Raw genomic sequence first — 57,149 nt, 5'->3', positions numbered from 1 at the left:
CGACATGTCGCGGCAGCGACATCGAGCTTCGCCATCACTGCCGCGACTCATGAAACTCACATGGGTTCAGCAAGCGCCGTCCACGTTTGATTCGTCAGCTCGGCTTGCGCGGGCTCACCGTCAAGTCCTTGCTGCCATCGCGAGATCTGGGTGCTGTTGTCGACAACTAGCTTGCACCGTTCATAGCGCCGCGCGACGAATTCGTCGAGCGTTGCAGCCAGGTCCTCACTGGAGCCGAGCATCTCGCCCAGCACGACAGCGTCCTCGACCGCGAGACCTGCACCGTAGCCGATGTGCGGAGTGGTCGTGTGGGCCGCGTCGCCGATCAAGATGACCCGTCCATCGTGCCAGGGCTTGTCCATCACGTGGTGATGCAGCGCCGCCAGACTGATGGTGCCTTCCTCGAGGTTGTCGCGCGCCCAACCGGCCTCGCCACCGAACTCTTCGAGCAGTCCCTTGAATGTGTCCATGAAGGTGGACTCGTCGAGCCGGTCGGGCTTAGGCTGGCTGACCAGGCAGAAGATGTAAGAGTGCTTGTCGTTGACCGTGATCAGCCCCGCGGAGTGGTTGGCGCCGGCATACCCTCGAAGCGATCCCTCCTTGAGGGGCCTCTCGCCATTGCGCGGAACCCGTCCGCGCCATACGCACTGACCGGCATACTGCGGCAAATTCGCTTTAGGGAAGCGGAGTTTCCGGACAGTCGAGGCCCACCCATCCGCTCCGACGACGAGGTCGTAGAGCGAGACCCGGCCATCAGTGAGCCGGACCTCTACACCGTTGTCGGCATCGGAGATTTCTTGGACCGTCGTCTCGTGGGCGATCTTGGCTCCAGCTGCCACCGCGGCGTCATACAACTGGCCGTAGAAGGCGTGTCGGGTGATACCTACGGCAGGAGGCAGTCCTTCTCGCGCCACCGAGGGAGTCGGAACGTTCGCAATCTCAGTGCCGTCGGCAGTGTGAAACTGAACGCTGCTGATTGGAACACCCGCGGCAACTACGTCGTCGGCGACCCCAATGGCATCGAGGGCCCGCAGGTTCGGTGAACTGAGCAGCAATTCCGAACCGAGGATTCGGACGTCAAGCGCAAGCTCGACGACATCCACCTGAATTCCTTTGCCAAGCAGTGCGATTGCAGCACACAGGCCACCGGGGCCGCCACCGACGATCAGCGCCTTGTGGGCTCTTCGCAGTTAACCGGGCAATGCCTGGTCAGGCGCTTGGCGTGTCGTTGACGTGAGCGGCCCCTGGCCTCGGTGATTCTGGATGTTGTCAAGACAGTCAGAGCACCGGAGGAACAGGGGCCGTGGATCATGGTACGTCGTTGTTGTTGGGGTTGGAAGGCGTCGAGGTCGTCGGGGTCAGTGTCGGCGGGCCGGACGGGCGAACGCGGATCGTCGATGTCGGTACCAGTGATCCGGCGGCCTCGTGCTGCCCGGGGTGCGGTGTCCGGTCGACGTCGGTGAAGGAGCGGGTCGTCTGCACGCCCCGCGACATCGGCTACGGGGATGCTCCGATCATGGTGCGGTGGAACAAGATTCGGTGGCGGTGCGTGAACTCAGAGTGCGCGCGTGGGTCGTTCACCGAAGCGATCGGGCAGGTCCCGCGTCGTCGGCGGACCACGACCCGGTTGCGGGAGACGATCGGGCGGGCGATCGGCGATGCCGCTCGGTCGGTCGCCGAGGTCGCTGCCGGGCACGGCGTGTCGTGGCATACCGCGCACGGCGCGTTCGTCGACATCGCCGCCACGGCGTTGACCGATCCGGCCCCGACGTCGGTGCTGGGGATCGACGAGACTCGCCGTGGGAAACCGAGGTGGGTCCGCGGCGGTGATGGTCGGTGGGTGCGGATCGATCCGTGGGATACCGGGTTCGTCGATCTGGCGGGCGATCAGGGACTGTTGGGGCAGGTCACCGGCCGTACCAGTGCGGTGGTGATCGACTGGCTGGCCGCGCAGCCGGCCCCGTTTCGGGATGCGATCGAGTACGTGGCGATCGATCCGGCCGCGTCGTATGCCGCGGCCGTCGCGGTCGCGTTACCGAACGCGCAACTGGTCGTCGATCACTTCCACCTCGTGCAGTTGGCCAACGCGATGGTCACGAAGGTCCGTCGGCGGGTCACGTGGGACCGACGTGGTCGTCGTGGCCGGTCGACGGACCCGGAATGGGCCAACCGCCGCAGACTGTTGATGGGTCGAGAACGGTTGTCGGACAACAAGTATCAGAAGATGATCGCCGATCTGCGAGCGCACGATCCGGGCAACGAGATCTTCGCCGCGTACATCGTCAAAGAGGAACTCCGGGCCTTGTTGGCGATGGCGCGGAGTCGGCCGCGCGTCGACGATAGCCAGATCCGCGAACGCCTCTACCGGTTCCTGGACCTGTGTGCGCAGGTCAACGTTCCCGAAGCCAACACACTGGCCCGTACCATCGAAACATGGTGGCCCGGGATCTGCGCGTTCATCCGCACCCAGGTCACCAACGCCGCCACCGAAGGCACCATGAAGCGCCCTGGGTTTAGTTCCGAGTCTGATGAAGGAGAATCGGAAACATGCCTAAGAAGTTCAGTGCGGAGACCCGCGACCGCGCGGTACGGATGGTCTACGACCGTCAGGCCCTGGAAGGGGGCCCGCGAGCAGAGTCGATCCGCGCTGTGGCGCCGCAGCTGGGGGTCGGTGTGGAAACCCTGCGGATCTGGTGCAACCGTTACGGTCCGACCGACGCACACGCCGACCCGCAGGAGTCGCTCGAGCAGGAGAATCGCCGACTTCGCCGCGAACTGGCCGAATCACGCCGAGCGAACGAGATCTTGAAAGCGGCGTCGGCGTTTTTCGCCGCGGAACTCGACCGCCCCACGACGAAATGATCGCGTTCATCGACACGTACCGCGATCAGTTCGGGGTCGAGGCCATCTGCCGGGTACTCCAGACGGCAGATTGTGGGTTTCTCACCTCCCGTGGCTATCGAGCCGCGAAATCCCGTCCGGCCAGCACTCGAGCGGTGCGTGATCGAATGCTGATCGAGGACATGCAGCGGATTCACGCCGAGAACTACAGCGTGTACGGATACCGCAAGATGCATCACGCGATGCGCCGAGCCGGCTGGGACATCGGTCGAGATCAGACCGCCAGGCTAATGAAAACCGCTGGCCTGCACGGAGTTCGTCGGGGCCGCACGCCTATGACTACCACCCGAGCTGAGTCGCCCGATGGCCGCCCGGATCTGGTCAAGCGCGAGTTCGCCGCGGCCGGTCCGAACCGCTTGTGGGTCGCCGACATCACCTAATGGGAGTGTCGGGTCCGCACATCTGGGCGGGACGACATGGCGGCTGGTGGGTGGTCACTGAGATTTTACCGATTCCGGTGCATGGTTGAACCGAGCTGCTGGTGGGTGATTACTGACAGTTGAGTTCACGGATGCGTGCCGAGGTCTGAACGTAGACGGTGACCCCATCAGTCCGCCGCGGAGGTGCGTGTTCGGCTTGTGAGATGCCGCACCGAGAGTGCCGCCATTAGGTCGCCGCCCGCTCTCCGAGCTCATCGATTCGCCGGACCTACTGGCGGATGGCATCGGAAAGGATGTGCTCGATGATCACGTGCGGTATCGACTGGGCCGAGGACCATCACGACATAGCGTTGATGGACGACTCCGGCTTCATCATTGAACGTCGGCGAATCACTCATGACCCCAACGGTTTTGCCGAACTCCTGGCGATGGTCGCTGACCATGGCGGCACTGCGGACGACGTGCCGATCGCGATCGAGACCGATAAGAATCTTCTGGTTGTGGCGTTGGCTGGCGCGGGTTTCACCGTGTATCCGATCAATCCGCGGGCCGTCGCGCGGTACCGCGAACGCCACGGACAGGCGGGCAACAAGTCCGATTCGCGTGATGCCGCGGTGCTCGCCGACATCGTGCGCACTGACCGTCACCAGCATCGTCGGCTGCCAGCCAACAGCGAGCAGCAGCAGGCGATCAAGGCGCTGGCGCGTCAGCATCAGGAAGCGATCTGGGCGCAGAATCAGACGATCAGTCGGCTGCGTTCGGTGCTACTGGAGTTCTATCCTCAAGCGTTGCAAGCATTTCCGAAGCTCAAGCACCGAGCGGCGATGGAGGTTCTTTCAATAGCGCCCACCCCCACGGATGCGGCGAAGCTGACTCGCCCGCGGATCAGCAACGCGCTCAAAAGGGTTGGCCGACGCAACGACCCCGCCCTGGTAACCCAGATCCATAGCGATCTGCACGCCCCCGGGCTGCGGCAGCCGGATGCTGTGGAGGTGGCCTTAGGTCATACCGTAGCCAGTCTGGTCGCGATCATCGTGGCGATGCTCGATGCCGTCGCAGTGCTCGAGCGTGAACTCGTCACCGCATTCGCCGAGCATCCTCAAGCGGACATCATCGACTCGGTCCCCGGCCTCGGAGGTGTTCTCGGTGCGCGTATTCTCGCCGAAATCGGCGATGACCCAAAGCGCTTCAGCTCACCAACGGGACTGCGATCTTTCGCAGGAACAGCGCCGGTGACGATCGCGTCAGGCCGCTCGCACTACGTCAAGGCCCGCAAAGTCCGCAACAGGCGTCTGGCCGATGCCTGCCACTGGTGGGCGTTCGCAGCGCTGACATGGTCAGCGCCGGCCCGCGAGTACTACGACCATCGCCGTGCTGTCGGAGACCACCACAACGCCGCACTGCGAGCCTTGGCCAACAAGCTCCTCGGGCGCCTGTGGTGGTGCCTGCAGCACGATCAATCCTGGGACGACACTGCCGCGTGGCCGCGAGCTGCCACACCCGCCGCCGCGTAACCCCGAACACCAACCACCACCACTGCCTACTTGACATCTGACTGGCGTGGGATGTCTATGTTCGCATCCCGACGGGTTTCTGCTACACGGCGTTCATCACTGATGTATGCACCCGCAAGATCGTAGGCTGGGCCGTCGCGGCGACTCTGCACACGCAGTCTCTGCCGATGCAGGCCCTCGAGCAAGCACTGATCACCACGAAAGTGCACAAGACTGGCGGCGGTCTGATCCACCACAGCGACCACGGCAGTCAATACGTATCGCTGGCGTACTCCGATGCGCTCATCACCGCCGGCGTGCGCGCCTCGGTCGGGACCGTCGGCGACAGCTACGACAATGCTCTGGCAGAGACTGTCAACGGCCTCTACAAGGCCGAACTCATCCACCGTGAGCGGATCTGGCCAACGGTGACCGCGGTCGAGATTGCGACGCTGGGCTGGGTCAGCTGGTGGAACAACACGCGCCTGCACGAAGCGCTCAACTATCGGACACCCGCCGAGGTCGAAGCGTCGTACACTCACCCCACGACGACCGCGCCCGCGACCGTCTAACCACGGAACTAAACCCAGGGCGCTTCAGGTCAAGCAGGTGAAACGATCGGCCTGCGGATTCCGCAACATCGAGAACTCACGCCGCAGGATACGATTCCACTGCACCCGCAAACAACGGCGGGCGCGCATCCAGTTCCACTGCTAAAGGAACTGCCCGGTTAACTGCGAAGAGCCGCCTTGTGTACAGAGGGAGACATAGAAATAGATCCTTCGAAGAGTGGAAAAATGGCTCTTCGTATTTCAGAGTGCGTTGATGCGGTCGGCGAGCTGACCGGAGTGCAGCAGGGACCGAAATATGTAGTGGTCGAGGTTCCGGAAGCCTTGCGCGATCCCGCGCAGGTGTTCCAGGCGCCCGTTGACGGCTTCAACGGGCCCGTTGGAGACGCCGACGTCGAAATAGGCGAGGATCTCGGCGCGGCGTGACCACAAGGTGCGTCCGAGCTGGGCGAGTTCCTCTAATCCGTCGGGCAGACCCTTCTGGATGCGTTTGAGCAACTTGAACATCAACTTCTTGCCCTCCCTCCGTCGCGGATGTTCGTAGGCGGCGATCACCTGCAGATACACCTGATAGGTGACCTCGACGACGGCGTGCTCATCGTGGCTGGTCAACGCCTCGAACAAGGTGATCTTCTGCTTGTCAGTCAACAACGCGGGGCGGGTCCGCAGAATCCGCCGAATCTTGTACAGCGGATCACCGGTGCGGCCGCGATGCCCGCACGTGGCCTGCTGGACCCGGGTGCGGCACCGATCGAGCTTGTCCCCGGCCAACGCCACGACGTGGAACGGGTCCATCACGATCCGCGCCGCCGGCAACTCTTCGGCGGTCGCAGTCTTGTAGCCAGTGAACCCGTCCATCGCCACGACCTTCACCCGATCACGAAACACCTGGTCACGACCGTCGAGCCACGTTTTCAACACTTGTTTGGAGCGGCCGGCGATCATGTCGAGCAGCCGGGCCGGGCCGGTCCCGTCGACCACGGGTGTGAGGTCGATCAGGACGGTGACCCAACTCGACTCGCCGTGCCCACGGACGTGTTTCCACTTGTGCTCATCGACGCCCAGGTGCCGGACGCCGTCGAGGTGGGCGCCGGTGTAGACCAGGGCGCGTGCCGCGGACAGGGCGGCCAGGTTGACGACCTTCCACGCGATCCCGAGGTTGGCGGCGACTGCCGCGACGCTCATCTTGTCGACCACGATGCGTTGCACGATCCAACGGGCACACCTGCTGGTCATCACGGCTCGAGGCTCGACGATGCCGGTGATGTCGGCACGGAAGATCGACCTCGCACAGTCCACGGTCTCGCACACGAATCGGGGGACTGCGATACGCAGCAGGACCGGATGCCCGGCCGCGGGGATGTCGGTGACGACACGTTCGGTGTGATCACGCAGGCGGCCGGCGATTCCGCAGGCCGGACAGTGTTGATCAGGATCGAGAACCCGGCACCAGATGTGGGTGCGGTCGGCCGAGTCGACGGCGGCGTCGGTGATCGTGACGCCGAGCTCGACCGTCCGGCAGATCGTGTCAGCAACATCAGAAGTAGGCTGGTGCATGGGTCCTGTGCGTTCGAGAGGGTTTGTGTGAGAACTTCCATTCTCGCACCACAGGACCCGCCTACATGTTGTGGTCACTGCTCCCGCCGACGATCACCAGCTACGCACTCTCACATCCGAAGAGCCGGAAAAATACTGCCGATCAGGGTGTAGGACTTACATGGGCTGGGCCAGGGCAGCCCATGTTTCATCGGTGAGCTGCGCCTGGCGTGAGTTTCCGCCGTCGAGCCCCTGTTGCCATCGTGAGATCTGTGTACTGGCTTCGACAACGAGCTTGCATCGCTCGTAGCGGCGATCGACGAACTTGTTCAGTGTGGAGGCCAGGTCGTCGCCGTCTGCGGCGGCAACCATCTCGCCGAGCACGACCGCATCTTCGACAGCCAATCCAGCCCCGTATCCGATCTGGGGTGTGGTTGTGTGCGCTGCGTCGCCGATCAGCACGACCCGACCGTCGTGCCAGGGCTTATCCATTACGTGCCAGTGGAGGGCGGCGACACTGACCGTCCCTTCTTCGATATGGTCGCGCGCCCACTCGACGTCACCCCCGAACTCGGCGAGCATCTCCTTGAACGTGACGGTGAAGCTAGCAGGGTCGATTCGTTCGGGTTTGGGTTGGGCAACCAGGCACATGACATAGCAATGCTCTTCGCTAACCGAGATCATTCCGACATCTTTGCCGTCACCGGCCATTCCTCGGAACAGCCCTTTCGTGCGATCACGCCGAGGAATACGCCCTCGCCAAACGCACTGACCGGCGTACTGCGGCAAACTAGCGTTCGGGAAACGGAGTCGACGGACCGTTGACATCCAACCGTCAGCCCCCACCACCAAGTCATATATTGGCGAAGTACCGTTCGTCAGCGTTGCCTGAACCTGGTGATCGACATCAACGAGGGACTCAACCGTCGTCTCGTGATGGATCTTCGCCCCCGCCGCGCTCGCAGCGTTGTAGAGCGTGCTATAAAAAGCGCGGCGGGTGATTCCGACAGATGGCGGGAGCCCTTCGCGAGCCACATTCGGGATCGGGACTCTCGCGACTTCGGCGCCATCTGCTGTCTGAAGCTCAAGGGTGTCGATGGGGATTCCCTCGGCGACAACACTTTCGGCGACCCCGATGGCATCGAGGGCCCGCAGGTTCGGCGAGCTCAGCAGGAGTTCGGATCCGAAGATGCGGTCGTCGAGTGCTAGCTCGACGACGTCGACCTCGGCGCCGACGCGGAGCAATGCGATTGCCGCGGTCAGCCCCGCCGGACCGCCGCCGACGACGAGAGCTTTGTGAACCAGTAATGACACGATCTCTCCTACAGAATGGGGATGGGGTTAACTCGACCGACCTGGCTGAATAGCGGCATGTCGTGGGTGCGTCGGCATGCCGTCGGGGCCTACGCCCGGTACCGGGCGGCCGCGCGGGCAGCTATGTCGTGGGGGAGACCACCATGAATTCTGACCGGTTTGATGGCGATACGGGAGATCTTCCACGTATTCTGCTGCTTGACCATCGCGATGTCGTACACGCCGTATGCGAAGTAGTTGTCGGCCTCGTCTGGGCCGACTCCATGAGCGCCGAAGAAATTCGCACGCACTCGTGCAGAGTCCCCATCGATGTCGACGACGTGCCCGGCGTTGAGGTGCAACGTCGTGAGATAACCGCCGTTGCGTGCCTTGAGCGCGTCGATGTAGTCCGCGCGCGACACCTCCCTAGGAGGTTCGGCGAGCGACCCAGCATCAAGAGTGATTTGGTCTGCGATGTATTTACTAGCTGTATCCCAATCGAATTCATCCATGGCTAGGAAGTACCGACGGACCGAGTCCGACAGTTCTAGTTGTTGAATCCACCCGGTTGCCAGCTCATTTGACTCGCTCACTTGTCCCACTTGTCTACTCCTGCAACGTAACCGGCGGGAACCGGGGGAACTTCTTCAACAATGCGGTCGAGGATGGCTTTTGCGTCGCGCTGCACTTTCCGGAGCCCGGGGTGCAGGAGCTCACCTCGCCATTTGAGAATATTCCCAGCGACCATGACTGTGTCCACATTGCCCTGGTGCCCACCCGCAACTATCGCTTTCACCGGGTCAACTACGGGGTACAAGTTGATGTCATCCATGCGCAACAGCACGAGATCAGCCGCCTTACCGGGCGTGATCGATCCGGTCCGGTCGTCAAGTCCTGCAGCGGCTGCACCGCTAATCGTTGCTGCTTCCAGGACATCTGAGGCTGTCACCCGCGGCACATCCTCGTAACCTTCATAGCCAACGGTGTGAAGCAGGCCATCTCCGGTAAGCGCTGCACGCATGACATGAAACATGTCGGAAGCTGCGGCGGTCTCTGTATCGATCCCGAGACCAGGCTTGAGACCCGCGTTGAGCATTCGCGCGAGTGCCGGCGGCCGTACCCCGCCCATCACCGATTCGATGTATGGGGTCGCTTGCACGTGACCGCCGCTGTCTCGAATCAGACGGAACTCGTTGTCGGTGGTTTTTGTGCAGTGCAAAAAGAGCAGGTCGGGGCCCAAGACGCCGCGCTCATCGAGCCACTCGATACCGGGCTGATTCAAGTGCCCCACATGCATACTCGAGTGAATATCGAGTTCCCTTGCGAACTCGATATCCTTAGCGGCTGTATCCGGGCCGCCGACGAGCTCGGGACCACGGAGCATGGCGTTAAGAGTCACCAAGGCACTGTCGTCGTTGAGCACTTCTTCACGCACTCGCTTCATGTCGCGCGGGTGCGGCTGAACATTGTCTTCGTCCCATTGCCACGATCGCAAATCAACAGACGGCCACCCATAGGCGAAGACCGCACGAACACCCGAGTCACGTAGACCCTCGATCAACTGATCGGTATGTTCTGGTGAGTTCTGGACGTGCGACTCGTCCCGAAGAGTCGTCACTCCGGCGTCGATTGCACTGAGAGCGCCGAGGAGGTTGGCAGTGTAGAGATCCGCAGGCGTCAGGCGAGGGCTGTATTCAACTTGGACTATTTCGTAATAGTCATTGTAGCCCCAGTCTGTCGCGATGAAGCGAAACAGGCTTGACCAGAGGTGGCGATGCGTGTCGACAAACCCCGGAAGGATTGCCATGCCCGACGCGTCAATGACATGCGCGTCCGTATCGCCCAGCTCGGTACCAACAGCCTCGATCCGGCCGTTTTTAACCAAGACGTCGAAGAACCCATCCTCAACGCCCGAATCTTGAGTGATAACGAAACCGCCGCGTAAGAGAAGGGGGCCGCTGGGAGGGTTTGTCATTGTGTCTCCTTGAGTTTGGGTGCCTGCTGCCGGGGCGTAGATGCCCATATCGGAATGTCCGCGCTCCCCGCACAGGGGGTTGATCAGTCAGCCCGCCGGGTTCAGAAGGCGCGTCCACTCGATCGGATCAGATCCCGCCGAGATAGTGATGCCCGTTACAGGACGAGACTAAGTCACATGGTTACTTGGTGTCAACGAGCTTCTCCGCCGTTCGAGCTAACTGCTGATGCCGGACGGGGGACTGCCCCCGATTTGGTTGACATCTGATCCGGGCGTTCGCGCAGACGTCACGATCGTCGTTGCCTGTCACCTCAGCGCGCGCTGCGGAAGGACCGCTGTCATCACCCCCAGGACCAGACGCATCTACCGGGCAGTGGGCGCCCGGTTGTCGACCAGCACGGCGTGGTTGATCGATCCCACCGTGGCGTCCGCAGGGGGGAGGCGACCCGGCAGTGAACCGCCCCGGCGTGTCGGGAGACTCCGATTGTTGGGAAGGTTGGAGTCATGGCAGGAAGCACGTCGAAGCGGTACCCGGCTGAGTTGAAGGCCCGGGCGGTGCGGATGGTCGCCGAGAGGCCGGCCGATGAGACCGAGTGGGCGGCGATCAAGCGCATCGCGCCGCTGCTTGGCGTAGGCACGCCGGAGACACTGCGCAAGTGGGTCCGGCAGGCCGAGATCGACTCCGGCAGTCGCGAGGGCGTGACCACGGCCGAGTCCGAGCAGGTGCGGCGGCTCAAGAGGGAAGTCGCCGAGCTCAAGCGCGCCAACTCGATTCTGAAGGCCGCATCGGCTTTCTTCGCGGCCGAGCTCGACCGGCCAAGCGTGTGATCATCGAGTTCATTCGGGCTCACGCCGACAGGCGTGAGCCCGATGGGCTGCGGTGGGGAGTCGAGCCGATCTGCGCCGTGCTCAGCGAGCACGGTATCGCGATCGCCCCATCGGTCTACTACGCGCACCTCGACCGCGGGCCGACGGCGGCCGAGTGGCGCGACGCGCACCTGACCTGCGAGATTCAGCGCGTGTACGGCGAGAACTACGGCGTCTACGGGGCACGGAAGGTGTGGCTGCAGCTCAATCGCGAGGGCTTCTCGGTCGCCCGCTGCACGGTCGAGCGGCTCATGCGCGACGAGCATCTCACAGGCGCGGTGCGCGGCAAGGTCAAGCGCACCACGATCTCCGGTGCGGACGCCGAGCTTGCCGAGGACCTGGTCAACCGTGATTTCACGCCACTGGCTCCGGACAGGCTTTGGGTGGCAGATTTCACCTAATGGGAGTGTCGGGTCCGCACATCTGGGCGGGACGACATGGCGGCTGGTGGGTGGTCACTGAGATTTTACCGATTCCGGTGCATGGTTGAACCGAGCTGCTGGTGGGTGATTACTGACAGTTGAGTTCACGGATGCGCGCCGAGGTCTGAACGTAGACGGTGACCCCATCAGTCCGCCGCGGAGGTGCGTGTTCGGCTTGTGAGATGCCGCACCGAGAGTGCCGCCATTAGGTCGCCGCCCGCTCTCCGAGCTCATCGATTCGCCGGACCTACTGGCGGATGGCATCGGAAAGGATGTGCTCGATGATCACGTGCGGTATCGACTGGGCCGAGGACCATCACGACATAGCGTTGATGGACGACTCCGGCTTCATCATTGAACGTCGGCGAATCACTCATGACCCCAACGGTTTTGCCGAACTCCTGGCGATGGTCGCTGACCATGGCGGCACTGCGGACGACGTGCCGATCGCGATCGAGACCGATAAGAATCTTCTGGTTGTGGCGTTGGCTGGCGCGGGTTTCACCGTGTATCCGATCAATCCGCGGGCCGTCGCGCGGTACCGCGAACGCCACGGACAGGCGGGCAACAAGTCCGATTCGCGTGATGCCGCGGTGCTCGCCGACATCGTGCGCACTGACCGTCACCAGCATCGTCGGCTGCCAGCCAACAGCGAGCAGCAGCAGGCGATCAAGGCGCTGGCGCGTCAGCATCAGGAAGCGATCTGGGCGCAGAATCAGACGATCAGTCGGCTGCGTTCGGTGCTTCTGGAGTTCTATCCTCAAGCGTTGCAGGCATTTCCGAGGCTCAAGCATCGGACGGCGATGGAGGTTCTTTCAATAGCACCCACCCCCACAGACGCGGCGAAGCTGACTCGCCCGCGGATCAGCAACGCGCTCAAAAGGGTTGGCCGACGCAACGACCCCGCCCTGGTAACCCAGATCCATAGCGATCTGCACGCCCCCGGGCTGCGGCAGCCGGATGCTGTGGAGGTGGCCTTGGGTCATACCGTAGCCAGTCTGGTCTCGATCATCGTGGCGATGCTCGATGCCGTCGCAGTGCTCGAGCGCGAACTCATCACCGCATTCGCCGAGCATCCCCAAGCGGACATCATCGACTCGGTCCCCGGCCTCGGAGGTGTTCTCGGTGCGCGTATTCTCGCCGAAATCGGCGATGACCCAAAGCGCTTCAGCTCACCAACGGGACTGCGATCTTTCGCAGGAACAGCGCCGGTGACGATCGCGTCAGGCCGCTCGCACTACGTCAAGGCCCGCAAAGTCCGCAACAGGCGTCTGGCCGATGCCTGCCACTGGTGGGCGTTCGCAGCGCTGACATGGTCAGCGCCGGCCCGCGAGTACTACGACCATCGCCGTGCTGTCGGAGACCACCACAACGCCGCACTGCGAGCCTTGGCCAACAAGCTCCTCGGGCGCCTGTGGTGGTGCCTGCAGCACGATCAATCCTGGGACGACACTGCCGCGTGGCCGCGAGCTGCCACACCCGCCGCCGCGTAACCCCGAACACCAACCACCACCACTGCCTACTTGACATCTGACTGGCGTGGGATGTCTACGTCTCGACCTGGTCGGGGTGGGTGTATGTGGCGTTCGTGATCGACGCGTACGCCCGCAGGATCCTCGGCTGGTCGGCATCGATGTCGACGACCACCGACTTCGTGCTGCATGCCCTCGAACAGGCGGTGTGGACCCGGAATCGTTCTGGGGCAGCCGATTTCACTAATTTGGTACAGCATCACGACAAGGGGTCGCAGTACACCTCGATCCGGCACGGGCAGGCCCTGGCCGAGGCGGGTATCGCCGATTCCGTTGGGAGCACCGGGGATTCGTACGACAATGCCCTGGCGGAGACGATCAACGGGCTGTACAAGACCGAGTTGATCAAGCCGCGCAAGCCGTGGAAGACGGTCGATGAGGTCGAGATCGCCACCGCCGAGTGGGTCGACTGGTTCAATCACCGGCGGCTATACGAGTACTGCGGCGACGTCCCGCCGGTCGAGCTCGAGGCGGCGTACTACGCTCGTACAACGACGCCAAACCTCGTGGCGTCATCCGTTTGAGACAGTCTCCGGACACGCCGGGGCGGTTCACAGCCATCCGGACGGTTGGTGAGCCGGGTATCGAGCCCTCGTTTGCTGTCCGGCTCAGGGCACCTTTCCCGGACTCGAATATGTAAACAAGTATCCTGGACTGCCGACCAGTGCTGTTGCAGCACAAAGGTAGTGGTCCACGAGTCTGGTTTGCCCGGGATCAGTCTTACTGCTCTACTGCGCGCAGAGTCCGGGTACGCGGCGTAGTGCCTCCTCGGTGAGGTCTGAGATCTCACTCTGATCGAGTAGTCTCTGTCGGCAGACGTAGCGCGTCCACGAGGGTCCGCGACAGTGAGGTGAGCAGCCCGCCCGGTCGCGTAGCCGCAAACTCATACGGGTGATGTTTCTGGCTGCGTTCGCCGCGCTGCAGGACCCGACCAGTCGCGCCTTACTACGACCGCGAACGCGCCGAGGCAAGAAGCACAATGCCGCGTTATCTGTCTGGCACGTCGTCGCTACGACGTCCTCCTCTACGCCCTGCTCAAGAACAAGACCCTCCATCGCGCCCCCGCTGCTTCAGCCGCTTGACGAAGCCGTAGGGGCGCCCCCCCTCTTTGGGGGGTGTCTTTTGCAGTGCGCGTACTGCAATATGTGAGACACCTCACGGAAGGGTCGCAAGCCGCCCGCTGTCTATGTACGAGAGATCATTCAGGAAGGACCTAGTACACTCATGAACGATTCAACGAATACTTCTGTTCGAATAGATTTCGATCTAGGGGTACCTATGCGAGATGGCACACTACTGAAAACCGACGTCTGGATACCTGCCAGCGGCGGTCCGTCGCCAGCCCTACTCGTGAGAACGCCTTACGGCAAACATAATCTACAAGCTTTCGCGCATCCACTTCATCCTAATTTTTTCTCGCTCCTAAATTCAGGCTATGCGCTGGTATGGCAGGAATGCCGTGGCACCTCCAAGTCCGATGGGTCATTCAGTCCTATGGTAGATGATCCCAGAGATGGGGCCGACACGATTGAGTGGATTCGTAAACAAGATTGGTGTAATGGGTCGATTGGGTCCTATGGCCCATCTTATCTTGGATTTACCCAATGGGCGACGGCCTCGAAGCAACCAGAGGGCCTCGAGGCAATTGCGCCGATGATTACTAGCACTGACTATTACAGTGCTCCTTGGCATTCAGTCGGTGGCGCCCTCTCATTGCACACAGTGTTGTGGTGGTCGACCTCGATGGCTTTGGCGATGTCTGCCCGAGAAAACAGTGACACATCCCGAACATCGGCGCTTAATGCCATGCTGACAAGTCCAACAGAGTTTCTTAATCATACCCCGCTTCGCGACCAATCACTGTTGCTTGAAACCGTTGGTTGGTGGGAAGAGATTGTAGACCACCCGGAGCGAGATGAGTACTGGCGTAATCTTTCAGTTGCGGAAAAATTTGATCATATTAATACTCCCGCCATTCACGTTGGAGGGTGGTTCGATATCTTTGTGCAAGATACGACAAAAGCATATTGCGAACTTAGTGCTGGGCTTTCGGAAGGAGACAAGCGCGAGCGCCATCGACTTGTACTTGGTCCATGGGATCATCTGAATTTCACCGGGATTTACCCAGATCGGCAGTTCGGTCAATTCGGCAATGTCGAGGCCGCAAATCTCACAAGCACGTACTTGAACTTCTTCGACCGCTGGCTGAAGGGCGATACTTCAGCTACGCCCTCCATGGCCTCGCCAGTGCATATATTTGTAATGGGAATCGACCAGTGGCGCGGTGAAGAGGCTTGGCCACTTCCAGACACAACGTACACAGAGTTCTTTCTCGATAGCGATGGCCAGGCTGGTGTGAACATCGAAGCTGGCGTGCTTCGTCCCTCCTTTGCTACGGGCGCGGCGCTCGACAAGTATAGGTACGATCCCCGAGATGCAGTCCCGAGTGTCGGAGGACGGATGGTACTGCCTGCGACCGATGGAGGGGTGGGGCCTGCAAACCAATGGTCGGTCGAAAAGCGAGCGGATGTGCTCTGCTACTCAAGCCCCCCGTTGTCTGGGCCATTAGAGGTTACAGGGTACTTACGTCTAATTTTATACGTTTCTTCTTCCGCTTTTGACACCGATTTCACGGGGAAGCTTGTTGACGTCGACACGGACGGACGTCCACTCTATCTCTCGGATGGCATACTGAGGATGCGGTATAGGTCATCGCTGTCAAGCCCCGAGCTGATGACTCCCGGCGATGTTTATGAGGTGTCGCTTGACTTGGGCGTCACCTCAAATGTTTTTCTTCGTGGTCACCAAATCCGGCTGGAAGTGTCGAGTAGCAATTTCCCTCGCTACGATCGTAATACTAATACCGGCGGCATAATCGCTAATGAGGAAATCGAAAATTCTGTTGTTGCCAGTAATGTAATCCATCACAGCTCTAGGTATCCAAGCAGGCTAATACTGCCAGTAATTAACCGGTAATTGTTTGACTTGGCTATCCAGATTCCCAATTCTTTTCAAGCTGAATACGCCGCCGGAGGTAAGGGTCAGCATGCGCTCCATGCCGCAGCTTGGGCATGACCCGAACAGGCTCGTGGCATCGTAGAAGCACGAGTTGCGCACCTTGCCATCCGGCCACGTAACCGCAGCTTTACGCATGTGTCGCTGGCAGCGGACGCATTCCAGTTGGCCGTCGGTTGCTTTGGGTCGGCCTCGGACCGTGTTTCGGCGGCGGGGTTCAATCGTCGTCACTGATGATCCTCGCTCGGCGTGGGCGTACTGCCTTGTTGAGCTCGACGACGTTTTCGCGGCCAGCGCTGGCGGCCTTCTTTCGAGCGTTGGCTGCGGTGACAGTCACGAGATCCTCAGGGCCGCACTCAAAGATGTCACACAGAGCTGCAATGAGCTTGAGGGAGACACGTTCGGGACGCTGGTGCACTATGATCCGTCCCGGTGTTTCTGGAGGGTTCGTCTCAAGGGAGGATGAAACCTATGGCAGCGTCTGGATCGAAGTGGTATTCGGGGCTCTTCGCAGTTAACCGGGCAGTTCCTTTAGCAGTGGAACTGGATGCGCGCCCGCCGTTGTTTGCGGGTGCAGTGGAATCGTATCCTGCGGCGTGAGTTCTCGATGTTGCGGAATCCGCAGGCCGATCGTTTCACCTGCTTGACCAGCCGGTTGGTGCCTTCGGTGGCGGCGTTGGTGACCTGGGTGCGGATGAACGCGCAGATCCCGGGCCACCATGTTTCGATGGTACGGGCCAGTGTGTTGGCTTCGGGAACGTTGACCTGCGCACACAGGTCCAGGAACCGGTAGAGGCGTTCGCGGATCTGGCTATCGTCGACGCGCGGCCGACTCCGCGCCATCGCCAACAAGGCCCGGAGTTCCTCTTTGACGATGTACGCGGCGAAGATCTCGTTGCCCGGATCGTGCGCTCGCAGATCGGCGATCATCTTCTGATACTTGTTGTCCGACAACCGTTCTCGACCCATCAACAGTCTGCGGCGGTTGGCCCATTCCGGGTCCGTCGACCGGCCACGACGACCACGTCGGTCCCACGTGACCCGCCGACGGACCTTCGTGACCATCGCGTTGGCCAACTGCACGAGGTGGAAGTGATCGACGACCAGTTGCGCGTTCGGTAACGCGACCGCGACGGCCGCGGCATACGACGCGGCCGGATCGATCGCCACGTACTCGATCGCATCCCGAAACGGGGCCGGCTGCGCGGCCAGCCAGTCGATCACCACCGCACTGGTACGGCCGGTGACCTGCCCCAACAGTCCCTGATCGCCCGCCAGATCGACGAACCCGGTATCCCACGGATCGATCCGCACCCACCGACCATCACCGCCGCGGACCCACCTCGGTTTCCCACGGCGAGTCTCGTCGATCCCCAGCACCGACGTCGGGGCCGGATCGGTCAACGCCGTGGCGGCGATGTCGACGAACGCGCCGTGCGCGGTATGCCACGACACGCCGTGCCCGGCAGCGACCTCGGCGACCGACCGAGCGGCATCGCCGATCGCCCGCCCGATCGTCTCCCGCAACCGGGTCGTGGTCCGCCGACGACGCGGGACCTGCCCGATCGCTTCGGTGAACGACCCACGCGCGCACTCTGAGTTCACGCACCGCCACCGAATCTTGTTCCACCGCACCATGATCGGAGCATCCCCGTAGCCGATGTCGCGGGGCGTGCAGACGACCCGCTCCTTCACCGACGTCGACCGGACACCGCACCCCGGGCAGCACGAGGCCGCCGGATCACTGGTACCGACATCGACGATCCGCGTTCGCCCGTCCGGCCCGCCGACACTGACCCCGACGACCTCGACGCCTTCCAACCCCAACAACAACGACGTACCATGATCCACGGCCCCTGTTCCTCCGGTGCTCTGACTGTCTTGACAACATCCAGAATCACCGAGGCCAGGGGCCGCTCACGTCAACGACACGCCAAGCGCCTGACCAGGCATTGCCCGGTTAACTGCGAAGAGCCGGTATTCGGTGGAGTTGAAGCGCGACGCGGTGGACATGGTCGAGCAGTTGGTGGCCCACGGCTCCACACGGGGCGGCGATGGGCAAGGCCGCGGACTTGTTGGGAGTCGGCTCGGCGGAGACGGTTCGGCAGTGGGTACGTAAGGCACCGTCGTCGTCTGCTGCTGGCGGTGGTGCAGCGTACGCCGGTAGCGAGGAGATTCGACGGCTCAAGCGCGAGGTGGCCGAGCTCAGACGGGCCAACGGGATCTTGAAGGCGGCGTCGGCTTTCTTCACGGCCGAGACCGACCGGCCACACCGCTAATTGTGAAGTTCATCCGCACTCGCCAGGGGCATCGGGTGGGTGCGGATGGCCTTGTCTGGGGCGTTGATTCGATGTGCGCTGTGCTCTGCGAGCACGGATCTGAACCGTCCTGGGTCTGGTGGAGACCGTGATCTCACCAGGAGAATGCTGTTATGGGAGCACCACGGAAGTTTGACCAGGAGACGCGTGAGCGTGCCGTGCCGATGTATCAGGATCGGCTCGGCGAGGTGGGCGGGTCGAAGTCGGCGGCGCGCCGGCATGTCGCCGAGATGCTCGATATCAATCAAGACTAAGTCACATGGTTACTTGGTGTCAACGAGCTTCTCCGCCGTTCGAGCTAACTGCTGATGCCGGACGGGGGACTGCCCCCGATTTGGTTGACATCTGATCCGGGCGTTCGCGCAGACGTCACGATCGTCGTTGCCTGTCACCTCAGCGCGCGCTGCGGAAGGACCGCTGTCATCACCCCCAGGACCAGACGCATCTACCGGGCAGTGGGCGCCCGGTTGTCGACCAGCACGGCGTGGTTGATCGATCCCACCGTGGCGTCCACACGGCGCAGCCGCCCCAGTCGCACCCTGCTCACCATCCTCGCCGTGGCCGCCGTCCTCTGCGCCGAGATCGCCCTCCTCATCTGGCTCTCCACCCTGACCACGGCACCCAAACCTCAGCCGACCCGACCGACGGATTCGCGCTACATTTCGTCACATGTGATGAAATAGCTAAAGTCATTGCACCGCAGGCGATTCCGCGCCGATAACTTAGATTATGTTAAGTAGTAGTTTGGTTATCTGCACTGCGCGCGAATATCTCGGCCTCTTGTAACACCCCACACTATCCGGACCCCCCGGTCCCTACCTGCGGTTTTGGCAGCGCCGTAGCCGATGCTGCGAGGGGCTCAGTGCATGTCGAGGGCCGCCAGTCGTCAGGAGTTCGTAGCGTGCTCACCAGGCAATATCCATCATGTGGTTGCGTCTTCTGCAGTTGGACTGCAAAATATGCAGACGGTTGAAAGGCGGTTTCCATGGCAGAACGGGACATCGGCGGTCGTTTGATTTACCTCCCGGCTGGTGAGGCTGGTCCAGATTCTGAGTCTTTCCTGCGGGACGTACTCGAAGGCTGGCGGCGGGCGCAGCTTGCACAGAACTTCCGCCCTACCACCGCCGATCGCCGCATTAAGCTCATCCAGCGTATGGCCGACTTCGTTGGATCCCCTCCGTGGCAATGGTCGCCAAGTGATGCTGACGAGTTCTTCGCACACCTGCGCGGTGTGCGGAACCTGTCGCACGCGACGATTCGTGCCTATCAGTCGGATGTCAGACTGTTCCTGGAGTACGCGACGAACCCGTCTTACGAGTGGAATGAGAACTGTGGGAGGTTGTTTGGAACCGTCTTCTCGCAGGTGGTCACCGAGTTCAACCGCGCCACCCATGTCCAAACCAACGACACCAAGGCCAAGCGACGTCCGTTCACCTTGCCGGAGTTGCAGCAGTTCTTCGATCTCGCCGATCTCGAGCCGGAGCGAATTCTCCACTCAGGACGCAAAGGGGCGCTCGCCGCTTGGCGCGATGCGGTGGCGTACAAAACTCTGTACGGTTGGGGGCTTCGGTCGAACGAAGGCCGGCGCCTTCAACTCGTCGACTTCTCGCGCAACGCCCGGGCCCCCGGGTTCAACGAGTGTGGCCTGTTACGTGTTCGTCACGGCAAACCGATGCGCGCTTCGCCGGCCAAGCAACGCACCGTCCTGACGGTTTTCGACTGGACCGCAGAAGCGGTGCAGCACTGGGTGACCTTTGGGCTCCCTCGCTACGGACGACCCGTGAACGACCTCTTCCCCACCGATCGGGGCGGAATTGTCGCCGGCCGAGACCTCTTAAAACGGATGCGAAACCTGGTCGATGAGCTCGGATTTCCCCCAGGACTCGACCTCCACTCGCTGCGGCGTGCCTATGCCACCCATCTACAAACCGAGTACGGATACGACCTGAGCTTCGTCCAGATGCAGCTCGGTCACGAGCATGCGGCAACAACCTCGATCTACACGATCGCCTCCCCCGACTACCGGTCCCGGCACTTGGAGCAGGTGCTGGCAGAGACGCTTCGCCGCAGCAGCGGCGACAACGGAGTCGGCAGTGCAACAGGAAGGACCGACAGTGAAACGTGAAATCCAATACCAATGGCGCGTGCGCGAGCACATGGCACGGGTCGGGATGAAGAACAGCCGCGACCTGGTGGAACCATTGCGAGACAGAGGCATCACCCTCTCCGAATCCCAGATCTACCGGATCGTGGGACAAGAACCCGAGCGCATCGCGTTCAGCGTTCTCGCAGCACTCTGTGACATCTTCGGAGTCGAGGCTGGCGATCTCGTGACCTACACCGCCATAGATTCCGCTCGGCGGCGAGACAAGCGGGCCGTGAACTCTCCCACCGACGTGCCGCTCCTCGACGCGTATCGACCGGTCCGAGCCCGAATCGTTGACGACGATGACTGATCGACGCCGCGGCCGCCCACGGACACTCGGTGGAGCCTGGACATGCGACCGCTGCAAGCTGCCTGTGTCGAAGCACCGAGTCCGCTGGCCCAGTGAATGGCTCTGCGGCGCCTGCTACACCACTGCAGTGCGGACCTACGGTCGTTGCGCGTTGTGCGGCGCAGACCGCATGACGCCGGGGAGATCGAACGAGGGACAGCCGATCTGCCGCGAGTGCGCCGGAATCACCACAGCCCTCGATTGCATACACTGAAGCGCCCTGGGTTTAGTTCCGTGGTTAGACGGTCGCGGGCGCGGTCGTCGTGGGGTGAGTGTACGACGCTTCGACCTCGGCGGGTGTCCGATAGTTGAGCGCTTCGTGCAGGCGCGTGTTGTTCCACCAGCTGACCCAGCCCAGCGTCGCAATCTCGACCGCGGTCACCGTTGGCCAGATCCGCTCACGGTGGATGAGTTCGGCCTTGTAGAGGCCGTTGACAGTCTCTGCCAGAGCATTGTCGTAGCTGTCGCCGACGGTCCCGACCGAGGCGCGCACGCCGGCGGTGATGAGCGCATCGGAGTACGCCAGCGATACGTATTGACTGCCGTGGTCGCTGTGGTGGATCAGACCGCCGCCAGTCTTGTGCACTTTCGTGGTGATCAGTGCTTGCTCGAGGGCCTGCATCGGCAGAGACTGCGTGTGCAGAGTCGCCGCGACGGCCCAGCCTACGATCTTGCGGGTGCATACATCAGTGATGAACGCCGTGTAGCAGAAACCCGTCGGGATGCGAACATAGACATCCCACGCCAGTCAGATGTCAAGTAGGCAGTGGTGGTGGTTGGTGTTCGGGGTTACGCGGCGGCGGGTGTGGCAGCTCGCGGCCACGCGGCAGTGTCGTCCCAGGATTGATCGTGCTGCAGGCACCACCACAGGCGCCCGAGGAGCTTGTTGGCCAAGGCTCGCAGTGCGGCGTTGTGGTGGTCTCCGACAGCACGGCGATGGTCGTAGTACTCGCGGGCCGGCGCTGACCATGTCAGCGCTGCGAACGCCCACCAGTGGCAGGCATCGGCCAGACGCCTGTTGCGGACTTTGCGGGCCTTGACGTAGTGCGAGCGGCCTGACGCGATCGTCACCGGCGCTGTTCCTGCGAAAGATCGCAGTCCCGTTGGTGAGCTGAAGCGCTTTGGGTCATCGCCGATTTCGGCGAGAATACGCGCACCGAGAACACCTCCGAGGCCGGGGACCGAGTCGATGATGTCCGCTTGAGGATGCTCGGCGAATGCGGTGACGAGTTCACGCTCGAGCACTGCGACGGCATCGAGCATCGCCACGATGATCGCGACCAGACTGGCTACGGTATGACCTAAGGCCACCTCCACAGCATCCGGCTGCCGCAGCCCGGGGGCGTGCAGATCGCTATGGATCTGGGTTACCAGGGCGGGGTCGTTGCGTCGGCCAACCCTTTTGAGCGCGTTGCTGATCCGCGGGCGAGTCAGCTTCGCCGCATCCGTGGGGGTGGGCGCTATTGAAAGAACCTCCATCGCCGCTCGGTGCTTGAGCTTCGGAAATGCTTGCAACGCTTGAGGATAGAACTCCAGTAGCACCGAACGCAGCCGACTGATCGTCTGATTCTGCGCCCAGATCGCTTCCTGATGCTGACGCGCCAGCGCCTTGATCGCCTGCTGCTGCTCGCTGTTGGCTGGCAGCCGACGATGCTGGTGACGGTCAGTGCGCACGATGTCGGCGAGCACCGCGGCATCACGCGAATCGGACTTGTTGCCCGCCTGTCCGTGGCGTTCGCGGTACCGCGCGACGGCCCGCGGATTGATCGGATACACGGTGAAACCCGCGCCAGCCAACGCCACAACCAGAAGATTCTTATCGGTCTCGATCGCGATCGGCACGTCGTCCGCAGTGCCGCCATGGTCAGCGACCATCGCCAGGAGTTCGGCAAAACCGTTGGGGTCATGAGTGATTCGCCGACGTTCAATGATGAAGCCGGAGTCGTCCATCAACGCTATGTCGTGATGGTCCTCGGCCCAGTCGATACCGCACGTGATCATCGAGCACATCCTTTCCGATGCCATCCGCCAGTAGGTCCGGCGAATCGATGAGCTCGGAGAGCGGGCGGCGACCTAATGGCGGCACTCTCGGTGCGGCATCTCACAAGCCGAACACGCACCTCCGCGGCGGACTGATGGGGTCACCGTCTACGTTCAGACCTCGGCACGCATCCGTGAACTCAACTGTCAGTAATCACCCACCAGCAGCTCGGTTCAACCATGCACCGGAATCGGTAAAATCTCAGTGACCACCCACCAGCCGCCATGTCGTCCCGCCCAGATGTGCGGACCCGACACTCCCATTAGGTGATGTCGGCGACCCACAAGCGGTTCGGACCGGCCGCGGCGAACTCGCGCTTGACCAGATCCGGGCGGCCATCGGGCGACTCAGCTCGGGTGGTAGTCATAGGCGTGCGGCCCCGACGAACTCCGTGCAGGCCAGCGGTTTTCATTAGCCTGGCGGTCTGATCTCGACCGATGTCCCAGCCGGCTCGGCGCATCGCGTGATGCATCTTGCGGTATCCGTACACGCTGTAGTTCTCGGCGTGAATCCGCTGCATGTCCTCGATCAGCATTCGATCACGCACCGCTCGAGTGCTGGCCGGACGGGATTTCGCGGCTCGATAGCCACGGGAGGTGAGAAACCCACAATCTGCCGTCTGGAGTACCCGGCAGATGGCCTCGACCCCGAACTGATCGCGGTACGTGTCGATGAACGCGATCATTTCGTCGTGGGGCGGTCGAGTTCCGCGGCGAAAAACGCCGACGCCGCTTTCAAGATCTCGTTCGCTCGGCGTGATTCGGCCAGTTCGCGGCGAAGTCGGCGATTCTCCTGCTCGAGCGACTCCTGCGGGTCGGCGTGTGCGTCGGTCGGACCGTAACGGTTGCACCAGATCCGCAGGGTTTCCACACCGACCCCCAGCTGCGGCGCCACAGCGCGGATCGACTCTGCTCGCGGGCCCCCTTCCAGGGCCTGACGGTCGTAGACCATCCGTACCGCGCGGTCGCGGGTCTCCGCACTGAACTTCTTAGGCATGTTTCCGATTCTCCTTCATCAGACTCGGAACTAAACCCAGGGCGCTTCACACTGTGGTCGCGAAGCCGAGCGCTTGCGCGGGGGGCACTGCGCACGGTGCGTTGCCACCGCAGACCTTACCGCCGTACTGAAACCGAACGATCCCCCGGACCTCCGGCTCAAGCGGCTTGTCGTGGAGCTCGCTAACGTGTCTCGCCCTGAAAGCATTATTACCTGGATGCGCGGCAAGGCCGCCGCCGATCTTCTCGAGAAAATCGGCAATCGTGAACTAGCACTGTCTCATTCAGCGTTCGACGAACTGCCACCTGGCCGACACGTCGAACACCTGCGCGATATGCTCGTGTGGTATCACATCATGCCGGACCGCGGCGACCCCCGTCTCGCCCGGTTCGAGATGTGGCTCGACAACCGACTGGACAGCCTCGCTGACCGTCCTGAAGTGCGGGCCCCACTCGAACAGTTCGCCCGATGGCATCACCTGCGACGCATACGCGACAATCAAGTTCGCAACATGGACAACGCCACCCGCAATGCGAAGCAAGAGATCACCGAAACCGGCAAGTTCCTGATCTGGCTCGGCGACGAGTACCAGATCAGTGTCGACTCCCTCACCCAAGACCACGTCGATGAGTACTTCACAACCGGCACCAGAACGCGCATGGCCGCCCGCAACTTCCTTCAGTGGCGGGCCAAGACAGGCATCGGAAAGCGCTACACCCTCAAGTACCGCGAGGCACAAGACACACCAGTCGCATCATCCCGGGAACGGCTTCAGGTCATTCGAAAGGTTCTCGAGTCTGACACGGTAGTCCTCGGCAACCGCATCGCGGCGCTGTTGTTTCTTCTGTATGCCCTACCTGTGCGCCGAATCGCCGAACTCCGAATTGACCAAATCGACGTCACACCAACGGGTCTCACGCTGAGCATCGGCGATCAGCCTGCACCAGTTCCTGGACCGCTGTTACCACTTTTTCACGAGTACTTGGCGTCTCGCGCACATCGAGGCACGACGAACAACGAGTCGCCGTGGTTCTTCCCTGGGACTCGAGCAGGCCACCACGTCACCGAGCAATCACTCCTCAAGACGATAAGAGACAGATTCGGTATCAACATCCGCGCAGTTCGCAATGCGGTGCTGCATGATCTCACCCAAGAGATCGACGCGGCGTCGTTGGCCGGACTCCTCGGCTACAGCAGCCAGATTATGAACATCCACGCGGCACGGTCGGGTGTGCCGATGGCGAATTACCCTGCGCTCCACTCGCCCGGCAAATAGCCCGCGGAAGGCGATGGTGACTGCTCGGACGACATCATCTACCGAACCCGAACGATACTGAGTATAGGAACTCCGGCGTTACGCTTACGCCTAGATAGTTGCCGGCCATCGCGAACGAGGATTCTGGAACGTGGAAGAGTCCATCATGGATGGCTTTACCGGTCTCAGGATCGATCCCAACCTCGGTCATCCGGGATACCCGGGGTGCAAGCAGTGGATCCCCTCCGAACTTATATCGCATGAGTGGATCGAAGCCAACTATGTTCTTCCCGTCCTCCCACACGAGAAGCGAGGAGACCGATTCAACATCCTTTGAGCGTGTAAGCACTTGTCCACCGACCGACAGCTCACGCATCGGTGGCGTCCTGATCCATCCCGGTGTTTCCGGAGAGCTCAGGTCGTGAGTGCCTCCTCCGGATTGAGGGTGGCGATCCGATCGTAGTGGAGTCGCTCGGCGTGGTCGGGGGTGAGGTCGTGGCAGTAGCTGTGAGGCCGCTGCCGGTTGTAGAACGCGACCCATTCGGCGGTGGCCAGTGACAGTTCCGCGACGCCGTGGAATCGGGGCTGGTTGTCGACGAGTTCGTTCTTGTAGTCGGCGTTGACCGATTCGGCTAACGCGTTGTCGTAGCTGTCACCGATGCTGCCGATCGAGGCGGCGATCCCCGCTGCGGCCAGCCGTTGCCCGAACGCGAGAGCCGTGTACTGCGACCCCGCATCGCTGTGATGAATCAGATGATCGAAAGCCGTTGTGCCACAACGTTTCCGGTTGTCAATCGCGTTGTCGATAGCGGTGGTGACCAGGTCGGAGGTCATCTCCGCGGCGACTTTCCAGCCGACGATCTTGCGGGCGAAGACGTCGGTGACGAACGCGGTGTAGGCCCAGCCGCCGACGGTGCGGCAGTAGGTGAAGTCGGCCACCCACAGCCGGTTGGGTGCGGCCGCGTAGAAGTGGCGGTCGACCAGGTCGGCCGGCCGGTGATGCTCGGGGTTGGGGGTCGTGGTGCGCGGGGACTTTTTCTTCGACGCCCCGCGCCAGCCCATCTCACTCATGAGACGCTCGACGGTGCAGCGCGCCACATCAATTCCATTGCTGCGCAATATGATCCATGTCTTGCGTGAGCCCAGGACGCGGGTCAGCGGGTGCTGCCGGCGCATGGTGAAAATCGCGTCGATGACGCGAGCATCCGCCCGCATGCGCGCCGACGGACTCCGCCGACGGTACTCGTAGTACGTGGACGGGGCGATGGCCATACCGTGCTCGGTGAGCACCTGGCACATCGAATCGACTCCCCAGACAAGACCATCGGCGCCCACCCGGTTTCCCTGGTGAGCGCCGATGAACCCCACGATCAGCGATGTGGCCGGTCGATCTCGGCCGCGAAGAAAGCTGATGCCGCCTTCAGGATGCCGTTGGCACGTTTGAGTTCGGCGACTTCCTTGCGGAGCCGACGCACCTCCTCAGCCGTATCGGCCGAAGCGCCGCCCGAGGAGACCGAGGCGGCCCCGACGCCGGGGGCCTTACGCACCCACTGGCGCACCGTTTCGGCTGCGCCCACACCGAGCAGGTCCGCGGTCTTCTTCATCGCCGCCCACTCCGTCGAACCCTGACCCACCAACTCCACCACCATCGTCACCGCGTCACGCTTCAACTCCGCCGAGTAGTGCTTCGTTCCTGCTGCCATGAGATCCATCTTCCCTTGAGACGAACCCTCCGGAAATCCCGGGACGGATCATCCAGAAGATGGTGTAAAAACGGTGCGAGATCCAGTCTCGTCTCAGAGTGTATGCGTTCAATAGCGGTCCGGGGGTCGCCGGTCCGATTGACTCCGGCATCCGCTGCCAGGTCACCCACCACCGATCCCGGCCTTCCGTCCCCAGGTACGGGGCAGATGCTGACCACAAAGCACTGACAAGCCTGGTCGACAGAACTATCCGCCGCCAACGGTGGCGATCACGAGGTCTTCGCCGCCGATAGGGCTGAGCCCATCGTGACGGTCAGCAAAGTAGCGGTTGTGCAAGTCAGCGGACGTCTCTGTGTGTACGTCGCCGAATCCGGCGTCACGCGCAAGGCTGGCCGCTTCGTCAGGGGTCAGCAGGCTCAGCCAGGGATGCCCCGATGCCGCAGCCCCCTTGGCGGCACCCTCCAAGATCGGGCGGATCTCCGGTGGCGCCATCTCGATGGGGCGCGAGTAGCTGAAGACCATCACCGAGCCGGCGGCAAGCGAGGCAGCCGCGCGTAGCGTCGCCGAGATCGCCTCACGCGTGAGATACATCGTCACGCCGAGCATCGACACGACCGTTGGGATAGCGGGGTCGAGGCCCGCAGCTACTACCTTGTCGAGCCATGACTCTCCGGCCTCGAAGTCGACCGGTACCAGGCGCAGTCGCTCCGGGACCAGCAGTCCGAGATCGTCCAGCCGCTCCCGCTTCCAGGCCTGGGTAGCAGGGGCATCGACCTCGAACACGCGCACCGTCCTCTTGTCCCGCTGTGCGAAGGTGTCCAGGCCAGCCCCCAGAACCACGTACTGCTGCACGCCAGAACTCGTCACCGTGTCTTCGGTAACGCGGGCCCGGGCCACGATCGAGGAACGGTTGGGCCCGGTACGTTCCGGGTCCATATCGGGGCGTGTCTGCCAGTCATCGTCATCCACGCCCGCGATCTGCAAGCTCAGCGTGTCGTCGAGCACATGCGGCGGCTTATCAATGAGCACGTGCAGTGCGCGCCACATTGCTGTACGGACCGCCGTCGAATCAGGTTCCATGCGCATGGTTCAGTCCCGGTCTCGGGGCTCGTCGGGCATCGGAGCCTGAAGGCCCCAGACTCGTCCGTCGGGGTCGCATATCGTAGTCATCCGAGTACCGAAATGCGTCTCCTCGAACGGGCCGTCGACGCCCAGTTCACTGAGGCCGGCTTGGGCCGCGTCGGCGTCAGGCACGCTCAGGACAAGTTGGAGGCCCGGGTCGCGGTCCGCGGGGATTTCCGCGATGAACAGCGGTGGCCCGGCCTTGCTGCGCAGCTGCCCGGAGTTGTGGTCGGTCTCGAACTCAATCTCGTAGCCCAGACTCTGGAAGAACCGGGCTGACTTTCCCCAGTTCCGTGTCTCCAAGAACACAGCCTCGATGCCCTCAGTCATATCAGTTCCTCTCTCGCTTCCCTGGCCCATCTTTCGCGCCGTCTGCCCGGTCCAGGTGGGCGCGGAGCGCGTCGGTCACGATCGCGCTCAGCGACAGCTCAGACTCGATCGCGTGGTGCTTGAGCCGCTTGATCAGCTCGACCGGCAGGTACACGTTGAATTGTTTGACTTCACCGCTACCCATGCGAACGATGCTAGCATCCTAGAATAATAGGTGCCGAGCCTGTCGGTCGCTCGCAGCGGTGAAGCGCCGATCCGAGTCGGTGTGCCGCCAGTTGCAGGGCAGATGTTGGTCGATGCAGTCCTAAGGCAGTGGCCGTGTCGGGATACGGCGATCGCGCCACGACCTGCCAGGCGATTCTCTGTTCGTCCCACCGCGCGCCGACATACAGCCGTGGACTCGTTTGCGTGCGCCAAAGGGCCGACGAGTTCGCTTTGACCGCACGCCACGCGAGCGCGACCACTCCAATAAGTCAGAATTCAATAACAGTCTTATCCAGTGAAGCTCTGCGTATTACAACAGATGAATCAGTCGCCCACCCGGCGCGCACCCCGCTCCGCGCATTGCTCTGACCTGCGGAAAGCGACTCTGCATGGAGCCTCTGATACCGCCTAGGCAGCGAGTTGCGACCCCAGGAGCATCACAACATCCTCTTCGGGCAATGTTTTTGACCTGCACCTATTGCCTTCAAGTCTCATCTGATGCATCATTGATTCATCGGATGAAACCTTTTGGGAGGTTCCGATGCAGATCGACGAGGTCGGACGCGTCCACTTGGTGAAGTCTGTCCCGCTGTTACGCCCGAAGAACGAGTCGTCGAGCTGATGCTCGATGGCTGGCGAAACCAACAACTGTCGCGGAATCTGCAGTTCGAGACGATCGATCAACGAGCGCGATGCGTCCACCGGTTCATCGCGCATTGCAACGAGGAGCCCTGGAACTGGACGCCTGCGATGGTCGAGGAGTTCTCCGCTGATCTGCGCTCGATCCACCACGTTGCGCACTCAACCTTGCGGGGATATCACAACGCGTTGCGGGCGTTCTGCTCCTACGTCAGCAATCCTGACTACGGGTGGGATCGGGTCTGTGAAGCCCTGTTCGGCACCCACCCGGCGCAGGTGTTCTCCGAGTGGAACACCGCACGTCACATCCAGGAGTATGACGGGCAGCCGACCAAACGCCCGTACACGCGCGAAGAACTCGATGCGCTGTTCGAGTACGCGGACGAGGAAGTCGCCCGGGTCGGTGCGACCGCCCGCAAAGGATGGCAGGCCGCATACCGTGATGCGACGATGATGAAACTCGCGTACGCCTACGGCCTCCGGTTCGTCGAGGTCAGCCACCTACAGACGGTCGACTTCGCCCGCAACCCTCACGCGCGCGAGTTCGGCAAGTTCGGCGTCTGCAAAGTCCGATACGGAAAATCGCACAGAGGATCGCCGCCCAAGCCACGTTCGGTGCTGACAGTGTGGCACTGGACGCCACCGATCATCGACGACTGGCTCGAGAACGGCCGAGGCCATCCCGACAGCCTGGATGTCTTCCCGAGCGAGCGCAGTGGGCTCGTCAGTGAGTCGACGCTGATCCGACGGCTCCACCGGTACCGCACCGCACTGGGAATCCCCAAAGCAGTAGATCTGCACTCGTTCCGACGCTCGTACGCCACGCACTTACTGGAAGCCGGTTGGGACCCACGATTCGTTCAGGACCAGATGGGCCACGAACACGCATCGACCACCGGGATCTACCAATTCACCTCCGACCAGTTCCGTCAATCGACTCTGCGATCGGCGTTGGATCAGACAATGAAAGAGGCACTGCGCAGCGCAGAGAAGGGCGGCAAGAAGCAATGAAGCGAAGAGTCGACTACACCTGGCGCCTGGCCGAGCTGATGGCCGCACGCGGGATGAACAACACGACCGACCTGATCCCCCTGCTAGCCGAACGCGACATCTCCCTCTCGCGCCCGCAGGTCTACCGCCTGGTCAACCAGCGTCCCGAACGCGTCTCGCTGCAACTACTTTCCGCTCTCTGCGACGTCTTCAGCTGCGGCCCAGATGATCTACTCACGGTCACGGCAGTCAATGCGCGCGAACACAAGAAGGCCAGCAACGCCGGCCCGAATGTCGTCTCACTCGACCGGACGGCGCGCCCACGCCGCGCCAACATCCTCGACGAGTAGACACCCGCGATGAGGTGAACGTCATGGACCCAGACGGGCTCATCCCCCACTACTCGGTTCGCGGTCGACCGCGATTGACCGACGGCTACTGGGCGTGCGACCGATGCGGACGATCCACGACCCGCATCCAGGCACACTGGCCAGAGGGACGCGTCTGCTTCACCTGCTGGTTCACCGCCATCCACACCCACGGCATCTGCCCGCCCTGCGGAGCCGACCGACTCCTACCCGGCCCACCCACGCAGGACCGAACACCACTCTGCGCCGAGTGCGCCGGCATCGACGACGACTTTCACTGTGCCCGCTGCGGCGAGGAGAACGGACACCATCGCGGGCTGATCTGTGCCCGCTGCGCGGTGCGCGAGGACCTCTACCAAATCATGGGCGGCACGCCGACCGACCCGATCCTCCTTGGGCTCGTCGCATGCGCTCCAATCGCAAGAACGAGGTCGAGCCTCGACGATCTGGGCAGTCATGTCCGAGTTAGTCTTTCGAATACAAGCGCAGTTCGGTCCGACCTCAGGCTTGGTCGATAGATGTGCCGCTGTCAGGACGTACTAGCGAGACAGCTTCACTCCTGCCTTCTCGCGGTCCCACGTGTCCGCAGTGACGCCGATGTCTCGGACCGCATTCTTCTGGATCTTCGACGTGGGCGTCTTCGGCAGTTCGTCGACGATGCGGACGTATCGCGGGACCATGTAATACGCCATGCGTGGCTCGAGGAATCGGATCAGCTCGCCCGGATCGATCGTTGCGCCCGGAACAGGTGCTACCACGGCCATCACCTCGTCTTCCGAGACGTCACTGGGGACCGCCACAACTGCTGCCTCGCGCACGGATTCGTGCGCCATGATCTCGACTTCCACTTCCATCGATGAGATGTTCTCGCCCCGTCGGCGGATCGCATCCTTGAGCCGGTCCGCGAAGTAGTAGTTGCCATCCGCATCGCGTCGTGCGGTGTCACCGGTGTGGAACCAACCGTTCCGCCAGGCGGCAGCGGTGGCTTCGGGCATCTTGTAGTAGCCGGAGTTCAAAGCCCAAGGGGCATCGCTACGGACGATGATCTCCCCGACATCGCCCACAGGCACCTCGCAGTCGGCGTCGTCGACCAATCTCACCTCGACGCCGGGCCGTACTCGCCCGCACGTCCCCCGTGCTTTCGGATTGGCCTCGGACACAATCGGTGCCGACAGCTCGGTCATGTTGTAGATGGTGTAGACATCGACATCGAACCGATCTGCGAATCCCGCGACGTTGTCGACGAGTGGGGCCACGAACACGGTGCGGAGGGGATTCTCGGCATCGTCGTCACGCCGCGGGATGCTCTCGACGAAGTTGGACATCACGCCGAGCAGGAAGACGATTGTGCACCGGGCGGATCGAATCTGACGCCAGAAGTTATCGGTGCTGAAGTGGTCCACGATCGCCACAGATCCGCCGTTGATCAACATCGCGTACACCAAGGTCATCCCACCGACGTGAAACGCCGGCATGTTGATCATGAATCGGTCCTCGGAAGTCATCATCGGCATCGTCTCGGGACCGAACGACGCATACGCCTGCATGTACGACGTGAGGACCCCCTTGGACGGGCCCGTGGTTCCGGAGGTGTAAATGATCGCCTGGGTGTCCCACGGCTCGATCGGTCGGGCCAACTCGGTGATATCACCAACGGCACCGCGCAACTCGTGGGACAGGATCGTTTCTACCGAGCGAAGCGACCGGGTGCCGCCGACGGTGATGACCAACCTCAGTTGTCCTCGATCGTCGATGTCGTCCAGTCGGCTGACGAGACCATCGGAACCGATCAGTATCTCGGCATCGGAGTTACGCAAGACGTGCGACAGCACCCCACCGCGATAGGCGGTGTTGATCGGTACGAACACCGCGCCAAGGTAGTTGATCGCGAACCAGAACCGGAGCATGTCAGCACCATTGGGCAACCAGCACACCACATGGTCCCCTTGCCGGACTCCAAGCCTGTGGAGAGAGCCGGCCGATTTCCGCACATGCTCAAGAAGTTCCGCACGCGTCCACGAGGTCCCGTCGTCGAAGACCACGAAGACCTTTTCGGGATCCTCGTGTGCACGCTGCTCGAGTAGATACCGGAGTACGGATGCCTCTCGGGAGGGGATTCGCGCGTCAACACGGGTCACGATGCACCTTTCGCAGGTAGGTGGACGATCGCCCACCGCCGCGTCCAGCGCGCGACCAGGCAACCGAGCACGAAACGTCGGGCCGGGCAGCGGCTCGCGGCCGAAGAATCGCCCACTCTTGAGTTGTACCGATTAGTACGGTTTCACAATATGGCCGTAGGTGTCAAGGGTCACATCTTGGGTCGGGAACCCGTAGACTAAAAGCGGAATGAACGGTACATTTTCACGCATCGTGCGTTCTGCACGACGAAACGAGACAGACTGGAGCGAATGTGATGGCAGAGATCGAGACGTTCGAGATGCCGCGAGTGGAGACAGTTGTCCAGGGCACCGGCGCGATCGCGCAGATCGGGACCGAGCTGAAGCGACGCGATCTGCAACGCGTGTTCTTGGTGACGGGACGCTCGGTGGGATCGAGCGCACCTTTTGCCGAGCTGGTCGATGATCTCGGCGACGTCGTGGTCGGCACGTTCGCCCGCGTCGAGGCACACAACCCGGTGCACACCATCGTCGAGCTGATCGACGAGGCGCGGACCGCCGGCGCTGATTGCTTCGTCGCAGTCGGTGGGGGCTCCCCGATCGACGCGGCCAAGTTGGCAGCTGTCGGCTTGTGCGAGGATTCGAAGTCCATCGATGACCTGTCACGCAACTACCTGGTGTTCGAATACCCCAACACCATTCGACGGCGCCCCCTATCGGCAGAACCGATGCCCGTGTTCGCAGTACCGACAACCCTGTCTGCAGCCGAATGGGATGGCTTCGCCGGTTCGGTCGACCACTCCCGCGACACTAAAGACCTCACCGTCTATCTCGAGGCGACCCCGACCGCCGTCTTTCTCGACCCGGCGTTCAGCGCTCACACTCCGCGCGACCTGTGGGCCACCACCGGGGTGAGGGCGCTCGACCACGCCGTCGAGACCGCATACGCCAAGAACGCTCATCCCTTCACCACTGCGTTGGCGAATCATGCTCTCGTGATGCTGGCAGAGAATCTTCCACTCTCGGTGAAGGACCCGGACAATCACGATGCCGCGCTGAAGTGTCAGCAAGCAGCGTGGATGTCCATCATCGGCGTCCACAATGTGTCGCTCGGCCTGTCCCACGCCATCGGCCACCAGCTCGGCGCGGTGGGCATCCCGCATGGGACGACGTCGTGCATCATGCTGCCTCACGTCATGCGATTCCTGGAACCCGTCACCTCCGTCGAACAAGCCCGGATGGCGGAGTCTCTGGCACGGGTACAAGGAGACGGCCTGGCCATCTCCGCCGCCGATCGACTCGAGGACATCCTCGACCAACTCGAGGTTCCGCGCCGAGTATCCGACTTCGGCGTCGGACGGGACAAGATGGCCGGGGTGGCACGAGCCGCATTGGGAGACATCGTCGTCCGCGAATCGCCGCGTCCGGTCGACGAATCGGTGATCTATGAGCTGCTCGAGACCGTGTGGTGACGGTTCCTCGTCCATGTGCTGTCACGTCGAGGCCCCGGCAAATCGGCGGGTTATAGCGATCCCCGCAACACCTTGAACTTCAAGGAGTTGCGGGGATCGTGTCGTTCAATGAGTTGAAAGAGATGTTTCTTGAGACGCTGAGGTGTTCGGACATCGGGATCTCAGCCGCCGCTCGCGAGGTCGGTGTCAACCGGAACACCGCGTACGGGTGGGCGCGACGGGCCGGGATCCGTGGACGTGGGGTCAGGGGGAACGGCCCTCACCCTCGTAAGTCTGAGTACGTGCAACTACGCGCCGATGGCATGTCACAGTCAGAAGCAGCGGCCAGAGTGGGCGTCAACGTGCGCTCAGCGAGGGACTGGGACCAGGGTGTCCGGCATGTGAGTAACTCCCGTATCTATCCCGATGGCACCGTGATCGATTACAACACCGGTATGACTATGCAGGTAGAAGTTCCCGCCCTGCCAGCGGTGGAGGCCGTGCTCCATCCCCGGTATCTCTCGCTCGAGGAGCGGGAGACGATCGCTGACCTGTATCGCAGTGGCATGAGCCTGCGAGCGATCGGTCGCGTGCTGGGAAGACCTGCCTCGACGATCAAGCGTGAGCTCGATGCTCGTTCTGAGGACGGCCGCTATCAGCCCTACCTCGCCCATCGCGCCTGGGCAGCGTCGAGGTCCAGGCCGAAGTCCTCGAAGCTCGTCACCCACGTGTCGTTGCGGGAGTACGTGCAGGAGAAGCTGTCGGTGCGGTGGTCGCCGGAGCAGATCAGCCACACTCTGAGGAAGGAGTTTCCCGACGACGAGAGTATGAGAGTGAGCCCGGAGACGATCTATCAGGCGTTGTACGTCCAGGCACGCGGTGGGCTCAAGCGTGAGGTCGCGGAGACACTGCGGACCGGGAGGACACGCCGGAAGCCGCGCAAGCATCCCGGCCAGCGCATGTCCAGGTTCATCGACGAGATGGTGATGATTTCGAAGCGGCCGCCCGAGATCGAGGACCGCGCGGTGCCTGGCCATTGGGAAGGTGATCTGATCGTCGGGCCAGGCAGTGCTTCGGCGATCGTGACGCTGGTGGAGCGAACGACTCGATACGTGCTCCTGGGGCATCTGCCCGGCGGGCACACCGCCGGGGAAGTCCGTGACGTGCTCATCGGGTTGATCGGTACGCTGCCTGAGCATCTGCGGGGGTCACTGACCTGGGACCAGGGCGCCGAGATGGCAGCGCATAGGCAGTTCAGCATCGCGACTGGGGTTCCGGTCTATTTCTGTGATCCGCACTCACCCTGGCAGCGGGGCAGCAACGAGAACACAAACGGGCTTCTGCGCCAGTACTTCCCGAAGAGCACGGACCTGCGGCCGTACGGGTCTGAAGACCTTGAGCACGTCGCTCAAGAGCTCAATGGTCGTCCACGCAAAACGCTCGGCTGGGATACCCCAGCCGAGCGTCTGCGTGATCTACTGATGATGCCTTAACCATCAGGTGTTGCGAGGACCCCTAGAAACTGCCAATCCGCCGGGGCCTCCTCCGTTGAGATCGAGGCGCACCGATCAACCTCGCTCGCTGATCCCCTCCAGCAACGTGTCGGTGAACAGGTCCGCGATGTCCTCGGGCGACTTCCCGCCATCCGACCGAATCCAGGCGTAGGAGTAGTTGTACATACCCAGCACGCCCTTGGTCACCAAGGGATGCAACGAGTGGAACTCACCGGCACCGGCACCGGCGTGCAGAACTTCCGCGACGATGTGCTCGTATCGGTCGCGGGCTTCTTGCACGACCGCCCGCCGCTGGCCCGTCAAGGCGTTGAACTCCTGGAAGGCTACAGTCCACTCCAACGGGTGATCGGCGATATCTCGCAACGCCATTCGCATCATGAGGCGGAATTTGTCCTGCCAGTTCACGTCCATCGCCTGGACCCGGCCGGCCTGCGTGACGAGGTCCGCCATCCTGGTGTGGCAGATCTCGAACAGCAGCGCCTCCTTGCTGCCGATGTGGTGGTACAGTGCGCCTTTTCCCAGGTTCACTGCGCTCGAGAGCTCCTCGACACCCGTCCCGTGGTAACCGTTTGCAGCGAACAGCCGCACCGCGGCCTCCATTATCCGCTGCTTCGAAGCCACCCCGGTGCGGTAGGTCCGACGGCTAGATACACCAGATTTCCCCTCGGGCATTGCTCTCCTCGTGGCGTCGCGGCACGGGTTCGACCGTAGCCATTCTGTACCGGCCGGTCTACCGTACTACCCGACGGTCAACACGACCTTGCCATGCGCTTGCCGCTTCTCGATCGCACCGAGTGCCTCGGCTGCTCCCGCAAGCGGATATGTGCTGCCCACGACCGGGCGGACGAATCCGCGCCGCGCCAGATCGGAGAGCGCAGCCGCCGCATCCGCCGCGATCGATCGGTCCTCGTCGATGAACCCGCCCCAGTAGACGCCGGCGACATCGATGTTCTTCAGAAGCAGACGGTTCACCGCGATCTCCGGGATGCCCCCCGCAGCGAAACCGATCACCAGGTGCCGCCCTTCTTTTCTCAGCATGCGGATCGAGTCGAGGAAGAAGTCGCCGCCCACCGGGTCCACGGTGACATCGACACCACCCGCAGGAGACGACCGGACGGTGTCGGCCCACGTGTCATCGGCGACCACCACAGCATCTGCACCGGCGTCCTCTGCGACGACCGTATTCGCCTTGCTGTCCACAACCGCTGTCACCGTGGCGCCCAATCCCTTCGCGACCTGAATGGCGGCAGTACCGATACCGCCCGCAGCCCCATGGACCAGCACATGCTCGCCCGCCCGGAGGCGGCCGCGCCGCACCAGTGCGAAGTGCACGGTCTGATAGTTCATGGCGAAGGCTGCCCCCTGCTCGAAGGACAGTTCGTCGGGCAGCGGAAAGACCAACTCCGGATCTGCGGAGACCACCTCGGCATACCCACCGATCGGGATGTACGCCGCGCACCGATCGCCCTCCTGTACCGAGGCGCCGGTCGGGGCCGAGCGGACAATGCCGGCGATTTCGACACCCGGCACGAAAGGAAGCTCTGGCCGCACCTGATAGAGACCCCGTGTCATCAACGCGTCTACGAAGCTGACCCCGATGGCCCGCACGTCGATAATCACGGCGTTCGCCGATGAGGACGGTTCGTCGAGGTTGACGAGTTGCACTGCTTCTGGGCCCTCCAACGAGATGATCTGGACAGCTTTCATACGACACCTCCGGTATTTGTACCGATCGCCCACTCGGGCGACGGCGGCCGACCGCACCCTTGACGGAGCGGCAACCTGACCAATAATGTACCGATCGGTCAACGTTTTGGGAAGGTGGACCGATGCAGAGGACTTCGGTGGACAGCAGTCGCGTTATCCGGGTTGTGCCGGATGACGCGGAACCGCACTCGATCGATCACCAGCTGGACGAGCGCTGGTTGCTCGCATTCGCCGCGTCCATCGACGACACCCGATCGGAGGTCTTCGATCTGGACCATCCCGACGGAATCGTCGGGCATCCCGTGTTCCCGGTTTGCATCGAATGGCCATTGATCGAACAAGGTGCACCGGGAATCGAACTCTCGCTCGAGACACTGCGTTTGGGGCTCCATGCGTCTCATCGCATCACCACTTTCGCGCCCTTGCGTCCGGGCGCGCGCGTACATACGATCGCCCGGGCCCACATTGCTCAGAACACAAAACGCGCAGCGCTCGTTGCTACCGCGTTCCACACATACTGTGCCGACCGCGGGACGCTCCTCGTGTCAAGCTACGTCTACACGTTGTATCCCGGTGTGCGTGTCGTCGGGCCGGAGCGTCGTCCGCAGAACTCCGGCGGCCCTGCGCTGACGCCGATCATTTCCCGTGAGCCAGTCGGAACGTTCGTGGTCGGACCGACGGACTCGATCGTCTACACGGAGTGCGCTCGTATCTGGAACCCCATCCACACCGATAGTCGAGTTGCCCGCGCGTCTGGTCTGCCCGGGACGGTTTATCACGGAACGGCCACCTTGGCCCGAGCGGTCACGAGCATTCTCACATCTTCAGTCATACAACCGAATTCAATGATCACAGATATCTCATGTAGGTTCAGCGCACCGGTTTACGTCGGCGACTCGCTGACTGTGTGGGCGTCGAACGCCACAGACGGTGTCTGTTTCGACGTTCGTAAGCGTGACGGTCACCGCGTCATATCTGACGGGCAACTCACGTGCGCGCCCACCCCGTCGCCCGCCAAAGGAGAAGGATGACAACAACAGTCGACCATGATTCCGCCGACCGGCCGATCTCTCGAGCAATCGTCCCTGACGATTTCGTGCCCGGCCTGGAAGGTGTCGTCGCGTTCACCACCGACATCGCCGAACCCGACAAGGACGGCGGCAATCTGCGCTACCGCGGCGTCGACATCGAAGACCTCGTGGAAAACCACGTGACCTTTGCCGACGTCTGGGCGTTGTTGGTCGACGGGCAGTTCGGCGACGGCCTGCCCCCGGCCGAGCCGTTCCCCCTGCCCATCCATACCGGCGACGTGCGCGTCGACGTGCAGGCCGCACTAGCCATGCTCGCCCCGATCTGGGGGTACCGACCACTACTCGACATCGACGAGGAGGCCGCGCGAGCCAACCTCGCCCGCGCCTCGGTGATGGCCCTGTCGTATGTGGCCCAATCCGCCCGCGGCATCCACCAGCCGGCTGTCCCCCAGCACGTGATCGACGAGTGCGACACGGTCACCGCGCGTTTCATGACCCGGTGGAAGGGTGATCCCGACCCCGACCACATCCGGGCGATCGACGCCTACTGGGTCAGCGCCGCCGAACACGGACTCAACGCATCGACATTCACCGCGCGCGTCATCGCGTCGACCGGCGCCGACGTCGCCGCCGCCCTGTCCGGCGCAATCGGCGCGATGTCCGGCCCGCTACACGGCGGCGCACCGGCCCGGGTACTGCCGATGATCGAAGAAGTCGAACGCACCGGCGACGCCCGCGCCCTGGTCCGTGGTGTACTCGACCGCAAAGAGAAACTGATGGGGTTCGGCCACCGCGTCTACCGCGCCGAGGACCCACGGGCCCGCGTGCTGCGTCGCACCGCCCAAGAACTCGGTGTCCCCCGCTACGAGGTGGCCGCTGCGCTCGAGCAGGCCGCACTCACCGAACTGCGCGAGCGCCGCCCGGACCGGGCCATCGAAACCAATGTCGAGTTCTGGGCTGCGGTCATCCTCGACTTCGCCGAGGTTCCACCACACATGATGCCCGCGATGTTCACCTGCGGCCGTACCGCCGGATGGTGCGCCCACATCCTCGAACAAAAACGCCTCGGCAAACTCGTCCGGCCCGCAGCGATCTACACCGGGCCCGGCCCGCGACGACCCGAGGACGTGGTCGGATGGAGCGAGTTCGGGGGCCGCGGTCGGACTCGGTGATCCAGCAGTGCACAAAGTATTCAACTCTCGCGGCGCTCAACCCTGATCCCCGCCAACACGAACGAAGTCCGTCGGTCATAGTCCACGCGATTCGGCCGCTGCCCGTGTTTGAGCGCGAGTGCGTTGTCGACGACGAGCGCATGCACGTCGTCGACCGTCACATCGGGACGCAATGTTCCAGCAGCATGCCCAGCGACGACCAGTTCGCCATAGATCTCCGTCGAACGATGACAGATACCCAGAAGCTGCTCGGAGTATGGGAACTGTTGCAGCAACAGGTCGTTGACGGCCGGGATTCGATACTGCAGATCGCGGATCGCGGCCAAGTAGAAGGAAAGTTGCTCGGCCGCACCGTCTGTGGCGCGAGTCTCCCCGATGATCACATCGAGCTCGGCGGAGATCACATCCTCGATCACTTCTTCGATTAGGCCAACCCGCCCGCCGAATCTATTGAAGATGGTGGCCTTGCTGACACCCGCCGCCTTGGCGATCGCCTCCAACGGAACATCCAGGCCGCGATCACGAAACGTCATCACCGCAGCGCGCCGGATCTGCTCGAGGTTGCGGCGCGCGTCGGCCCGCATACCCGGCCTCGCCGGGGTTACCTCAGCCATTGAGCCGTCCTCTCCTGACACGGATAACTTGACCAACCAGGTCACCTTACCTATTGTGGTGACCCGAGGCTAACTTGACTCAGTCAGTCACCTTATTCGAAACCGTGATCCTGGACCTTGAAAGGCACAAACCGATGATCGTCGTCACCGGCGCGACCGGCATTCTCAATGGCGCCACCGTCGAGCACCTACTGAAACGCGTTCCCGCAGAAACGATCGGAGTGAGCGCTCGGGATACGATGCGCGCCCAACACTTCGCTGACCGCGGGGTCAGAGTTCGCACCGGCAGCTACGACGACCCGATAACTCTGCGCCGCTCCTTCGACGGCGCCGAACAAGTGCTGCTTGTGTCATCGAGCGACCACACCGCCGATGTACTCGCCCAGCACCGCAACGCGATAGAGGCTGCGGTTGCTGCCGGAGCTCAACGAATCCTCTACACCAGCCTGCACGGCGCCGACTTCGAAGGCACTTATCCCGCCCTGGGAATGCATGCTGCAACCGAGGCCATGCTCGCGGAGTCGGGGGTCGCGTGGACCTCGCTGCGCAATGGCTTTTTTGGCGACCTCAACATGCTCCTCGGGCCGTGGCAGGATACCGGTGTGATCAGCATGCCGGCTGACGGGCCGATTCCGTGGGTTGACCGCGCCGACGCCGGCGAGGCTGCCGCAGCAGTTCTCGCCGCCGACCGCAGGTTCGACGGCCCGGTCTCAATCGCACCGTCCGAGACGGTCTCCCTTGCAGACTTCGCTGTAGCGGCTTCGGAACTCACCGGTCGAACCATCGAGCGCGTGGTGGTCGACGACGAACAATGGGTGGGTGATCAGGTCACCTCGGGCGTACCTGAGTCGGTGGCTCGGTTCACGTTGTCCATGTTTCAGGCAACCCGCACAGGCTACTTCGCCGACGGAGGCGCCCTGCTTACAGAACTCCTCGGCCGTCAACCACGCAGTGCGGCAGAGCAACTCGCGGACACACTGATCGAGCCACCTACCTAAACCTCAGTCCACCAATCTGCTGCCATTCGGTCGGTGAGAGATAGACGAACGACGAAATGGCCGTGTTTCGGCGCATGGCGATGGGCCGAGTCTTCCATCGCTCGGTGAGCGGCGGACGCGAACGATCAGATCCAGACGATCTTGTTCGTAGCGAACATGTTTGTTATTGTATGGTTCATGAGCGCGCATCGACCCATCCGTAGTCGCCGGGATCGCCCAAGCAAGCCTCCGCTGACCCGGGAGGGGGTTGTCGCCGTCGCGATGACGGTGATGGAGTCGGAGGGGCTGGAGAAACTGACACTGCGTCGGCTGGCGACTGAACTCGATACCGGACCGGCGTCGCTGTATGTGTACTTCCACAACGTGGCCGATCTCCATGCGGCGGTGCTCGACGAATTGCTGGCCACCGTCGACCTCGGTCCAGTCCGCTCGCCTGGGGGGTGGCGCGAGCGCTTCGAAGCAGTCCTGTGGTCCTACATTCGTGTCCTGATGCAGTATCCGCCGTTGGCTCGCTCAGCTCTGCTAACCCGCCCATCGGGGCCGTTCTATCTCGACCTGGTCGAGGCGCTGGCGACGTTGCTGCATGAAGGCGGCGTCGAAGCGGAAACTACGGCCTGGGCGGTGGACTTACTGATGCAGGTCGCCACCGCCACGGGCGCTGAACAGGCCACACGACAAGAGAGCCCGCGCGACGGCGTCGAGTGGGAGGCGCTGGTCGAGGCAGTCGAGAATGCCGACTCCAAGCGCTACCCGCATATCCGCGACCTAGGGCAACTTCTCCTGTCAGGGACCGGCACCACCCGCACGCGCTGGGCACTGTCGGTTCTGCTCAACGGGATCGTAGCGACCGCGCCACCGACGCCAGCTCCGGCTTCGTCTCCCGAAACCAACATCATCGACGGAGAACGATCATGAACGCCATCAATGAATCGACCACAACCCCCGGCCCCATCCCGGTTCTCATCTCGGGCGGCAGCCTGGTCGGTCTGTCCACAGCAGTGTTCTTGGCTTGGCGCGGCGTTCCCGTCGTGCTCGTCGAGAAGCACAACGGCAGCTCGGCACATCCGCGCGCGATCGGCTTCACCACGCGAACGGTGGAACACTTCCGGCGGGTTGGAATGGAGATTCCGAGTTCGCTGCAAGGCATGAAGCCACCACGACGGGCTCGGGTGGAGAGCCTGACCGGCGCGTGGCTCGAGGAGTACCCGTGGACGCCAGGTGGAAAGGGCGACTACGGCGCTGGGGACTCGCCGGTACATGCAATCGCGATCACCCAGGACCGGCTCGAACCCCTACTGCGAGACAGGGCCGCCGCGTTGGGCGCGGACCTGCGGCTGGGTACCGAAATGCTGGGGTTCACACAAGATGACGATGGCGTGACCGCAACAATGCGCCGCCGCGACGATGGCAACGAGTATCAATTGCGCGCCCAGTACGTGGTGGCCGCGGACGGCGCCACGAGCACCGTGCGCGAGACCCTGGGTATCGGGCGCCATGGCGCGGGGCCGCTGTCGGTGCAGCGCAGCGTCCTGTTCCGTGCGCCTTTGGATGAGTACCTGGAGCACGGTGTAGTCCAGTTCGAGATCGAGCAGCCCGACTTGAAGGCCTTCTTGACAACCTATTCTGACGGCCGGTGGGTGCTGATGCTCAGCGACGACATCGACCGCACGGTCGATGAGCAGATCCGGGTGGTACAGCAGGCGATCGGCCGCACCGACATCCCGATAGAGTTGGTGACCAACGGCCGGTGGGAGCTGGCCGGGTTGATCGCCGATCGCTTCTCCGACGGCCGGGTGTTCCTCGTCGGTGATGCCGCCCATCAATTGCCGCCGAACCGCGGGGGCTTCGGTGCCAACACCGGTATCGACGACGGGCACAACCTGGCCTGGAAGCTCGCCGCGGTGCTGTCGGGTGAATCGCGCCCAGGGTTGCTGGACACGTACGACGCCGAGCGGCGCCCGATCGCGGACCTGCGCCACGATCAACTCTTTGCCCGCGCCGACTACAAGGCCTACCTGACGGGCCCCACAACCGATGTATCGGTGCTCGATGACGCTGCGATCGAACTCGGCCAGCTCTACCGCTCGGCCGCGGTGATCGGCGCGAACAGTACCTTGCCGCCCGCACGGCGACCCGACGAGTGGGCCGGCCAGCCCGGAACTCGCGCTCCGCATCTGACCCTTGCCGATTCCGACAACAGCTCGACACTGGATCTGTACGGCCGTGGATGGATCGTGGTGTCCGAGGACGCCGGTTGGCACGCGGCCGCCGCTGCAGCCTCGCAACGGCTCGGATTCGCGGTCGAATTTGTCCAGATCGGTAACGATGTCCATATTGCGGGACCATCCGACTTCGGCACGGCCTATGGGCTCTCCGGCAACGGTGCCTCCCTGATTCGCCCCGATGGCTACGTCGCATGGCGCGCCGTGACGGCTCCCCATGACCCTGCGACAGCGCTGATTCAGACCCTGGCGCAGGTCGGCAACGCTGTCCATTCCCCTCGGTAGCAAGCCTCTGAGGCCCACCACTGCAACCAACGATTTCCATCTGGTGTTGGCGGCTCGGGATTGTCATACCATTGCGCTGGCCACCGGCAGTTCCGCCGCCTGGTGGCTTGGTCGAAGGTGCAGTGGCGCCGTAGCCAGTCTTCGGGAGGCGTCCGGCGGTGTAGACGCCGCTCACGCGGCATAGTGGTCGTTTCGCGCACCACAACGACCACCAGGCCGGACCACTACCGTTCGTCCAAGGAAACTCCGCGACTCCCCTCGCAACGTTGCGTGATTCCACCCTAGCGGCGACCGCTCCGCCGCCCACGAGGATGACCGGTGCGAACGTGACCACCGTGGCATCACCGCCGACGATCAGGTCGTAGTTGTGGACGATTTACCACAGATGGCCAGGAGCGCAAAAGCCTGCCACGAAGTATCCCGCGCCTGCGGTCATTGCAACGGCTGCCAAGTTGTAGGCGCAACGCCCTCCCTCAAGCACGGCGAACGGCCTTTCCGGGAAGACTACGGCCGCCACACCATGTACCTCCTGGACGGAATCCACGCGGTGTCGGCGTCGTGCGCGCTAAGTGAAGGACGCCAGCACAACGTCCTCGTCAGAGCCGAATGCCCCCTCGTCACAGTCCGGTTCGTGAATCTGACCAGTGGGCCTGTGTGGCGATCCTGCGCCTGCCGAGGTGCGACTGTTCACGGATCAGCGAGCGTTGACGTTGAATACTCTGCGCGTGGCCGGCGAGGTGCGCCGACAGGATCGAGTCGTCCACTGCACGGGAGAGCCAGTCGTCCATCGCCACTCCAGGCCCCGCTGTCGCCGCGAGCACAGTGGCCCCGGGCATGGCTGCGGACACGAAGTTCACGTCCGCAGTGTGGACTTCGAGTGCGCAGGTGGCGTTCGTGGCATCGTCTCCAAGCGCGCGGATAGTGGCCACAGCAGTCGCGTCGCCGATGAGCAGCGGATTGACCCGATCGAGTAAGGTCATGCCTCCACCAGGCGTAAGAATCGGCAGCCGGTCCCCTGGCTGCGCGCGGCGGGCCCACCGAACCCCGGGGCCGGACGCGGCGAGGTCGATCAAGATCTGCAGCCCATCATCGCTGTGCCCGAAGACCGTGTAATGCCGGAAGTCGCGGACGCTGACCCGGACCCCGAAATGAGTGCCCGGCTTCGGCCATCTTTCTCTCCCGCACGACATCGGCCGCGCCGTGATGAGCACAAACCCAGGACTGGGCCGCTCGGCAGCAGTGATCGTCGCGATGATGCGCGCGGTGAGTCGTTCGAGTCCCGGCGCGAGTGGCCTCGGTAGTGACGGCATAGCTCACCGCCTCCTTCCATTGATTGATATTAGGTTTACCTAAGCGTACGCTACGAAACGGTTTCGTAACGAAGGAGGAGATCTATGCAAGTCTTGACGCGAGGCAGGCAGGCTTTGGTGTTGACGACACTGGGCGTGGCGGTCTCGGTGGTGCTGCTTGGCACCACCATCTTGAACGTCGCGCTGCCAGCTCTGAATGAGCAGTTGCATACCACAAATACTCAGCAGCAATGGATACTCAACGCCTACACGTTGGCGTTTGCCGGGTTCCTTCTTGTATCCGGTGCAATCGGAGATCGGTACGGCCTGCGGCGCACCCTCCTTGCAGGCCTGGCGGGCTTTGCCGTCGCCACAGCGATCAGTGCATTCGCCACCAGCCCCGCGCTGCTGATTGCAATGCGTGGGCTCAGTGGCGTGTTCGCCGCCGCGATCATGCCCGTCAGCCTCGCGATTATTGTGCGGACTTTTCCCCGCGGCCGGGTGGCCGGGGCGATATCCGTGTGGGCGGCGATCTCTGGCATATCGATCGCGCTAGGGCCGTTGGTCGGAGGCGCGTTGATTGACGCCGGATTCTGGTGGGGGTCGGTGCTGGTGCTGGTTGCGGTACTGGCTGCTGTCGGGCTGATCCTCGCCGCCATCGTTACCCCTGATACTGCGCCCTCGGACGACGACGCACGACTGCGGTTGTCGCCAGTTATCTACTCGATTCTGGGCATCGGGCTGTTGGTGTGGGGGGTTATCGACGGCGGCCAGCAGGGCAACTGGGGAGCACCACGGGTGGTGCTGCCGATCGTTGCCGGAGTGGCCGTGCTGGCGCTTCTGGGAGTCACCGAGGCCAGACATCGCGCCCCCCTGGCCGACGTCCGCCTGCTGGCAAAGCCGAGGTTCGCCGTGGCAGTCACTGTTCTGACACTCGGCGGCTTCTCAGTCTACGGCTTCCTGTACTTTTCTACGTTCTACATACAGGTCCAGCGCGGATACAGCCCGTTTCAGGCGGGGCTCATCCTGCTACCGCTCGCCGCGGGACTCGTCATCGGCGCACCGGCGTCACCACGGATCGCCGCGCGATGTGGAGCGTCGGCGACCATGGCTGTGGGAATGGCGGTAACTGCCATTGCGATGGGCTTGCTCGCCATGATTGAGCAACACACTCCGATCGCGGCATTCATGGCCTTAGCGTTCGTCCTGGCCCTCGGCTTCGCCATGGTACTCGCACCCGGCACGGCGGTGGCGATATCGGAAGTGCCGGCCGGACGTGAGGGAGCAGGATCGGCGCTGGTGAACACACTTCGACAACTCGGAAGCACGCTCGGAGTGGCAATCCTCGGCTCCGTACTCTGGGGCAGCTACCGCAGCCACCTCGAACAAAGACTTGCCGAACTCCCCAACCACCCCTCAACTGCAGCATCGTCACTGTCCGACACACTGGCGGCCGCCGGATCAGACGCTGACATTGCCAGCACCGCGTACGCGAGCTTCACCTCCGCAATGCAATTCACCACCATCATCGGTGCCACCATCGCTGCGCTCGCTGCCGTCAGCGTGCCGACAGTAGAACTGGTGTTACGCCGACGTCGAGCTCGAGCCGCCGAGGAGACTGTTGCGACCACAGTAGGCTGATAGCCATGTCGCTGCCCGCATCACGCTCTCGGCCCGCCGCTTCTGCACGGGGGCAGCGGGCCGAGAAGGCGATCGTCGACGCAGTCCTCGATCTGCTCGACCAGGACGATGCCAGTGGCCTGACGGTCGACAAGATCGCCAACCGGGCACAAGTCGGGAAACCCACGATCTACCGACGATGGTCCACCAAATCCGAGCTCGTGGCGTACGCCTTCGGGAACCTCGCCGACCCCCTACCCTCCGGGCCACAGGCAAGCCTGAGGGATATCCTCATCACCGCACTGACCGAGTTCCACGCACGACTGACAGACACCCGACACGGACGTGCATGGCGAAAAATACTCGGCTCCCAAGGGGAATATGCCGACGCCATGTCCATCTACCGCGACAAGTACCTCAACCCTCGCCGGGCGGCTCTCGCCGCAGCCCTGCAAACACACATCGACAACGGCACGATACGAAACGACGTCGACGCCGAGACACTGATTCGAGTCATCAGCAATACGATGCTGGGCGGGATCATCACCCCGGACGAACCCGCCACCACAACAAGCCCGGAACTCATCGTTGACTTGTTCCTCAACGGCCTCCTCACAGGCGCAGCGCACAACCCGCCGAGCCCGCCACCGCGTTAACCCGCCCCGGGCCCATGCTGCAAGAAGAAGCCGCACACGCGGCCGGGACTGCTGCACGGGACTGTCTGATTAACGGTGTGTGGGCCCGGCGGATCATCGGTTGACTGGGATCTAGTCCAGTCGGTCCGCGAAGGTGATCGCGAACGCATTGAGGGCGGGTTTCCACCGCATCATCCAGCGTGCCCGTCCACCGCCGGTGGGGTCAAGGGATCGAGTGACCAAGTACAGGCATTTCATCGCGGCGGCCTCGTTCGGGAAGTGGCCGCGGGCGCGGATCGCCCGCCGATATCGAGCGTTGATGGACTCGATCGCGTTGGTCGTACAGATCACCCGCCGGATCTCGACGTCGTATTCGAGGAAGGGCACGAACTCCGCCCAGGCGCTTTCCCAGAGCCGGATGATCGCCGGATACCGTTGACCCCATTGCTCGGTGAACTCGGCGAACCGATCGAGTGCCGCCGCCTCGGTCGGTGCGGTGTAGACCGGCTTGAGAGCCTTGACGATACCGTCGCGATGCTGGCGTCCCGCGTAGCGAAAGCTGTTGCGCAGCAAGTGCACGATGCACTGTTGGACCACGGTTTGCGGCCAGGTCGAGTTGATCGCCTCCGGCAGCCCCTTGAGGCCGTCGCAGACCGCGATCAGCACATCGTTCACGCCGCGGTTCTTGAGCTCGGTGAACACCTGCAGCCAGAACCTCGCGCCTTCAGCGCCGTCGCCGGCCCAGATGCCGAGGATATCCCGCTCCCCGGATGTGGTCACGCCCATCACGACGTAGAACGCGGTGTTACGGACCTGCCCGTCCCGCACTTTCACCACGATCGCGTCGACGAAGATCACCGGGTAGAGCAGATCAAGCGGCCGGGTTGCCCACTCCGCGAGCTCGCCGCAAACCTTGTCGGTGATCCGACTGATCGTGTCCTTGGAGACCTTCGCCCCGTAAACCTCGGCGAAGTGCGCAGCGATCTCCCCGGTCGTCAGGCCGCGGGCGGTCAGCGAGAGCACGATCTGATCGATCCCATCAAGCCGCCGTCGGCGTTTGGGCACAATCACCGGCTCGAACGAACCGTCCCGATCACGCGGCACCTGGATCTCAACGGGCCCGATCTCGGTGATCACAGTCTTACTGCGGGTGCCGTTACGCATGTTCTCCGCCACCGGCGTCCCGCCGTACTCATGCCCGAGATGCTCGGTCATCTCCGCATCCAACGCAGTCTCGAGGACCTGCTTGGTCAACTGCGACAACAGCCCTCCCGGGCCTACCAGGTTGACGCCTTGCTCTTTCGCTTGTGTGAGCAGCTGCTCAGCGAGCTGCTTCGGATCGACGTTCTCTGAGGTCACAGCATCGATCATCACCCCCGGCACCACACCGGGCATCTTGTCATCGGTCGTGTCAACCACGGCCATCCCCTCCTAAAGGGTTCAGGCCGAGCTCACACACCCTTTATCCGACAGTCCCGCCGCACACGCGGCCGGGACTACTGCACGGATAGGTGACAGTTAGGGGCTGATGCACGGTTAGGTGACACGGTTAGTCACGCGGCCTGAGGGGCCTCGTGGTTGATGATTGTCTCGAATTCGATGGGGGTCAATCTGCCGAGGCGGTCTTGTCGTCTGCGGCGGTGGTAGGTGCGTTCGATCCAGTGCACGATGGCGGCCCGGAGCTCGTCTCTGGTGGCCCAGGATCGGCGGTCGAGGACGTTGTTCTGTAGCAGTGAAAAGAAGCTCTCCATGGCCGCGTTGTCCCCGGCAGCGCCGACCCTTCCCATCGACCCGAGCATGCCGTGCCGGGTGATAGCCTTCTGCATCTTCTTCGAGCGAAATTGAGATCCTCTATCGCTGTGTAGGACGCAGCCTGTGACGTCGCCCCGCCTGGCGACGGCGCTGTTCAGTGCGGCCACGGCCAGGCAGGACTTCATCCTGGAGTCGATCGAATACCCGACGATGCGGCCCGAATAGACGTCCTTGATCGCGCACAGGTACAGCTTTCCCGCCGCCGTCCAGTGCTCGGTGATGTCGGTGAGCCACAGCTCGTTCGGGCCCACGGCGGCGAAGTCTCGCTCGACGAGATCGTCGTGCACGGGTGGGCCGGCCTTGCGATGCTTGCCGCGGCCCTTCTTGCTGATGGCACTGGTCCAGCCACCGGTTGAGCAGATTCGCCAGGCGGTGCGCCGGCACATCTTCTCGCCCGCGGTCTCAGCTTCATCGGCCAGGTAGCGGTAGCCGAATTCCGGATCCTCTCGGTGCGCGTCGAACAGGGCGTTGGCCCGGTACGCCTCGGCGAGTTCGGCATCGGTGACCGGGTTCTTGAGCCATCGGTAGTAGGGCTGACGAGCGATCTTGAGTACCCGGCACGCCACCGTGACGGGGATGCCGTCAGCGGCGAGCTCGCTCACGAGCGGGTACCACCTTTTCCCGGCAGATTCGCCTGGGACAGGTAGGCAGCAGCGCGGCGCAGGACCTCGTTCTCCTGCTCCAGCAGTCGCACACGCCGCTTGGCCTCCCGGAGCTCCTGGGATGCCGCGGCGGTCGTGCCGGGCTTGATCCCGGCCTCCACGTCGGCCTTGCGAATCCACTTCTGCAACGTCATGGGATGGATACCGAAGTCGGCGGCGATCTGCTCGAGCGTCACACCGTCTTCACGATTCTGAGCGACGCGAACAACGTCGTCGCGGAACTCCTGGGGATAGGGCTTGGGCACAACAACATCCTTCCAGGCCGCCCCGGCAGGGCAAGCCAGATCAGATGTCACCAACTCGTGCACCAGCCCCTGCACCAGCCCCCTGATCAACCACGAGCTGATCGCAGACGGTGCAGGGCGACAGTACGCGTATCAGAACCAGAGCTACCGGTACCGGGACAGTTTCGAAGCCGTGGAGGCTACCGCGCGCGGCAAGGATCTCGGATTATGGGGTCACTGCCCATAGTTTCCCAGTAGCATCCCGAAAACGATGACCTCGGGCATACTCGCACCCCTCTGCGAATATGCCCGAGGTCTTCTTCGTTCCCTGCGGTCGAGAACCACCGCGCTCACTCAGGTAGGTCTTCGACCTGAGTATCGTGCGCGCTCGCGTACCGCTGTGCCTCGTCGAGCTCGTCGCGGGCGAACACCCGAATCGCGGTCGGGTCACCGGGCGGTCGCACGATCGCGATGTAGTCCGACACCGGGCGCCGTCGGCGGCCGCGGTTGGACTTGCGGTCGATCACTCCCCCACCTGCTGTCTCTACATCTTCGGTCACAGATCCTCCTTTCTGCGGACAGCTTCTGGCTGTACCCACACCGGGACTTGTATCCCGGTTCGGCCGTTCGCGCTGGGTAGCTCGATGTGCACTATCGCCCTCCACCGGCCGCCTGAAAGCCGCACTGCCGCAATCAAATGACCGTCCACGGCCGGTTCGACGCGGATACCGGCGGCACGCACGCGCAGACTCGGATGCGTGGGCGAGGAGCTGTAGTCTGACTGTCCGATAACAGGGTCTATCGAGCGCATAGAGATCGACACCGGCTCCGACGGACCGTAGAGATGGATGACCCTGCTTCCGGTCTCCCACCGCAAACGAAGCGGCGGCCCGGTCTGCGACGAGATGTCACAGACCGGGCCACCACCTTGCTTCTCATTCACACTCCCACTATATCGAACATATGTTCGTCATTTTTTCCGCGGAAAAGCCTAGTGGCCGCCCTGTCGCGCCTTGCCGAGGGTCTCGAGGATGATGTCTATCTGGGCGGTGTCGAGTACTTCGATGAGTGCTGACGCGAGAATCGTCGGGTCGGCGCGCAGGCGCTTGAGTGCGCGGACGGCACTGGCTGGCGTCGGGTCTTTCGACGCCGGTTTGCGATCGGCCGGGTCTTCGGTACCCTCGCCACTCCCCTGCTGTTCGCGTTTGGCAAGGGCTTTGGACCATGCTTCGACCTGACTAGCCATGGGGAGTCGGCCGATCTCGCGGGCGTCCCTGATTGCCATTTCGCCCGCTCGTACTTCTTCTTGGAGGTCAGGGTGAAGGTCGAGTAGGCGCTTGCGCTGGGAGATCCACGTCGCTGACCTTCCCAGCCGTTCTGCGGCGGCGTTAGCGCTGCCAAGTTCGGCGACGAGCTGGCCTACTGCTTTGGCTTCCTCTACGACGTCGAGGTTCTGGCGGTCGATGTTCTCGGCGATCGCTGCCCATATGATCGACTCGCGCGTTGTTGCGAGGGTGTCCTGTACGACGACGTCGAGACCGGCTCGACCGTATTGGCGACCAGCTGCGAGGCGTCGGCAGCCGTTGACGACGATCCATCGCGCTTCGCCGATGACATCTCTATCCTCGGGCCATAGCTCAAGCCATCTAGCTTTGGTGATGACTGTGGCCGGTTGTAGCTGCCGCTCGGCGATCGACGCGAGGTCGTCGAGAGACCCCACAGTATCGCGCGGGTTCCGCGGATTCGGAGTGAGGTGCTCCAGCGGTACGTTCGCGCGGAATTGCTGTTCGACCGGTCGGCGGCGATCGACAGGCGAGGTATCCGACGAGACGGAGGAACCGAGGGTTGAGAGGTCGACGCGTCCTCCTCGTTTGGTTGCCATATTTACACCCGCTCTGAGATCTCGTCGGTGAGCTTGTGGAAGTCCTGCCGTGCCTGTAGGGATGCGCGATTGGCGTCGTACTCGGTAACGACCACGCCTTGGGCGGCAGCGCGAGTGTGGACCTTGTAGCGACGGATGACTGTGTTCGCAAGGTTAGTCCCCCACCCCATTTCCCGAATGAAGCCCTGGGTCTGGGTCAGATCCACATCCCCGTCACGTGGGTCCCAGTTGTTGATGACCAAGATGAAGGGCAGTCCCCTGGGTTCGACGACCTCGCGGATTGTCCTGACTGTCGGCTGGAATGCGAGCGGTTCAGGAGGAATGGGGATGATCACGAGGTCTGATACGTCGAGGGCTTCACTGAGGAGCAGACCACCGAGGCCGTTCTCGGAGGACCCCGGGTGGTCCCCTATCCATCCTGGGGTGTCGACATAGACATGGCGGACGCCGGGAATATTGACGGCGCGGCTGATCTCGCCTTCGGTGGCGGCGTCGGCGACCATGAACGGAAGGTCCTCGGCGCGGTCAGCCCACCAGACAGCAGAACCTTGAGGGTCGATTGATACCGCGAGGACGGGCGGGACATCATCAGTAGGTGACGCGAGGGCATCGTTCTTGACCGCCGCCAGGTTCATGGTGATCGTCGATTTGCCGACGCCACCCTTCTGATTCAGGACGATATGAGTTGCCATGGATATTCCTCCGTATGCTTCGCCGCGTGCGCGGCTACTTCGGGATTTTTCCGCGGAAAAACACGGACTGAGCGAGATGCACTGTTTGCTGTGCGCTTGTCGATAACGCTACTACACCCACTGCGTCCGGTCGAGGCGGCACGCCCATTTTTCCGTGGAAAAATAGACCAGTATCGTTCCGTGTATGGCCGAGCACTACTTGTCTATCGCAGAGATAGCCGAGCGCGCGAACCTGTCTGTCAATACGGTGCGCAGCTATGCGCGGCGCGGCATCCTTCCTCCTCACGCAGTGACGGTCGGCAACGCCAAGGGGTACCGGCAAGATGTCATTGCCGCCTGGATCGAGGATCGAACGCCCTATTAGAGAGGTTCCGTGGATAGCGATGGGTAGGCAAGTCTCCGCGGGACGAAGTGTGAGTTCACAATTTTTCCGCGGAGAAACCACTACGCGTGAATGTGGTGAATGTGTGAGCATCGGGCGACCGGTTCGCGTTCGAGTCCGGATGTCGGATCCAGCTCCCAGCCATACTCGCTACAGCGGTCGCACTCGTTGATTGCTCGGCGCCGCGCGGCGGCTTCAGCCTCTTGGGCGAGGATGGCGGCTGCGGGTCGGTCGTCGAGGTTGTCCTTACCGTGCCATTTGAGGATGCCGGCGAGGAGTTTGATGGGGTGGTGTGGGTCGGTGGCGATCCAGTGTCCGGTGATGCCTCGGTAGTCGCGGATGAGTTGGTTGATGTCGGCTGATACCCAGTTGTGGGCTGCTGGTGCGGTCAGCAGTGGTGCCCAGCCTTTGGCCGAGTGTCGGTGTGCCCAGCGCGGTGTTTGTGGGTCTGAGAGCCAGTGAGCGGCGAGTTTGACCGCTTGTGGATCGACTGCACGATGTTTCCGCTTCGACCCAGCCCTTTCGTCGGTGCTGTCGCGCGGAGCGCGGCGCTTTTCTTCACAGGCGGAGCCTGTGTCGTGCTCTAGTGAGTGAAATCTTTCGTGAGATAGGGCCCTAAAGGGACCCCTTCGGGGATGGGGTGTCACCGACTTGTTCGGGCGGGGATCGAGGCGTTCTTTGAGCTGGTTGACCTGTGGATTACGGGGCGGGTGCAGCGCCCACACTGACGCCCATCCGCGACCTTTGTCGCGGACGCGCCAGGAGGCCATGCGTTCGCGGTAGGTGCGTTGGCGGCCGCGCATGATTTCGGTGGCTAGGCCGAGGGCTCGCATGAGGCGGGTAGCGCGTTGGATGACGGCTTTGGATAGTCCGGTGATGGCCTGGAGGGTGGCGACCGCTGGGCGGCTGCCTCGTCCGTTGGTCCAGTCGGCGAAGTGTGCGCGGGCTGCGCAGACGGCGCGGAAGGCTTTTCGGCTGACGCCGCCGCGGCCGTGGACGTCGCAGACCAGGGGACGGACGGTCCGGTAGTGGAGTTGGTAGGCGATGTCGGCTTTCATGAGCCAGTCGATGTCGGTGGTCCAGCACGCGATGCCTTGGTGTGCGTCTGGGGGGAGTGCGAGCGTCGAGGGTCGGTGGATGCCGAGTGAGCGCAGCAGGTACGGCCCGGTGCGTATCTGCCCGCGGCGGCGGAGGAGCGGCGAGGACCCGCGGTAGAGGCGGGTGCCGCACGCACGCGCGTAGAGGGCAGCCGAGCGAGGCCCCGACACCGGCATAGGGCGGGGTAGGGGAGTGGTGGTGTCGACGTCGACCACAAGGGTCGAGCGCGCCGTCGACGACACGCAATGTGCACCGATGCGATCGGTGCTTGCAAGTGATTCAGGGTGCGCGCTACCCTGAGACCAGACCGTCAAGTCAAGTCCCTTTCGGGTAGCTGCGATTTATTCGGGGCTGGGACTCAGGGGTGGTGCCCTGGAATCCGAGAACTTCAGAAAGGCCCTCTAGTTGTCGCTAGGGGGCCTTTTCCTTTGTCCCGAAGTCTCCGCAGTGCTCTTCAGTTTTTCTCGCGCCACTTGTCAACCTTCTGGCGCGCCGTAACGGCAGGTTCGGGAGGTGTTGGGCCCTCACCCGCGGCAGAACTATCCGGTGAGGCGCAGGGGCAGCACCTCCTGTGCAGGGGTTATGGGCTGGCTCTCCGCTTGGAGAACTAGGGCGGCGAAGTAGTCGACGAGCGTGAGTCCGTGCTTCTGTGCCCCACGTTTGAACGCCGCTTCAACGTCGGGGTCGACCCACATGTTGCGGCGGACGAGTCCGTCTTGGTGTTTCTTTGGTCTGCCAGCCATGCGTGCAATTATTGCTGGCAGAAATGGAAGATCGTCGGAGCGACACGCCGAAACCTCGATACATAATGTGGACGGATTCGCCCGTTCGATCATCACAAGGGCATCATAAAGGAACCTCAAGGAGGAAGAAATGGCAGACGAACGTGTGTCAGGTCCCGGTACGACGGCGGTGTTCACGGCGAAGATGCGAGCGTTGGAGACGGATCGGCCACAGCCCCTGATCGTTGACCCGCTCGCTCAGAGTTTTGTCGATGCATCGGGACTGGACTACGGGATGGTGTCGGTATCGGCTATGACAGGCCAGCGGCTGTTTGAGTCGAATGTGATCCGCACGTGGTGGCTGGATCGTGAAGTGCGAGCGGCGATTGCTGCTGGCTGTGTTCAGGTCGTGATCCTTGGATCGGGGCTCGACTCCCGCGCCTTCAGGTTGGCGACACCGGGGACAAAGTTCTTCGAGGTCGAGTCCTCGGCGCTCGCAGCGTTCAAGCGGGACGCTATCGCGGCCACTGGAAGGTCCCCGGTGGGGGAGTGGTCGCAGGTAGAGGTCGGAATAGACGACGAGTGGCCAGCGGCGCTGGCAGCCGGAGGCTACGACGCGACTGTGCCCACTTGCTGGGTGGCAGAAGGAATGTTCTACCTGACCGACGACGAAGCGTCCCGTGTGCTGACGGCGGCGCGGTCGATGTCTGCGCCGGGTTCCCGATTCCTGGCTGCGCACTTCGGGCAGGGCTCGTTGGACGAAGCTCAGACGCGCGAGATGTCGACGGAGGCGCAGGAGCACTCCGGTCGGGGGTTCGCTTCGGTGGTAGTCGATCCATCCTCGTGGGCGCAGAGTCACGGGTGGGAGATCGTCTCGGCCCGCACCATCGGGGACGTCGGTCAGGAGCTCGGCAGAAGGGTCGTGTACTCGACTGCGGAGAAGCCTGGCACGGAGTACACGTGGTTGATCAGCACGCGTTGTTAGTGTCCGCGAGTTCGACTTGGAGGCTGTAGGCGGCGATCGGGTTGCGGGCGGCTGACCACAGATGTCGGCGACGGCCGTCGGGCACTGGAAGGTTCGGAAGGACAGCGTCGGGTCGAGCTGAGCGAGCGGCCTTCCACTCGTCGGTGCGCTTGCGGAGAAGGCGGTACCGGCGCCACCGGGTCGGCAAGCGATGCAAGGGGTAGATGGACAACGTGATTCCGAATGACCCGACGACGAGCAGAAGCAGGGTAAGGGAGATGGTCGACACGTTGTGCAGGTACCAGCTCTCATCGGGCTGGTCGCCCTGGACCTGCTGCACGGCAAGATTGACGATCTTGTTGGCGATATAGAGGCACGCCGCACCAGCCGTGATGGCCCAACCCAGAAGCGCGACGGCGAAGCTTCCTCGCCGGACGACGATGAAGGCTTGCACCGCAAGGATAAGGTTCACAAGTCCAGCTGCACCGATCGATCCAAGGAAGACCGCCCAGTAGGACCAGGTCGCCGCGTCCCAGGGCATGGGCACCGTGGCCGTGATGTAGCTGCTAGCGGGGCTTTGAGGGATCGCGGAGGCGGCGAATGAAATGATCATGGCTGCGGCGATGACGGCTTGGATCGCGGCGGCTAATCGGAGCGATGAGCGTCGACCGGTGAGATCAAGCATGACCAGGACCGCCGGCACTGCGACGAGCGCGCCGAGCGTCATCCCGACAAGTGTCATCACGTTGTGCACGTGAGTGAGTTTGTAGAGAGCGGGTTCAGCCCAGCGGTCGGCAAGATTCGGCGTCCGGGCGAGTTTGGCGAGCGCTGCAAAAAGAAACGTCTGCGTGTAGGCCCACCAGGCGACACTCGGCCGCGAGGGGATGTGCAGCAGTCGCCAGATGCCGATTGTGAGAAGTCCACCGCACAAAACGACAGTGAGGATGGTTCCCATGTCACGGCCAGCCGAAGACTGTGGCGGCGCGGTCGAGGATGCGTTGTTGCCTGAGGGTAGCTTTCCGGCCGTCTGGGAGAAGGTTAGATCGGTACTCGTCAGCTCTAGAGATGAGCAGTCGAGCGAACCATTCGGCCTGCCGCTCGTAGGGATGGTCGTAGTTCGACCGGGTGAGAGGCGTGCAGGGTGTTCCGAAGATGGCTGCGAGGAACCTCTCTGGAATCGCTGGAAACATCTGCTGTAAGTAGCTGGTGCGATCGGCGTGAGATAGCTCGTGTGCGAGGAGAATGTGGCCCAGTTCGTGCGCGATCGCGACTTCTCTCTGCACCTCGGTGAGTCGATCGCTAACGTAGATCCGGTCGAGGGCGTCTTCTCCCAGCCATGCTGCAGTGCAGTACGGAGCTAGATCGTCAGGCAGTGGCGCCACCACGATGGGACGGTCGTTGTCGAGGGAAAGCTGAGCGATCAGCGCAGTGATCGACCACGGGCGGTGCATAGGAAGACCATCAACGAGCTTCTTCGCAATGGCGTAGTCGCGGTCAGCCAAGGGATTGCAGCGCAGCGATCGCCTTGTCGTCGAGGTGTCCAGTCCGACGGAGAGCAAGCAGCCCCGAATTGTTATCGGCAAGGGTGAGAATGGTCCTCACCTGCGTTTCA

General features: G+C 62.7%; 50 protein-coding genes, 9 pseudogenes and 2 other annotated features. Of the genes and pseudogenes, 28 read left to right on the top strand and 31 right to left on the bottom strand.

Annotated elements, in window-relative coordinates; genetic code table 11:
* Positions 1-56 precede the first annotated feature (56 nt).
* Positions 57-1,166: an FAD-dependent monooxygenase gene (locus tag BKA16_RS22810; protein ID WP_343067639.1), complete on the bottom strand. Its 1,110-nt coding sequence runs from the start codon at positions 1,164-1,166 to the stop codon at positions 57-59.
* Between the two features lie 137 nt (positions 1,167-1,303).
* Between BKA16_RS22810 and BKA16_RS22805 the strand changes: the two are divergent.
* The 5 genes and pseudogenes from BKA16_RS22805 to BKA16_RS22790 all read left to right on the top strand — a co-directional run.
* Positions 1,304-2,491 (top strand): annotated as a pseudogene (locus BKA16_RS22805) (ISL3 family transposase); the annotation flags it as partial.
* A gap of 56 nt (positions 2,492-2,547) precedes the next feature.
* Positions 2,548-2,862 carry a transposase gene (locus tag BKA16_RS24370; RefSeq protein WP_183373282.1) on the top strand — a complete coding sequence of 105 codons (315 nt, stop codon included), beginning with the start codon at positions 2,548-2,550 and terminating at the stop codon, positions 2,860-2,862.
* Positions 2,820-2,931 (top strand) — a sequence feature (AL1L pseudoknot). It overlaps the preceding gene by 43 nt.
* On the top strand, positions 2,859-3,281 hold the full coding sequence (locus BKA16_RS22800; protein ID WP_183373283.1) for an IS3 family transposase: 423 nt from the start codon (positions 2,859-2,861) through the stop codon (positions 3,279-3,281). (Overlaps the previous feature by 73 nt.) The genes BKA16_RS24370 and BKA16_RS22800 overlap by 4 nt, the downstream gene beginning before the upstream one ends.
* Before the next feature lie 302 nt (positions 3,282-3,583).
* The gene (locus BKA16_RS22795) at positions 3,584-4,795 is read left to right on the top strand and encodes an IS110 family RNA-guided transposase (RefSeq protein ID WP_183370773.1); all 1,212 of its coding nucleotides are present in this window, start codon (positions 3,584-3,586) and stop codon (positions 4,793-4,795) included.
* A 56-nt stretch (positions 4,796-4,851) separates the two neighbouring features.
* A pseudogene (locus tag BKA16_RS22790) lies at positions 4,852-5,346 on the top strand (transposase); the annotation flags it as partial.
* A gap of 240 nt (positions 5,347-5,586) precedes the next feature.
* Here the strand turns inward: BKA16_RS22790 and BKA16_RS22785 are convergent.
* The 4 genes from BKA16_RS22785 to BKA16_RS22770 form a co-directional block, all read right to left on the bottom strand.
* Positions 5,587-6,900 (bottom strand): ISL3 family transposase, encoded by a 1,314-nt coding sequence (locus BKA16_RS22785; RefSeq protein ID WP_183373294.1) that lies wholly within the window; start codon positions 6,898-6,900, stop codon positions 5,587-5,589.
* 156 nt (positions 6,901-7,056) lie between these two features.
* A complete protein-coding gene (locus tag BKA16_RS22780; protein ID WP_183373293.1) occupies positions 7,057-8,193 on the bottom strand; it encodes an FAD-dependent monooxygenase in 1,137 nt (378 codons plus the stop codon).
* An 89-nt stretch (positions 8,194-8,282) separates the two neighbouring features.
* The gene (locus BKA16_RS22775; RefSeq protein WP_183373292.1) at positions 8,283-8,774 is read right to left on the bottom strand and encodes a nuclear transport factor 2 family protein; all 492 of its coding nucleotides are present in this window, start codon (positions 8,772-8,774) and stop codon (positions 8,283-8,285) included.
* Entirely contained in the window at positions 8,762-10,147 is a 1,386-nt protein-coding gene (locus tag BKA16_RS22770) for an amidohydrolase family protein (protein WP_183373291.1), read from the bottom strand. Before BKA16_RS22770 ends, BKA16_RS22775 begins: the two co-directional genes overlap by 13 nt.
* A gap of 504 nt (positions 10,148-10,651) precedes the next feature.
* Between BKA16_RS22770 and BKA16_RS24000 the strand changes: the two are divergent.
* From BKA16_RS24000 to BKA16_RS22745, 5 genes and pseudogenes are all read left to right on the top strand, one after another.
* Positions 10,652-11,412, top strand: a pseudogene (locus BKA16_RS24000) (IS3 family transposase); the annotation flags it as partial.
* 305 nt (positions 11,413-11,717) lie between these two features.
* Positions 11,718-12,929 (top strand): IS110 family RNA-guided transposase, encoded by a 1,212-nt coding sequence (locus BKA16_RS22755; RefSeq protein WP_183373288.1) that lies wholly within the window; start codon positions 11,718-11,720, stop codon positions 12,927-12,929.
* A 56-nt stretch (positions 12,930-12,985) separates the two neighbouring features.
* Positions 12,986-13,492, top strand: a pseudogene (locus BKA16_RS22750) (DDE-type integrase/transposase/recombinase); the annotation flags it as partial.
* Between the two features lie 325 nt (positions 13,493-13,817).
* A pseudogene (locus tag BKA16_RS23995) lies at positions 13,818-14,050 on the top strand (IS110 family transposase); the annotation flags it as partial.
* A 142-nt stretch (positions 14,051-14,192) separates the two neighbouring features.
* Positions 14,193-15,944 (top strand): CocE/NonD family hydrolase, encoded by a 1,752-nt coding sequence (locus tag BKA16_RS22745; RefSeq protein ID WP_183373287.1) that lies wholly within the window; start codon positions 14,193-14,195, stop codon positions 15,942-15,944.
* A gap of 256 nt (positions 15,945-16,200) precedes the next feature.
* Here the strand turns inward: BKA16_RS22745 and BKA16_RS22740 are convergent.
* Together BKA16_RS22740 and BKA16_RS22735 are read right to left on the bottom strand one after the other, a co-directional pair.
* Positions 16,201-16,404, bottom strand: a pseudogene (locus BKA16_RS22740) (helix-turn-helix domain-containing protein); the annotation flags it as partial.
* 110 nt (positions 16,405-16,514) lie between these two features.
* Entirely contained in the window at positions 16,515-17,834 is a 1,320-nt protein-coding gene (locus BKA16_RS22735; RefSeq protein ID WP_183368939.1) for an ISL3 family transposase, read from the bottom strand.
* Between the two features lie 580 nt (positions 17,835-18,414).
* Here BKA16_RS22735 and BKA16_RS22730 point away from each other — a divergent pair.
* Positions 18,415-18,549: pseudogene (locus tag BKA16_RS22730) on the top strand (IS3 family transposase); the annotation flags it as partial.
* Positions 18,550-18,746: 197 nt separating this feature from the next.
* Here BKA16_RS22730 and BKA16_RS22725 read toward each other — a convergent pair.
* Positions 18,747-18,896, bottom strand: a complete 150-nt coding sequence (locus tag BKA16_RS22725; protein WP_183373286.1) for a hypothetical protein — start codon at positions 18,894-18,896, stop codon at positions 18,747-18,749.
* Positions 18,897-19,286: 390 nt separating this feature from the next.
* On the opposite strand from BKA16_RS22725, the gene BKA16_RS22720 reads away from it, so the two are divergent.
* Both BKA16_RS22720 and BKA16_RS22715 read left to right on the top strand, forming a co-directional pair.
* Positions 19,287-20,426: a tyrosine-type recombinase/integrase gene (locus tag BKA16_RS22720; protein WP_183373285.1), complete on the top strand. Its 1,140-nt coding sequence runs from the start codon at positions 19,287-19,289 to the stop codon at positions 20,424-20,426.
* Positions 20,416-20,757: a helix-turn-helix domain-containing protein gene (locus tag BKA16_RS22715; RefSeq protein WP_183373284.1), complete on the top strand. Its 342-nt coding sequence runs from the start codon at positions 20,416-20,418 to the stop codon at positions 20,755-20,757. Before BKA16_RS22720 ends, BKA16_RS22715 begins: the two co-directional genes overlap by 11 nt.
* Positions 20,758-21,034: 277 nt before the next feature.
* On the opposite strand, the pseudogene BKA16_RS22710 reads toward BKA16_RS22715, so the two are convergent.
* The 4 genes and pseudogenes from BKA16_RS22710 to BKA16_RS22695 all read right to left on the bottom strand — a co-directional run.
* Positions 21,035-21,529: pseudogene (locus BKA16_RS22710) on the bottom strand (transposase); the annotation flags it as partial.
* A 56-nt stretch (positions 21,530-21,585) separates the two neighbouring features.
* The gene (locus BKA16_RS22705; RefSeq protein WP_183370773.1) at positions 21,586-22,797 is read right to left on the bottom strand and encodes an IS110 family RNA-guided transposase; all 1,212 of its coding nucleotides are present in this window, start codon (positions 22,795-22,797) and stop codon (positions 21,586-21,588) included.
* Positions 22,798-23,099: 302 nt separating this feature from the next.
* Positions 23,100-23,522 carry an IS3 family transposase gene (locus BKA16_RS22700; protein WP_183373283.1) on the bottom strand — a complete coding sequence of 141 codons (423 nt, stop codon included), beginning with the start codon at positions 23,520-23,522 and terminating at the stop codon, positions 23,100-23,102.
* Positions 23,450-23,561, bottom strand: a sequence feature (AL1L pseudoknot). It overlaps the preceding gene by 73 nt.
* Positions 23,519-23,833 carry a transposase gene (locus BKA16_RS22695; RefSeq protein WP_183373282.1) on the bottom strand — a complete coding sequence of 105 codons (315 nt, stop codon included), beginning with the start codon at positions 23,831-23,833 and terminating at the stop codon, positions 23,519-23,521. Its footprint overlaps the feature before it by 43 nt. Before BKA16_RS22695 ends, BKA16_RS22700 begins: the two co-directional genes overlap by 4 nt.
* A 217-nt stretch (positions 23,834-24,050) precedes the next feature.
* On the opposite strand from BKA16_RS22695, the gene BKA16_RS22690 reads away from it, so the two are divergent.
* Positions 24,051-25,109, top strand: a complete 1,059-nt coding sequence (locus tag BKA16_RS22690; RefSeq protein WP_183373281.1) for a hypothetical protein — start codon at positions 24,051-24,053, stop codon at positions 25,107-25,109.
* A gap of 34 nt (positions 25,110-25,143) precedes the next feature.
* On the opposite strand, the gene BKA16_RS22685 is transcribed toward BKA16_RS22690, so the two are convergent.
* The 5 genes from BKA16_RS22685 to BKA16_RS22665 form a co-directional block, all read right to left on the bottom strand.
* Positions 25,144-25,464, bottom strand: coding sequence for a DUF6461 domain-containing protein (locus BKA16_RS22685; protein WP_183373280.1), 321 nt, complete (start codon positions 25,462-25,464; stop codon positions 25,144-25,146).
* Between the two features lie 38 nt (positions 25,465-25,502).
* Positions 25,503-26,791, bottom strand: a protein-coding gene (locus BKA16_RS22680) for an IS3 family transposase (protein ID WP_183369294.1) whose coding sequence is annotated in 2 segments (ribosomal slippage) — positions 25,503-26,497 and positions 26,497-26,791 — 1,290 coding nt in all. Because the reading frame shifts where the segments join, the coding sequence is not laid out codon by codon here.
* A 246-nt stretch (positions 26,792-27,037) separates the two neighbouring features.
* Positions 27,038-27,877, bottom strand: a complete 840-nt coding sequence (locus tag BKA16_RS22675) for a class I SAM-dependent methyltransferase (RefSeq protein WP_183373279.1) — start codon at positions 27,875-27,877, stop codon at positions 27,038-27,040.
* A 3-nt stretch (positions 27,878-27,880) separates the two neighbouring features.
* Positions 27,881-28,243 carry a VOC family protein gene (locus BKA16_RS22670; RefSeq protein ID WP_183373278.1) on the bottom strand — a complete coding sequence of 121 codons (363 nt, stop codon included), beginning with the start codon at positions 28,241-28,243 and terminating at the stop codon, positions 27,881-27,883.
* A gap of 1 nt (position 28,244) precedes the next feature.
* Positions 28,245-28,427: a ribbon-helix-helix domain-containing protein gene (locus tag BKA16_RS22665; RefSeq protein WP_183373277.1), complete on the bottom strand. Its 183-nt coding sequence runs from the start codon at positions 28,425-28,427 to the stop codon at positions 28,245-28,247.
* Between the two features lie 561 nt (positions 28,428-28,988).
* On the opposite strand from BKA16_RS22665, the pseudogene BKA16_RS22660 reads away from it, so the two are divergent.
* Together BKA16_RS22660 and BKA16_RS22655 are read left to right on the top strand one after the other, a co-directional pair.
* Positions 28,989-30,097 (top strand): annotated as a pseudogene (locus tag BKA16_RS22660) (tyrosine-type recombinase/integrase).
* Entirely contained in the window at positions 30,094-30,426 is a 333-nt protein-coding gene (locus BKA16_RS22655) for a helix-turn-helix domain-containing protein (RefSeq protein ID WP_183373275.1), read from the top strand. Before BKA16_RS22660 ends, BKA16_RS22655 begins: the two are co-directional and overlap by 4 nt.
* 557 nt (positions 30,427-30,983) lie before the next feature.
* On the opposite strand, the gene BKA16_RS22650 is transcribed toward BKA16_RS22655, so the two are convergent.
* A complete protein-coding gene (locus tag BKA16_RS22650) occupies positions 30,984-32,486 on the bottom strand; it encodes an AMP-binding protein (RefSeq protein ID WP_387995934.1) in 1,503 nt (500 codons plus the stop codon).
* A 371-nt stretch (positions 32,487-32,857) separates the two neighbouring features.
* Between BKA16_RS22650 and BKA16_RS22645 the strand changes: the two genes are divergently transcribed.
* Together BKA16_RS22645 and BKA16_RS22640 are read left to right on the top strand one after the other, a co-directional pair.
* On the top strand, positions 32,858-34,033 hold the full coding sequence (locus BKA16_RS22645; RefSeq protein WP_183373274.1) for an iron-containing alcohol dehydrogenase: 1,176 nt from the start codon (positions 32,858-32,860) through the stop codon (positions 34,031-34,033).
* Positions 34,034-34,335: 302 nt separating this feature from the next.
* Positions 34,336-35,505: an IS30 family transposase gene (locus BKA16_RS22640; protein ID WP_183368662.1), complete on the top strand. Its 1,170-nt coding sequence runs from the start codon at positions 34,336-34,338 to the stop codon at positions 35,503-35,505.
* 75 nt (positions 35,506-35,580) lie between these two features.
* Here the strand turns inward: BKA16_RS22640 and BKA16_RS22635 are convergent, their stop codons facing one another.
* Together BKA16_RS22635 and BKA16_RS22630 are read right to left on the bottom strand one after the other, a co-directional pair.
* Positions 35,581-36,147, bottom strand: a complete 567-nt coding sequence (locus BKA16_RS22635) for a TetR/AcrR family transcriptional regulator (RefSeq protein ID WP_343067633.1) — start codon at positions 36,145-36,147, stop codon at positions 35,581-35,583.
* A 117-nt stretch (positions 36,148-36,264) separates the two neighbouring features.
* Positions 36,265-37,233 carry an NADPH:quinone oxidoreductase family protein gene (locus BKA16_RS22630; RefSeq protein ID WP_183373273.1) on the bottom strand — a complete coding sequence of 323 codons (969 nt, stop codon included), beginning with the start codon at positions 37,231-37,233 and terminating at the stop codon, positions 36,265-36,267.
* Between the two features lie 122 nt (positions 37,234-37,355).
* Between BKA16_RS22630 and BKA16_RS22625 the strand changes: the two genes are divergently transcribed.
* Together BKA16_RS22625 and BKA16_RS22620 are read left to right on the top strand one after the other, a co-directional pair.
* The gene (locus tag BKA16_RS22625; RefSeq protein WP_183373272.1) at positions 37,356-38,264 is read left to right on the top strand and encodes a MaoC/PaaZ C-terminal domain-containing protein; all 909 of its coding nucleotides are present in this window, start codon (positions 37,356-37,358) and stop codon (positions 38,262-38,264) included.
* Entirely contained in the window at positions 38,261-39,436 is a 1,176-nt protein-coding gene (locus tag BKA16_RS22620; protein ID WP_183373271.1) for a citrate synthase 2, read from the top strand. Before BKA16_RS22625 ends, BKA16_RS22620 begins: the two co-directional genes overlap by 4 nt.
* Positions 39,437-39,456: 20 nt before the next feature.
* Here the strand turns inward: BKA16_RS22620 and BKA16_RS22615 are convergent, their stop codons facing one another.
* Positions 39,457-40,050 (bottom strand): TetR/AcrR family transcriptional regulator, encoded by a 594-nt coding sequence (locus BKA16_RS22615; RefSeq protein ID WP_183373270.1) that lies wholly within the window; start codon positions 40,048-40,050, stop codon positions 39,457-39,459.
* Positions 40,051-40,184: 134 nt separating this feature from the next.
* Here BKA16_RS22615 and BKA16_RS22610 point away from each other — a divergent pair, with 134 nt between their 5' ends.
* The 3 genes from BKA16_RS22610 to BKA16_RS22600 all read left to right on the top strand — a co-directional run bounded on the left by BKA16_RS22610 (position 40,185) and on the right by BKA16_RS22600 (position 43,555).
* Positions 40,185-41,048 carry an NmrA family NAD(P)-binding protein gene (locus tag BKA16_RS22610; protein ID WP_183373269.1) on the top strand — a complete coding sequence of 288 codons (864 nt, stop codon included), beginning with the start codon at positions 40,185-40,187 and terminating at the stop codon, positions 41,046-41,048.
* Between the two features lie 177 nt (positions 41,049-41,225).
* Positions 41,226-41,963, top strand: a complete 738-nt coding sequence (locus BKA16_RS22605; protein WP_183373268.1) for a TetR/AcrR family transcriptional regulator — start codon at positions 41,226-41,228, stop codon at positions 41,961-41,963.
* Positions 41,960-43,555, top strand: coding sequence for an FAD-dependent monooxygenase (locus tag BKA16_RS22600; protein WP_183373267.1), 1,596 nt, complete (start codon positions 41,960-41,962; stop codon positions 43,553-43,555). The genes BKA16_RS22605 and BKA16_RS22600 overlap by 4 nt, the downstream gene beginning before the upstream one ends.
* A gap of 617 nt (positions 43,556-44,172) precedes the next feature.
* Here BKA16_RS22600 and BKA16_RS22595 read toward each other — a convergent pair.
* Positions 44,173-44,865, bottom strand: a complete 693-nt coding sequence (locus tag BKA16_RS22595) for a siderophore-interacting protein (RefSeq protein WP_183373266.1) — start codon at positions 44,863-44,865, stop codon at positions 44,173-44,175.
* Between the two features lie 84 nt (positions 44,866-44,949).
* Between BKA16_RS22595 and BKA16_RS22590 the strand changes: the two genes are divergently transcribed.
* On the top strand, positions 44,950-46,485 hold the full coding sequence (locus tag BKA16_RS22590) for an MFS transporter (RefSeq protein WP_183373265.1): 1,536 nt from the start codon (positions 44,950-44,952) through the stop codon (positions 46,483-46,485).
* Between the two features lie 5 nt (positions 46,486-46,490).
* Positions 46,491-47,120, top strand: a complete 630-nt coding sequence (locus BKA16_RS22585; protein ID WP_183373264.1) for a TetR/AcrR family transcriptional regulator — start codon at positions 46,491-46,493, stop codon at positions 47,118-47,120.
* 111 nt (positions 47,121-47,231) lie between these two features.
* On the opposite strand, the gene BKA16_RS22580 is transcribed toward BKA16_RS22585, so the two are convergent.
* On the bottom strand, positions 47,232-48,470 hold the full coding sequence (locus BKA16_RS22580) for an IS256 family transposase (protein ID WP_183373337.1): 1,239 nt from the start codon (positions 48,468-48,470) through the stop codon (positions 47,232-47,234).
* Positions 48,471-48,652: 182 nt separating this feature from the next.
* Positions 48,653-49,818 (bottom strand): IS3 family transposase gene (locus BKA16_RS22575; RefSeq protein WP_183369779.1). Its coding sequence is split into 2 segments (ribosomal slippage): positions 48,653-49,531 and positions 49,534-49,818, totalling 1,164 coding nucleotides; the frame shifts between segments, so codons are not numbered across the junction.
* Here BKA16_RS22575 and BKA16_RS24365 point away from each other — a divergent pair.
* The gene (locus tag BKA16_RS24365; RefSeq protein ID WP_183373263.1) at positions 49,811-50,044 is read left to right on the top strand and encodes a thermonuclease family protein; all 234 of its coding nucleotides are present in this window, start codon (positions 49,811-49,813) and stop codon (positions 50,042-50,044) included. The genes BKA16_RS22575 and BKA16_RS24365 overlap by 8 nt on opposite strands.
* A gap of 103 nt (positions 50,045-50,147) precedes the next feature.
* Here BKA16_RS24365 and BKA16_RS22565 read toward each other — a convergent pair whose 3' ends face one another.
* The 3 genes from BKA16_RS22565 to BKA16_RS22555 all read right to left on the bottom strand — a co-directional run bounded on the left by BKA16_RS22565 (position 50,148) and on the right by BKA16_RS22555 (position 52,371).
* A complete protein-coding gene (locus tag BKA16_RS22565; protein ID WP_183373262.1) occupies positions 50,148-50,357 on the bottom strand; it encodes a hypothetical protein in 210 nt (69 codons plus the stop codon).
* A gap of 431 nt (positions 50,358-50,788) precedes the next feature.
* The gene (locus tag BKA16_RS22560) at positions 50,789-51,679 is read right to left on the bottom strand and encodes a ParB/RepB/Spo0J family partition protein (RefSeq protein WP_183373261.1); all 891 of its coding nucleotides are present in this window, start codon (positions 51,677-51,679) and stop codon (positions 50,789-50,791) included.
* Between the two features lie 2 nt (positions 51,680-51,681).
* Positions 51,682-52,371 carry a ParA family protein gene (locus tag BKA16_RS22555; protein WP_183373260.1) on the bottom strand — a complete coding sequence of 230 codons (690 nt, stop codon included), beginning with the start codon at positions 52,369-52,371 and terminating at the stop codon, positions 51,682-51,684.
* 184 nt (positions 52,372-52,555) lie between these two features.
* Here BKA16_RS22555 and BKA16_RS22550 point away from each other — a divergent pair, with 184 nt between their 5' ends.
* Positions 52,556-52,735 (top strand): helix-turn-helix domain-containing protein, encoded by a 180-nt coding sequence (locus BKA16_RS22550; protein WP_183373259.1) that lies wholly within the window; start codon positions 52,556-52,558, stop codon positions 52,733-52,735.
* Between the two features lie 80 nt (positions 52,736-52,815).
* On the opposite strand, the gene BKA16_RS22545 is transcribed toward BKA16_RS22550, so the two are convergent.
* Positions 52,816-53,811, bottom strand: coding sequence for a hypothetical protein (locus tag BKA16_RS22545; protein ID WP_183373258.1), 996 nt, complete (start codon positions 53,809-53,811; stop codon positions 52,816-52,818).
* A 579-nt stretch (positions 53,812-54,390) separates the two neighbouring features.
* The gene (locus tag BKA16_RS22540; protein WP_183373257.1) at positions 54,391-54,690 is read right to left on the bottom strand and encodes a hypothetical protein; all 300 of its coding nucleotides are present in this window, start codon (positions 54,688-54,690) and stop codon (positions 54,391-54,393) included.
* Between the two features lie 34 nt (positions 54,691-54,724).
* On the opposite strand from BKA16_RS22540, the gene BKA16_RS22535 reads away from it, so the two are divergent.
* Positions 54,725-55,558, top strand: coding sequence for a class I SAM-dependent methyltransferase (locus tag BKA16_RS22535; RefSeq protein ID WP_183373256.1), 834 nt, complete (start codon positions 54,725-54,727; stop codon positions 55,556-55,558).
* Here BKA16_RS22535 and BKA16_RS22530 read toward each other — a convergent pair.
* Both BKA16_RS22530 and BKA16_RS22525 read right to left on the bottom strand, forming a co-directional pair.
* Positions 55,542-56,492, bottom strand: a complete 951-nt coding sequence (locus BKA16_RS22530) for a hypothetical protein (protein WP_183373255.1) — start codon at positions 56,490-56,492, stop codon at positions 55,542-55,544. The two genes, BKA16_RS22535 and BKA16_RS22530, sit on opposite strands and share 17 nt — an antisense overlap.
* 1 nt (position 56,493) lies before the next feature.
* Positions 56,494-57,039: an ImmA/IrrE family metallo-endopeptidase gene (locus BKA16_RS22525; RefSeq protein WP_183373254.1), complete on the bottom strand. Its 546-nt coding sequence runs from the start codon at positions 57,037-57,039 to the stop codon at positions 56,494-56,496.
* Positions 57,040-57,149 lie beyond the last annotated feature (110 nt).

Source organism: Gordonia humi (assembly GCF_014197435.1).
Classification (GTDB): domain Bacteria; phylum Actinomycetota; class Actinomycetes; order Mycobacteriales; family Mycobacteriaceae; genus Gordonia; species Gordonia humi.
Note: the sequence above shows the minus strand (reverse complement) of the source record. Positions and strands in the feature narration are given on the sequence as shown.

Coding starts and splice junctions, on each gene's coding strand:
- BKA16_RS24370 (WP_183373282.1), top strand. CDS start 2,548: ATGCCTAAGAAGTTCAGTGCGGAGACCCGCGACCGCGCGGTACGGATG.
- BKA16_RS22800 (WP_183373283.1), top strand. CDS start 2,859: ATGATCGCGTTCATCGACACGTACCGCGATCAGTTCGGGGTCGAGGCC.
- BKA16_RS22795 (WP_183370773.1), top strand. CDS start 3,584: ATGATCACGTGCGGTATCGACTGGGCCGAGGACCATCACGACATAGCG.
- BKA16_RS22785 (WP_183373294.1), bottom strand. CDS start 6,900: ATGCACCAGCCTACTTCTGATGTTGCTGACACGATCTGCCGGACGGTC.
- BKA16_RS22770 (WP_183373291.1), bottom strand. CDS start 10,147: ATGACAAACCCTCCCAGCGGCCCCCTTCTCTTACGCGGCGGTTTCGTT.
- BKA16_RS22755 (WP_183373288.1), top strand. CDS start 11,718: ATGATCACGTGCGGTATCGACTGGGCCGAGGACCATCACGACATAGCG.
- BKA16_RS22745 (WP_183373287.1), top strand. CDS start 14,193: ATGAACGATTCAACGAATACTTCTGTTCGAATAGATTTCGATCTAGGG.
- BKA16_RS22725 (WP_183373286.1), bottom strand. CDS start 18,896: ATGAGGAGGGCGATCTCGGCGCAGAGGACGGCGGCCACGGCGAGGATG.
- BKA16_RS22720 (WP_183373285.1), top strand. CDS start 19,287: ATGGCAGAACGGGACATCGGCGGTCGTTTGATTTACCTCCCGGCTGGT.
- BKA16_RS22705 (WP_183370773.1), bottom strand. CDS start 22,797: ATGATCACGTGCGGTATCGACTGGGCCGAGGACCATCACGACATAGCG.
- BKA16_RS22700 (WP_183373283.1), bottom strand. CDS start 23,522: ATGATCGCGTTCATCGACACGTACCGCGATCAGTTCGGGGTCGAGGCC.
- BKA16_RS22695 (WP_183373282.1), bottom strand. CDS start 23,833: ATGCCTAAGAAGTTCAGTGCGGAGACCCGCGACCGCGCGGTACGGATG.
- BKA16_RS22690 (WP_183373281.1), top strand. CDS start 24,051: ATGCGCGGCAAGGCCGCCGCCGATCTTCTCGAGAAAATCGGCAATCGT.
- BKA16_RS22685 (WP_183373280.1), bottom strand. CDS start 25,464: ATGCGTGAGCTGTCGGTCGGTGGACAAGTGCTTACACGCTCAAAGGAT.
- BKA16_RS22675 (WP_183373279.1), bottom strand. CDS start 27,877: ATGCGCATGGAACCTGATTCGACGGCGGTCCGTACAGCAATGTGGCGC.
- BKA16_RS22670 (WP_183373278.1), bottom strand. CDS start 28,243: ATGACTGAGGGCATCGAGGCTGTGTTCTTGGAGACACGGAACTGGGGA.
- BKA16_RS22665 (WP_183373277.1), bottom strand. CDS start 28,427: ATGGGTAGCGGTGAAGTCAAACAATTCAACGTGTACCTGCCGGTCGAG.
- BKA16_RS22655 (WP_183373275.1), top strand. CDS start 30,094: ATGAAGCGAAGAGTCGACTACACCTGGCGCCTGGCCGAGCTGATGGCC.
- BKA16_RS22645 (WP_183373274.1), top strand. CDS start 32,858: ATGGCAGAGATCGAGACGTTCGAGATGCCGCGAGTGGAGACAGTTGTC.
- BKA16_RS22640 (WP_183368662.1), top strand. CDS start 34,336: ATGTCACAGTCAGAAGCAGCGGCCAGAGTGGGCGTCAACGTGCGCTCA.
- BKA16_RS22630 (WP_183373273.1), bottom strand. CDS start 37,233: ATGAAAGCTGTCCAGATCATCTCGTTGGAGGGCCCAGAAGCAGTGCAA.
- BKA16_RS22625 (WP_183373272.1), top strand. CDS start 37,356: ATGCAGAGGACTTCGGTGGACAGCAGTCGCGTTATCCGGGTTGTGCCG.
- BKA16_RS22620 (WP_183373271.1), top strand. CDS start 38,261: ATGACAACAACAGTCGACCATGATTCCGCCGACCGGCCGATCTCTCGA.
- BKA16_RS22615 (WP_183373270.1), bottom strand. CDS start 40,050: ATGGCTGAGGTAACCCCGGCGAGGCCGGGTATGCGGGCCGACGCGCGC.
- BKA16_RS22610 (WP_183373269.1), top strand. CDS start 40,185: ATGATCGTCGTCACCGGCGCGACCGGCATTCTCAATGGCGCCACCGTC.
- BKA16_RS22605 (WP_183373268.1), top strand. CDS start 41,226: ATGAGCGCGCATCGACCCATCCGTAGTCGCCGGGATCGCCCAAGCAAG.
- BKA16_RS22600 (WP_183373267.1), top strand. CDS start 41,960: ATGAACGCCATCAATGAATCGACCACAACCCCCGGCCCCATCCCGGTT.
- BKA16_RS22595 (WP_183373266.1), bottom strand. CDS start 44,865: ATGCCGTCACTACCGAGGCCACTCGCGCCGGGACTCGAACGACTCACC.
- BKA16_RS22590 (WP_183373265.1), top strand. CDS start 44,950: ATGCAAGTCTTGACGCGAGGCAGGCAGGCTTTGGTGTTGACGACACTG.
- BKA16_RS22585 (WP_183373264.1), top strand. CDS start 46,491: ATGTCGCTGCCCGCATCACGCTCTCGGCCCGCCGCTTCTGCACGGGGG.
- BKA16_RS22580 (WP_183373337.1), bottom strand. CDS start 48,470: ATGATCGATGCTGTGACCTCAGAGAACGTCGATCCGAAGCAGCTCGCT.
- BKA16_RS22560 (WP_183373261.1), bottom strand. CDS start 51,679: ATGGCAACCAAACGAGGAGGACGCGTCGACCTCTCAACCCTCGGTTCC.
- BKA16_RS22555 (WP_183373260.1), bottom strand. CDS start 52,371: ATGGCAACTCATATCGTCCTGAATCAGAAGGGTGGCGTCGGCAAATCG.
- BKA16_RS22550 (WP_183373259.1), top strand. CDS start 52,556: ATGGCCGAGCACTACTTGTCTATCGCAGAGATAGCCGAGCGCGCGAAC.
- BKA16_RS22545 (WP_183373258.1), bottom strand. CDS start 53,811: ATGAAAGCCGACATCGCCTACCAACTCCACTACCGGACCGTCCGTCCC.
- BKA16_RS22535 (WP_183373256.1), top strand. CDS start 54,725: ATGGCAGACGAACGTGTGTCAGGTCCCGGTACGACGGCGGTGTTCACG.
- BKA16_RS22530 (WP_183373255.1), bottom strand. CDS start 56,492: ATGGGAACCATCCTCACTGTCGTTTTGTGCGGTGGACTTCTCACAATC.